General features: G+C 50.5%; 37 protein-coding genes, 1 tRNA gene, 1 other RNA gene and 2 pseudogenes (2 of these 41 only partly in view). 22 read left to right on the forward strand and 19 right to left on the reverse strand.

What is annotated here, in order from left to right; translation table 11 throughout:
• On the forward strand, positions 1-1,334 hold the 3' portion of the coding sequence (locus KMZ15_RS02800) for an adenylosuccinate synthase (protein WP_223693968.1). Its footprint begins 10 nt before the window's first position; the window shows 1,334 of its 1,344 coding nt (coding positions 11-1,344); its start codon lies beyond the left edge, outside the window; the stop codon is at positions 1,332-1,334.
• 111 nt (positions 1,335-1,445) lie between these two features.
• Here the strand turns inward: KMZ15_RS02800 and KMZ15_RS02805 are convergent, their stop codons facing one another.
• Positions 1,446-3,752 (reverse strand): Tex family protein, encoded by a 2,307-nt coding sequence (locus tag KMZ15_RS02805; RefSeq protein WP_223693970.1) that lies wholly within the window; start codon positions 3,750-3,752, stop codon positions 1,446-1,448.
• A 197-nt stretch (positions 3,753-3,949) separates the two neighbouring features.
• Between KMZ15_RS02805 and KMZ15_RS02810 the strand changes: the two genes are divergently transcribed.
• On the forward strand, positions 3,950-4,492 hold the full coding sequence (locus KMZ15_RS02810; RefSeq protein WP_223693972.1) for a hypothetical protein: 543 nt from the start codon (positions 3,950-3,952) through the stop codon (positions 4,490-4,492).
• A complete protein-coding gene (locus KMZ15_RS02815) occupies positions 4,479-6,479 on the forward strand; it encodes an ATP-dependent DNA helicase (RefSeq protein WP_223693974.1) in 2,001 nt (666 codons plus the stop codon). The genes KMZ15_RS02810 and KMZ15_RS02815 overlap by 14 nt, the downstream gene beginning before the upstream one ends.
• A gap of 86 nt (positions 6,480-6,565) precedes the next feature.
• On the opposite strand, the gene queF is transcribed toward KMZ15_RS02815, so the two are convergent.
• Positions 6,566-7,390, reverse strand: coding sequence for an NADPH-dependent 7-cyano-7-deazaguanine reductase QueF (gene queF / locus KMZ15_RS02820; protein ID WP_223693977.1), 825 nt, complete (start codon positions 7,388-7,390; stop codon positions 6,566-6,568).
• A 295-nt stretch (positions 7,391-7,685) separates the two neighbouring features.
• Here queF and KMZ15_RS02825 point away from each other — a divergent pair, with 295 nt between their 5' ends.
• The 7 genes from KMZ15_RS02825 to ligA all read left to right on the forward strand — a co-directional run bounded on the left by KMZ15_RS02825 (position 7,686) and on the right by ligA (position 18,284).
• Positions 7,686-9,014 carry a hypothetical protein gene (locus KMZ15_RS02825; RefSeq protein ID WP_223693980.1) on the forward strand — a complete coding sequence of 443 codons (1,329 nt, stop codon included), beginning with the start codon at positions 7,686-7,688 and terminating at the stop codon, positions 9,012-9,014.
• Between the two features lie 89 nt (positions 9,015-9,103).
• The gene (locus KMZ15_RS02830) at positions 9,104-13,084 is read left to right on the forward strand and encodes a DUF3683 domain-containing protein (protein ID WP_223693982.1); all 3,981 of its coding nucleotides are present in this window, start codon (positions 9,104-9,106) and stop codon (positions 13,082-13,084) included.
• The gene (locus KMZ15_RS02835) at positions 13,081-13,524 is read left to right on the forward strand and encodes an HIT family protein (protein WP_223693984.1); all 444 of its coding nucleotides are present in this window, start codon (positions 13,081-13,083) and stop codon (positions 13,522-13,524) included. The genes KMZ15_RS02830 and KMZ15_RS02835 overlap by 4 nt, the downstream gene beginning before the upstream one ends.
• A 25-nt stretch (positions 13,525-13,549) precedes the next feature.
• On the forward strand, positions 13,550-14,290 hold the full coding sequence (ubiE, locus tag KMZ15_RS02840; RefSeq protein ID WP_223693987.1) for a bifunctional demethylmenaquinone methyltransferase/2-methoxy-6-polyprenyl-1,4-benzoquinol methylase UbiE: 741 nt from the start codon (positions 13,550-13,552) through the stop codon (positions 14,288-14,290).
• 22 nt (positions 14,291-14,312) lie between these two features.
• Positions 14,313-15,347: a Tim44 domain-containing protein gene (locus KMZ15_RS02845; protein WP_223693989.1), complete on the forward strand. Its 1,035-nt coding sequence runs from the start codon at positions 14,313-14,315 to the stop codon at positions 15,345-15,347.
• A 99-nt stretch (positions 15,348-15,446) separates the two neighbouring features.
• Positions 15,447-16,139, forward strand: a complete 693-nt coding sequence (locus tag KMZ15_RS02850; RefSeq protein ID WP_223693991.1) for a response regulator transcription factor — start codon at positions 15,447-15,449, stop codon at positions 16,137-16,139.
• An 87-nt stretch (positions 16,140-16,226) separates the two neighbouring features.
• The gene (ligA, locus tag KMZ15_RS02855; protein WP_223693993.1) at positions 16,227-18,284 is read left to right on the forward strand and encodes an NAD-dependent DNA ligase LigA; all 2,058 of its coding nucleotides are present in this window, start codon (positions 16,227-16,229) and stop codon (positions 18,282-18,284) included.
• Between the two features lie 18 nt (positions 18,285-18,302).
• Here ligA and KMZ15_RS02860 read toward each other — a convergent pair whose 3' ends face one another.
• Positions 18,303-20,939, reverse strand: a complete 2,637-nt coding sequence (locus KMZ15_RS02860; RefSeq protein ID WP_223693995.1) for a [protein-PII] uridylyltransferase — start codon at positions 20,937-20,939, stop codon at positions 18,303-18,305.
• 46 nt (positions 20,940-20,985) lie between these two features.
• Entirely contained in the window at positions 20,986-21,792 is an 807-nt protein-coding gene (gene map, locus KMZ15_RS02865; RefSeq protein ID WP_223693997.1) for a type I methionyl aminopeptidase, read from the reverse strand.
• Positions 21,793-21,961: 169 nt separating this feature from the next.
• Between map and ssrA the strand changes: the two genes are divergently transcribed.
• Positions 21,962-22,320: a transfer-messenger RNA gene (ssrA, locus tag KMZ15_RS02870) on the forward strand.
• 64 nt (positions 22,321-22,384) lie between these two features.
• On the opposite strand, the gene KMZ15_RS02875 is transcribed toward ssrA, so the two are convergent.
• The 4 genes and pseudogenes from KMZ15_RS02875 to KMZ15_RS02890 all read right to left on the reverse strand — a co-directional run bounded on the left by KMZ15_RS02875 (position 22,385) and on the right by KMZ15_RS02890 (position 23,950).
• Complete coding sequence (locus KMZ15_RS02875; protein WP_223694661.1) at positions 22,385-22,975, reverse strand: site-specific integrase; 591 nt, start codon at positions 22,973-22,975, stop codon at positions 22,385-22,387.
• Between the two features lie 55 nt (positions 22,976-23,030).
• A pseudogene (locus KMZ15_RS02880) lies at positions 23,031-23,222 on the reverse strand (ATP-binding protein); the annotation flags it as partial.
• Between the two features lie 58 nt (positions 23,223-23,280).
• Positions 23,281-23,709, reverse strand: a pseudogene (locus tag KMZ15_RS02885) (IS21 family transposase); the annotation flags it as partial.
• 67 nt (positions 23,710-23,776) lie between these two features.
• Positions 23,777-23,950, reverse strand: a complete 174-nt coding sequence (locus tag KMZ15_RS02890) for an HTH domain-containing protein (RefSeq protein WP_223694002.1) — start codon at positions 23,948-23,950, stop codon at positions 23,777-23,779.
• Positions 23,951-24,091: 141 nt separating this feature from the next.
• On the opposite strand from KMZ15_RS02890, the gene KMZ15_RS02895 reads away from it, so the two are divergent.
• Complete coding sequence (locus tag KMZ15_RS02895; RefSeq protein WP_223694004.1) at positions 24,092-24,571, forward strand: hypothetical protein; 480 nt, start codon at positions 24,092-24,094, stop codon at positions 24,569-24,571.
• 297 nt (positions 24,572-24,868) lie between these two features.
• On the opposite strand, the gene KMZ15_RS02900 is transcribed toward KMZ15_RS02895, so the two are convergent.
• Positions 24,869-25,147 carry an HU family DNA-binding protein gene (locus KMZ15_RS02900; RefSeq protein WP_223694006.1) on the reverse strand — a complete coding sequence of 93 codons (279 nt, stop codon included), beginning with the start codon at positions 25,145-25,147 and terminating at the stop codon, positions 24,869-24,871.
• Positions 25,148-25,560: 413 nt separating this feature from the next.
• On the opposite strand from KMZ15_RS02900, the gene acpP reads away from it, so the two are divergent.
• The gene (gene acpP / locus KMZ15_RS02905; RefSeq protein ID WP_223694008.1) at positions 25,561-25,842 is read left to right on the forward strand and encodes an acyl carrier protein; all 282 of its coding nucleotides are present in this window, start codon (positions 25,561-25,563) and stop codon (positions 25,840-25,842) included.
• Positions 25,843-25,945: 103 nt separating this feature from the next.
• Here the strand turns inward: acpP and KMZ15_RS02910 are convergent, their stop codons facing one another.
• From KMZ15_RS02910 to KMZ15_RS02920, 3 genes are all read right to left on the reverse strand, one after another.
• Positions 25,946-26,179, reverse strand: a complete 234-nt coding sequence (locus KMZ15_RS02910; protein ID WP_223694010.1) for a type II toxin-antitoxin system VapC family toxin — start codon at positions 26,177-26,179, stop codon at positions 25,946-25,948.
• A 106-nt stretch (positions 26,180-26,285) separates the two neighbouring features.
• Positions 26,286-27,260 carry a lytic polysaccharide monooxygenase auxiliary activity family 9 protein gene (locus tag KMZ15_RS02915; RefSeq protein WP_223694013.1) on the reverse strand — a complete coding sequence of 325 codons (975 nt, stop codon included), beginning with the start codon at positions 27,258-27,260 and terminating at the stop codon, positions 26,286-26,288.
• A 614-nt stretch (positions 27,261-27,874) separates the two neighbouring features.
• Positions 27,875-29,200 carry an IS4 family transposase gene (locus tag KMZ15_RS02920; RefSeq protein ID WP_223691058.1) on the reverse strand — a complete coding sequence of 442 codons (1,326 nt, stop codon included), beginning with the start codon at positions 29,198-29,200 and terminating at the stop codon, positions 27,875-27,877.
• A 67-nt stretch (positions 29,201-29,267) separates the two neighbouring features.
• Between KMZ15_RS02920 and KMZ15_RS02925 the strand changes: the two genes are divergently transcribed.
• A complete protein-coding gene (locus KMZ15_RS02925) occupies positions 29,268-29,684 on the forward strand; it encodes a hypothetical protein (RefSeq protein WP_223694016.1) in 417 nt (138 codons plus the stop codon).
• 434 nt (positions 29,685-30,118) lie between these two features.
• Here the strand turns inward: KMZ15_RS02925 and KMZ15_RS02930 are convergent, their stop codons facing one another.
• The 3 genes from KMZ15_RS02930 to KMZ15_RS02940 form a co-directional block, all read right to left on the reverse strand.
• Entirely contained in the window at positions 30,119-31,435 is a 1,317-nt protein-coding gene (locus tag KMZ15_RS02930) for an MFS transporter (RefSeq protein ID WP_223694019.1), read from the reverse strand.
• A gap of 119 nt (positions 31,436-31,554) precedes the next feature.
• Positions 31,555-32,901, reverse strand: coding sequence for an amidase (locus tag KMZ15_RS02935; RefSeq protein WP_223694021.1), 1,347 nt, complete (start codon positions 32,899-32,901; stop codon positions 31,555-31,557).
• A gap of 208 nt (positions 32,902-33,109) precedes the next feature.
• Positions 33,110-33,241 (reverse strand): hypothetical protein, encoded by a 132-nt coding sequence (locus KMZ15_RS02940; RefSeq protein ID WP_258134760.1) that lies wholly within the window; start codon positions 33,239-33,241, stop codon positions 33,110-33,112.
• Positions 33,242-33,294: 53 nt separating this feature from the next.
• On the opposite strand from KMZ15_RS02940, the gene KMZ15_RS02945 reads away from it, so the two are divergent.
• Positions 33,295-33,621 (forward strand): helix-turn-helix transcriptional regulator, encoded by a 327-nt coding sequence (locus KMZ15_RS02945; protein WP_223694023.1) that lies wholly within the window; start codon positions 33,295-33,297, stop codon positions 33,619-33,621.
• A gap of 129 nt (positions 33,622-33,750) precedes the next feature.
• Here KMZ15_RS02945 and pepN read toward each other — a convergent pair whose 3' ends face one another.
• Entirely contained in the window at positions 33,751-36,450 is a 2,700-nt protein-coding gene (gene pepN, locus KMZ15_RS02950; RefSeq protein WP_223694026.1) for an aminopeptidase N, read from the reverse strand.
• A gap of 166 nt (positions 36,451-36,616) precedes the next feature.
• Here pepN and KMZ15_RS02955 point away from each other — a divergent pair, with 166 nt between their 5' ends.
• Positions 36,617-37,552 carry an Rpn family recombination-promoting nuclease/putative transposase gene (locus tag KMZ15_RS02955; protein ID WP_223694028.1) on the forward strand — a complete coding sequence of 312 codons (936 nt, stop codon included), beginning with the start codon at positions 36,617-36,619 and terminating at the stop codon, positions 37,550-37,552.
• Positions 37,553-37,573: 21 nt separating this feature from the next.
• On the opposite strand, the gene KMZ15_RS02960 is transcribed toward KMZ15_RS02955, so the two are convergent.
• On the reverse strand, positions 37,574-39,811 hold the full coding sequence (locus KMZ15_RS02960; RefSeq protein WP_223694031.1) for an FUSC family membrane protein: 2,238 nt from the start codon (positions 39,809-39,811) through the stop codon (positions 37,574-37,576).
• Positions 39,812-39,915: 104 nt separating this feature from the next.
• Between KMZ15_RS02960 and KMZ15_RS02965 the strand changes: the two genes are divergently transcribed.
• The 4 genes from KMZ15_RS02965 to recD all read left to right on the forward strand — a co-directional run bounded on the left by KMZ15_RS02965 (position 39,916) and on the right by recD (position 49,347).
• Positions 39,916-40,161 (forward strand): ChaB family protein, encoded by a 246-nt coding sequence (locus KMZ15_RS02965; RefSeq protein WP_223694033.1) that lies wholly within the window; start codon positions 39,916-39,918, stop codon positions 40,159-40,161.
• The gene (gene recC / locus KMZ15_RS02970) at positions 40,154-43,639 is read left to right on the forward strand and encodes an exodeoxyribonuclease V subunit gamma (RefSeq protein WP_223694036.1); all 3,486 of its coding nucleotides are present in this window, start codon (positions 40,154-40,156) and stop codon (positions 43,637-43,639) included. The genes KMZ15_RS02965 and recC overlap by 8 nt, the downstream gene beginning before the upstream one ends.
• Before the next feature lie 165 nt (positions 43,640-43,804).
• Positions 43,805-47,596 carry an exodeoxyribonuclease V subunit beta gene (recB, locus tag KMZ15_RS02975; protein ID WP_223694663.1) on the forward strand — a complete coding sequence of 1,264 codons (3,792 nt, stop codon included), beginning with the start codon at positions 43,805-43,807 and terminating at the stop codon, positions 47,594-47,596.
• Positions 47,593-49,347 carry an exodeoxyribonuclease V subunit alpha gene (recD, locus tag KMZ15_RS02980; protein ID WP_223694039.1) on the forward strand — a complete coding sequence of 585 codons (1,755 nt, stop codon included), beginning with the start codon at positions 47,593-47,595 and terminating at the stop codon, positions 49,345-49,347. The genes recB and recD overlap by 4 nt, the downstream gene beginning before the upstream one ends.
• Here recD and mltB read toward each other — a convergent pair.
• Entirely contained in the window at positions 49,342-50,475 is a 1,134-nt protein-coding gene (mltB, locus tag KMZ15_RS02985) for a lytic murein transglycosylase B (protein ID WP_223694041.1), read from the reverse strand. The two genes, recD and mltB, sit on opposite strands and share 6 nt — an antisense overlap.
• Before the next feature lie 508 nt (positions 50,476-50,983).
• On the opposite strand from mltB, the gene KMZ15_RS02990 reads away from it, so the two are divergent.
• Both KMZ15_RS02990 and KMZ15_RS02995 read left to right on the forward strand, forming a co-directional pair.
• The gene (locus tag KMZ15_RS02990) at positions 50,984-56,719 is read left to right on the forward strand and encodes a pentapeptide repeat-containing protein (protein WP_258134761.1); all 5,736 of its coding nucleotides are present in this window, start codon (positions 50,984-50,986) and stop codon (positions 56,717-56,719) included.
• Positions 56,720-56,900: 181 nt separating this feature from the next.
• Positions 56,901-56,985, forward strand: a tRNA-Leu gene (locus KMZ15_RS02995).
• Between the two features lie 286 nt (positions 56,986-57,271).
• Here the strand turns inward: KMZ15_RS02995 and KMZ15_RS03005 are convergent.
• A protein-coding gene (locus KMZ15_RS03005; RefSeq protein ID WP_223694046.1) for a TMEM165/GDT1 family protein crosses the window boundary here: on the reverse strand, positions 57,272-57,671 show its 3' portion. Its footprint extends 164 nt past the window's final position; the window shows 400 of its 564 coding nt (coding positions 165-564); its start codon lies off the right edge, out of view — the gene reads right to left on this strand; its stop codon occupies positions 57,272-57,274.

Below are 57,671 nucleotides of genomic sequence, written 5' to 3' on the forward strand. Positions count from 1 at the left end.
GCGCAGTAACCCAAGGACGCAATGTCGTCGTGGTCGGCACCCAATGGGGTGATGAAGGTAAAGGAAAAATTGTTGACTGGTTGACTGACCATGCGCAAGGAGTCGTGCGTTTTCAGGGTGGGCACAATGCTGGCCATACACTGATCATCGGCGGCCAAAAAACCATCCTGCGCTTGATTCCATCAGGCATTATGCGCGCGGGAGTGAAGTGCTATATCGGCAATGGCGTGGTTCTTTCGCCTGAGGCGCTGTTTAAGGAAATTGGCGAACTTGAAGCGGCAGGTCTTGCGGTGCGAGATCGACTCTTTATTTCTGAGGCGGCCACCTTAATTCTGCCCTATCACGTGGCGATTGATCAGGCGCGTGAAGCATGGCGCGGTGGCACATGCAAGATTGGCACGACTAAGCGCGGCATTGGCCCAGCGTATGAAGACAAAGTGGGCCGGCGCGCGTTACGGGTGCAAGATCTATTCGATCCAGCAAGCTTTAGTGAACGGCTGCGAGACACGCTAGATTTTCATAATTTCGTACTGAGCCAGTATCTGGGTGGCCACCCTGTGGATTATCAGCAAACGCTAGACACGATGTTAGCTTTTGCTGAGCCACTTGCACCGATGGTCGCTGATGTTTCTGCTGCTTTATATGAACAAAACCGCGCCGGCAAAAATCTGCTGTTTGAGGGCGCACAAGGCACCCTGCTCGATATTGACCATGGCACCTATCCATTTGTCACCAGCAGCAATTGTATCGCGGGTGCGGCGACCTCAGGCGCCGGGGTCGGGCCGCAACAGTTGCACTATATTCTCGGGATTACTAAAGCCTACTGCACTCGTGTCGGTGCCGGGCCTTTTCCTAGCGAACTCTATGATGCGGACAATCCGCAACGGCAAGAGCTAAGCGGCTTGGCGCTGGCTAAAGCAGGGAATGAATTTGGCTCAGTGACGGGGCGGCCGCGCCGGACTGGCTGGCTTGATGCTGCGGCCTTGAAACGCTCGTTGCAAATCAACGGTGTTAGCGGTTTATGCATTACTAAGCTCGATGTGCTCGATAAATTCGATACCATCAAGCTATGCGTCGGCTACAAAATGAATGGTCACTTGCTTGAGTTGTTGCCACCTGGCGCGACTGCTGCTGCCAAGTGTGAACCCATCTATGAAAGCTTTGCCGGCTGGCGGCAAAGTACAGCAGGTATCCGTACTTGGGATGATTTACCACTGAACGCGCGCCAATATCTGCAGCGCATTGAGGCCATTACGGGCGTGCCGATTGATATGATCTCGACAGGCCCAGATCGTGACGAAACGATTCTGCTGCGCCATCCATTTAACGCATAATACAAAAATGCATGCAGCAAATGCATGCTAACTTCACCGGGGTAATCTAGATCAAGTAAAGTTAAAGGAATGGTTTGATGACTCAGAAAAATCAAGCTGAGTGTTGATACATCATACCCGCGGCCCTTTCAGTTTTGCAAAAGCCGTGGCCATCGCACCAGCAGGTTCTGGTTTGCGCTCATGTCGTTGCGGATTACGAGGCGGCTGCGCGACGCTTTTAGTCGCCGGCGCCTCATCATCAAGCCGCATTGTCAAAGCAATCCGTTGTCGTTTTAAATCAACTTCAAGCACCTTAACGCGTACTACTTGGCCCGCTTTGACGATCTCGTGCGGATCTTTGATAAAGCGGCTCGACAGCGCAGAGACATGCACTAAGCCATCTTGATGCACACCAATGTCAACAAAAGCGCCAAAGGCAGCGACATTGGTGACCACTCCTTCAAGCACCATACCCGGTGTTAAGTCGCTTAATTTTTCAACGCCCTCACGAAAACTCGCTGTTTTAAATTCAGGACGCGGGTCCCGCCCTGGTTTTTCAAGTTCAACCAGAATATCGCGCACGGTTGGCAGCCCAAAGCGTTCATTAACGAATTCACTTGGCGAGAGGGGGGCTAATACTTCGCGCTTGCCGATGATCGCCGTAATAGGCTTGCCTAGCTTTGAAAGAATACGTTCAATGATTGGGTAGGCTTCTGGGTGGACGGCCGATTGATCTAGCGGATTCTCGCCGCCATTGACGCGCAAAAACCCTGCCGCTTGCTCAAACGTCTTGTCGCCTAAACGGGGTACCTTCTTCAAATGAGCGCGCGAAGCGAACGGGCCATTGAGGTCACGGTAATCGACAATATTGCGCGCTAGCGTACTGTTTAGCCCAGATACACGCGTCAGTAACGCAGAAGATGCGGTATTTAAATCGACCCCGACAGCATTCACGCAGTCTTCAACTACGGCATCCAGGGTGCGGGCTAATTCGCGCTGGTTAACATCATGCTGATATTGGCCAACGCCGATTGCTTTGGGTTCTATTTTTACTAATTCAGCGAGAGGATCTTGCAAACGTCGTGCGATAGAGACCGCACCTCGTAACGAAACGTCGAGCTCGGGGAATTCATGAGCGGCAAATTCAGACGCAGAATAAACCGACGCGCCCGCTTCTGAGACGATAAGCTTTTGCAGTTTTAATTCAGGATGGCGCTGGATTAATTCGCTCGCTAGCTTATCCGTTTCACGCGAAGCCGTGCCATTGCCAATGCTAATTAGGCTCGCTTGGGTTGTTTGAGCAAGGCGCGCGAGTTTGGCAATCGAGCCATGCCAATCCCGCCGGGGCTCATGTGGATAAATGGTATCTGTTGCAAGTAATTTGCCGGTACGGTCAACAATCGCAACTTTGACACCGGTACGTAGTCCCGGATCGAGACCCATCACTGCCAGCGGACCGGCCGGCGCGGCTAACAGTAAATCTTTCAAATTGCGGGCGAAGACCAGGATTGCATCATGCTCAGCCTGCTCGCGCAATTGCGTGAGAAGCTCATTTTCTAGCTGAGGCTGAACTTTTACGCGCCAACACCAGCGGCAGACACTGGCAAGCCAGATATCGGCAGCCCGGTTGCGCTGCACAATACCGACATGCTCCGCAATCATCGCTTCACCTGGATGAGGCATTTGCGTTTCAAGTATCTCCTCTAGGGTCAGCTTGAGCTGCAACACTCCGGTGCCACGTCCACGAAAAAGCGCCAGCGCGCGGTGTGACGGTATCAGACGGATGCTTTGTGCATAATTGTAGTAATCGCGGAATTTCTCGCCCTCATCCTGCGTATTGCCAGCAATCACGGTCGATGACACGATACCTTGCTGCCATAAATAATCGCGTAACTTACTGAGCAACTCTGCCGTTTCAGCGAATTGCTCAGATAAAATATCTCGTGCGCCATCAAGCGCAGCTTTAACATCTGGAATGTTATGTTCGGCATTCACAAAGCGTTCTGCTTCATGCTGCGGCTCAAGCGACGGGTCTGATAGCAGGGCGTGTGCGAGTGGTTCAAGCCCCGCCTCGCGGGCAATTTGAGCGCGTGTTCTACGTTTGGGCTTATACGGTAAATAAAGATCTTCTAATAGTTGCTTACTCTCCGCGGCGTTAATTGCGTTACGCAAAGTCTCTGTCAGTTTGCCTTGTTCTTCGATACTGTTCAGGATGGTTGCGCGCCGCGCTTCGAGTTCACGCAAATATACCAGCCGCGTATCCAATGTGCGCAATTGGGTATCGTCAAGGTTACCGGTTGCCTCCTTGCGATAGCGTGCAATAAAAGGAACGGTAGCACCGCCATCTAATAATTGCACTGCCGCCGCAATTTGCTGTGGCGCAACGGCAAGTTCAGTGGCAATGCGTTGGATAAGGGCAAGAGTGATGTTATCCGTCATAAGTCAAACTTCGATCGATTGAAGAGCCAGTTGGCTGCAAATTTGTCATTTTGCCATAGGCCGCTCCTAGGTTTTAAAACATTCATTGTTTTCGAAGAGTTTATGCAGCCCTAACCCAGAAAGCCATATCTGGCAATAGATGAAAGTTGATTGCTATAAATGAGCTAAGCAACTAAGAACGCGTTAGAATCCTCTCTATGTTCTATTCATTTCTTGCCATTCTTTTTTTGGCGCTCTCTTTAGGCGTACGCGCTGATGATGGTGTGCAGGCTATGCTTGATGCACGCCAAGCAGCGCTTGATGAGCGTGCCGCGGCACTCGATTACGGCTACGCATTCGAGCAGCATCATTGCTATTCTCGTTTTTTTGTTAATTATTGCTTAAATAAAACTCGTGCCAAGATGCATGACGATAGCGCTGCGCTGCGTAGAGAGCAGTTAGCACTTGATCGTGAATGGCGCGCGCTGCGCGCACAGCAGTATGCTGAACATTTAGCGCAACGGCGGGCGCAAGAAGCGGCTTCTTTGCCGCAGCGCAAAGCGCAAGAGCGACGCAACCAGGCGCGTTACCAAGATAAACAGGCTGACCATCGGCGTAAGCTAGAGCAAGCGCGTTTGCGTTCTGCACGTAGCGCCCAGCAAGTGGCGCGTTATGACGCCAAGCAACAAGCCGCGAAACGGCGTCAAGCAGCTCGCTCGGCGCAGCGTCAGCACAAGCCGGATTCAGATGCCGCTCAATGAATCGGAGCTAGCAAGCGGCTTGGATGCGCAACACACCGCTCAGCTTGAGCACCTCTTTGCGACAGATGGCCCGCTCGCGCGAAAGCTAGCGGGGTATCGTCCGCGCGCAGCCCAGCTTACGATGGCGCGGGCAGTTGCTGCGACCATTGAGATAGGGGCTCGTAGCGACAGCACATTGCTGGTTGAGGCCGGCACTGGCACAGGTAAAACCTTCGCCTATCTGATCCCTGCTATTTTGTGGGGCGGCAAAGTCATTATCTCGACCGGCACTAAGCATTTGCAGGATCAGCTCTTTGCGCGCGATATCCCGATGGTGCGTGATGCTTTGACGGCGCCGGTATCGGTTGCGATGCTCAAAGGCCGGGCCAACTATATTTGCCATCACTATTTGCAGCGCACCGCCAGTAGCGGTAGATTGCCCTCGCCACAAGACGCTGCCCAGTTACGCGACATTATCCGTTTTGCCAAAATCACGCAAAGCGGCGACAAAGCAGAGCTTGCGACGGTGCCTGAAGCAGCTCCAGTCTGGGGACTGGTGACGTCAACGCGGGAGAATTGTCTCGGCCAGGAATGTTCGCACTATAAAGAGTGTTTTGTGATGCGCGCCCGCCGCGAAGCGCAGCAGGCCGATATAGTGGTGGTCAATCATCATCTCTTTTTTGCAGATATCATGCTGCGGGATAGCGGCGTAGCTGAGTTATTACCCAGCGCTAATACGGTTATCTTTGACGAAGCGCATCAATTACCCGCCACCGCCACGCTTTTTTTTGGCGATGCCATTTCTACCAGTCAGTTTCTGGAGTTGGCGCGAGATATCACTGCTGAAGGGCTTCAGTCCGCACGCGATGCGGCTGACTGGGTCGATCTAGGGGCCATGCTTGGCCAAGCTGCACGTGATGTACGGCTTGCGTTTGAGACGCAAAGCGCCAAATTTCCGCTGGCTCAGCTCACCCCCGATCATCCTTTGCATGAGGCGCTTGCCGATTTAACGGCTCAGCTTGCCACCTTGATGGTGACGCTTGCAGCTCAAGCTGAGCGGGCCGAGCCCCTGCTTGCTTGTTTGCGGCGCACGCGTGAGTTGCATGATGCGCTGGAATATTTTCAGACAACTGCGCCGGCTCAAACAGATCAGGTCTGCTGGATCGAAGTTTTTTCACATACGGTGCAATTGCATATCACGCCACTGTCGATTGCCGAGATTTTTGAGAAGCAGCGCGCGGATACCCCACGTGCTTGGATTTTCACTTCAGCGACGTTATCGGTTAAAGGTAATTTTAAGCACTATGCAGCGCAAATGGGGCTTGATGCAGACCGCTCAATGAGTTTACCCAGTCCATTCGATTATGCTCAGCAAGCTTTGTTATATGTGCCGCAAGGATTGCCGCAACCCGCTTCGCCCCATTTTATCGATGCGCTTTGGGAGGCTGTTTTACCCGTGCTTGAGGCCGCGGGTGGACGCGCTTTTGTTTTATGCACGACGTTGCGCGCTGTCAACCAAATTGCGCAGCGCTTACGCGCAGTCAGTCAAACGCGCACATGGAATTTTCCATTATTGGTGCAAGGGGAAGCGAGCCGAGGAGAATTGCTTGAGCGTTTTCAACAAGCCGGCAATGCCATCTTAGTGGGAAGTCAAAGCTTTTGGGAAGGCGTGGATGTCCGTGGCGGTGCTTTGTCACTGGTCATCATTGATAAATTGCCGTTCGCGCCACCCGATGATCCGGTGCTTGCGGCACGGCTTGCATTGCTTGAGAAGCAAGGGCTGAGTCCGTTTGTTGATTATCAATTACCGCAAGCGGTGATTGCCTTAAAGCAAGGTGCTGGCCGGTTGATTCGGGCTGAAACGGATCGAGGCGTATTGATGATTTGTGATTCGCGCTTGATTGATAAGCCGTATGGACGGCGGATTTGGCAAAGTTTGCCAGCGTTTAAACGTACGCGTGATTTGAGTGAAGTGCAGGCGTTTTTCGATGAAGCACAGCATGTGTGAAGATGATTCGCGTGCGTATTCATTCGTTCGCGAAGAAGCGGCGAAGTCCGCTTCGTATCGTTAAACGCCCCTGAAGAGCGGCTGTATTATTGGCGAGCGGTACGCATATTATTGGGTAGCGATAGATTGAAATTCGCTCTGAAAGGGTTAATATCAAGCCCGCCACGCCGCGTATAGCGCGCATAGACGGCGAGTTTGTCCGGCCGGCAAATCTGCATGAGGTCCATAAAAATACGCTCAACGCATTGCTCGTGAAAGCCAGTATGCAGCCGATAAGAGATCAGATAGCGCAATAATCCGGCATGGTCAATTGGCGCGCCAGTATAGCGGATCTGAATGCTTGCCCAGTCAGGTTGGCCGGTGACTGGGCAGTTTGATTTGAGTAAATTAGAGACGAGCGTTTCTTCTATGTCAGCCTCGTTAAAGTGTGCTGATAATAATTCAGGCGCGATCTCATACTGATTGATATCAAGGTCAAGCCGGTCAAGCAGCAAGCCATCAAGTTCTTGCCAGTGCACGGTGGCGAAAGCTGCGGGTTGAGTCAAAATAATGGACGCTGGCATGCCACATAGTGCAGACAAATCATCACTGATCAGGGTGCGGACTTGATCTGCTGAGGCAAATTGTGTTTGGGCAAATGAGCCTAGATATAACTTGAGCGATTTTGATTCGACCAGGTTGGGTGATTCTGCTGGAATGACGATGCGCGCTAGCGCGATCTGAGGCTTGCCTCGTTCATTAAGCCATGATAGTTCATAGGCATTCCAAATATCGGCTCCCAAAAAAGGCAAAGCCGCTGAAATGCCAATTTGCTCGCGCAGCGGCTGGCGTGCAATCGGAAAAAGCAAGTTAGGGTCGTATGGTGTACTGTATTCAGTCGCTTGACCAAGCGGGGACAGGTGCGGATGCATTGATTCTTAACCTAAAAATAACGGGTAGACTGGGGCGGCGCTCTCATCCCAGTGCGGTAGTCCAAGGGTAACTAAAAACTGTTGGAGTGCTGATGAAAAACAGCAATCATAGCGCTAAATTCCCTAAATATTCGGATAGTGCAACCTTATAGTAAAATTAGCCGGAACAGATGATTCAATGAATTGAACAAAATTAAGGGGAAAGCCTGTCAATTTGGTCCTTATCGACTTGATGGGCTTAGGTTGGTTAAATACTTATTAAGGAGGCAGTTAAAAAATATGAAAGAGAAATTTAATGAAGTCATTGATTGTTACGGTAATTCTAAGCTTAAGTGTGGTTGCTTGTGGAGGGGGAGATGAGAATAGTCCTTCTCTTGCGAGCCTTTCCAGTGAGTCAGTAACACCTCCTGTCACACCTCGGCCTGACTTTATAAATAAATTTCCAGCGGGTGAGAATTTCGTAGAGCCGCTTGAGATGCTAATTGGAAAGCACCAAGGCTTATCACAGCCTTCGAAGGAGAGTGATTCCGTACCGTGGCCCTCGTCTGAGCTTTATAACTCCATTAGGGGGAGTCGTGCAGGCCAAAAGAAAGACCCTCTTGTTAGGCGTTATTCTTCCCCTATTCATTCGAGATCAATCGTATCATCCCCTACCTCACCCGTTTCTAATTCTGCGCTTAATATGGTTCAGTTTTCGACAAGGGAGGGCTCCGGAAATTCTATTGAGAGTAATCGCGCAGGCCAGCAGGTAGAGCCTCTTATTAGGCGCTGTCCTCTCCCTTCTAATCCAAGATCAATCCCATCATCTCCTGTCTCGCCTCCTTCTAATTTTAGGCATAGTATGGATCAGTCTTTGATGAAGAGAAATTCCGCATCATGGCCTTCGGAGGTTTATATTCCTCTTGCGAAGAATTATGCATGCCCAAAAAAAGAAGCTCTTGTTAAGCGTTACTCTCTTCCTGTTTCTGTTGCCGCGGCATCCTCCATCTCGTCTACTCTTGCTATTGTGACTGATATAAACCAACTTTCGATGAGTGAAAATTGGGTGGAGTCGCCGAAGTCTAGTTCAAATAGATTAGAACATAAGATTTCTAATTTAGGTATTTCATATAACGATTTGAAATCAAAGGTTTTTTCTGGGCTTTCTAGTGATTTTTCTCTCTTTTTATGTTTGGATACGTATTGCTTGTATGCTGATGATTCCAACGAAGAAGTAAAATTAAAGATATATTTTAATCGGCTATCCGAATCAGATTTTTGTGAGAAAAAATTTCTTAGGCTGAGTGAAGATAATATTACAAAAGATGAAATAATAAATACTGAAAGAGTAGTGTTATTAACTAATTTCGATATTGCATCTGAGAATCTTGAAAATTTTCAAAAAAAAGAGGATGAATCTTATTTCCTGATAGTATTTCGCCGTTTTGAAGGAAATAAAAAATGGTATAAATATGCCATAGTAGGTGATCAACCCTCATGGGAAGAGATCGAAGATAACCATTTTGAGCATTGGTTTGAGACGGGCGCGCAATTTGTTTACTTTACTTCAGATGAGCTTAAAACAGTGAGGGAAGAGGAACAGGCGCCTCATTTGGAAAAAGTACAAGAGGAAGGAATGGAGTAAGGTCTCTTTTAAGCAGCGTGAGCGATACAGTACAATTCGATCTCGCGCCAATTATTGCCGGCAAGGCCGCTGGCTCGCTATAAGTAGACATGAACGCATCATCTCAGACTTTTGAAGCACAACAACCCGCTGCGCGCTTGCGCGAAATTCCGTATAACTACACCTCCTTTGCTGATCGAGAAATCGTCATCCGGCTGCTGGGCGAAGAAGCTTGGCATGCGCTCGACGAATTGCGCGGGCAACGCCGTACAGGTCGCTCCGCTCGGATGCTCTATGAAGTGCTAGGGGATATTTGGGCGGTACGCCGTAATCCCTATTTACAAGACGATCTGCTTGATAATCCAAAGCGCCGGACCCTGCTTATCAAAGCACTGAACCACCGCTTAGCTGAAATCGAAAAGCGGCGACGCCTTGATTTAGATGCGTGTGCTGATGAAGTGAGCCGTGCGCGCACGGCTCGAGTGCAGCAATTACTCGTCGCCGCTCATGGGGCCGTGGCAGCGTTTAGCGCTGAGTTTGAGCGCATACGTGCGCTGCGCCAGCGTACGCTAAAAGTGCTAAGCCACTATACGCATAAAGATAATGTGAAATTCGATGGTCTCTCGCGCGTCTCGCATGTGACCGATGCAACCGATTGGCGTATTGAATTTCCGTTTGTCGTCCTGACCCCGGATCATGAAGCCGAAACGGCTGGTTTAGTTAAAGGCTGCATAGAACTTGGGTTGACGGTGATTCCGCGCGGTGGTGGCACCGGCTATACCGGCGGCGCTGTGCCGCTAACGCCCTGGTCAGCTGTCCTGAATACAGAAAAACTTGAGCAACTTGGCGCGGTTGAATTGATTGAACTGCCTGGTCACACAAGAGAGTGTCAAGCGGCCACGATTTTAAGCGGCGCGGGGGTCGTGACGCGGCGCGTAACTGAGGCGGCTGAGCAAGCAGGTTATGTCTTTGCGGTTGATCCCACTTCGCTCGATGCATCATGCATTGGTGGCAATATTGCTATGAATGCAGGTGGCAAGAAAGCAGTTTTGTGGGGTACGGCGCTTGATAATCTGATCTGGTGGCGGATGGTCGATCCAGATGGAAATTGGCTTGAAGTGACGCGCCTTGAGCATCATCAGGGTAAAATTCATGAGGTGCCGCTGACCCGCTTTGAATTGAAATGGTTCGATGGTAAACGCGCGCCAGGCGAAGCGTTGCTGCGCACAGAGACACTCGTGATAGAGGGTTGGCGTTTTCGTAAAGAAGGGCTTGGTAAAGATGTCACGGATAAATTTCTAGCTGGCTTGCCAGGGGTGCAAAAAGAAGGCTGCGATGGGCTGATTACAAGTGCGCGCTGGCTTTTACACAAAATGCCGGCGCATATCCGTACCGTTTGCCTTGAGTTTTTCGGTCAGGCGCGCGATGCGATTCCAGGCATTGTTGAGATTAAGCAATATTTATTTGAAGCCTCTGCAGCGGGCCGTGCGACCTTAGCAGGCCTTGAGCATTTAGATCAACGCTATCTACGCGCTGTAGGCTATGCGGCTAAATCGAAGCAGCATGGCGTGGACGCTACTTTGCCCAAAATGGTGCTGATTGGCGACATTGTTGGCGATGATGCAGACGCAGTGGCGGCGGCGGCCTCCGAAGTCGTACGCATAGCCAATAGCAAAAATGGCGAAGGCTTTGTTGCCGTGAGTGCGGAAGCGCGTAAGCGTTTTTGGCTGGATCGCTCGCGCACAGCTGCCATTGCGAAACACACCAATGCGTTTAAAATCAATGAAGATGTAGTGATTCCACTCCATCGCATGGGTGAATATACGGATCATATCGAGCGGATTAATATTGAGTTGTCACTCAAGAATAAGCTGCAGTTGGTGAGCGCGCTTGAAACTTTTTTTAAGAGCCGGGCCCTGCCACTCGGTAAGAGCGGCGAAGCCAACGACATTCCAAATGCTGAATGGCTTGAAGGCCGGCTACAGCATGTTCTCGAGGTGCTAGACAAGGTCCACGTGCGCTGGGAATATGTGCGCGCAGAACTCGCTACACCACTCGCTAGTGCCTATACTCAATTGCTGCAACTTGGCTATGCGCCGCTTGAATCCGCCTTTGAGCAACGCCTTAGCGCTCAGCCACAGGCCAGCCTATTCGATATAGTGCAAGACCATACCATCCGAATTTCATGGAAAAACGAAATTCTTAAGCCATTGCAACAGATTTTTAATGGCGCTGCATTTAAGCCGATTCTCGATGAAGTGCAGGCGATTCACCAGCGCGTACTGCGTGGGCGGCTGTTTATCGCCCTGCATATGCATGCAGGCGATGGTAATGTGCATACCAATATTCCCGTCAACTCAGACAATTATGAGATGTTGCAAGAGGCGCATCAGGCCGTTGCACGCATTATGCAGCTTGCACGTTCGCTTGATGGCGTGATTTCTGGCGAGCACGGCATTGGCATCACTAAACTTGAGTTTCTGAGCGAGTCGGAGTTGGCTGACTTCCGGGCGTATAAGCGGCGGGTTGATCCTAATGGGCATTTTAATCAAGGCAAATTGCTTGAAAATGCAGATTTACGTCATGCGTATACGCCTAGTTTTGGGCTGATGGGCTATGAATCGCTTTTAATGCAGCAATCTGACATTGGGGCGATTGCCGATAGTATTAAAGACTGCTTGCGCTGTGGTAAATGCAAGCCAGTGTGCGCCACCCATGTGCCGCGAGCGAATCTATTATATAGCCCGCGCAATAAAATTCTGGCTACTTCGCTGTTGATTGAGGCTTTCTTATATGAGGAGCAGACGCGCCGTGGCATATCGCTGAAACATTGGGATGAATTTAACGATGTGGCTGACCATTGCACGGTGTGCCATAAGTGTTTGTCGCCCTGTCCCGTCAATATTGATTTTGGCGATGTGTCGATGAATATGCGCAATTTATTGCGCAAAATGGGTAAGAAAAAATTTAATCCAGGAACGGCGGCCAGTTTATTTTTTCTGAATGCGACGGCACCGGGAACGATTCGTTTCGCTCGTCAGGCAATGATTGGCTGGGGCTATAAAATGCAACGGCTAGGTCACGTCGTGCTGAAAAGATTCGCCAAAAAGCAAACGGCGCGGCCCCCTACAAGTGTGGGTAGGGCTAAGGTTGTGGAGCAGGTGATTCACTTCGTTAACAAGAAAATGCCGGGTAATTTGCCGAAAAAAACCGCGCGCGCGTTGCTTGATATTGAAGACAATAAAATTGTGCCGATCATTCGTAATCCGCACACCACGACGGTCGATTCAGATGCCGTGTTTTATTTTCCCGGTTGTGGCTCCGAGCGGCTTTTTTCGCAAGTCGGGCTAGCGACGCAAGCGATGTTATGGCATGTGGGCGTGCAAACCGTACTGCCTCCTGGTTATTTGTGCTGTGGCTATCCGCAACGCGGTGCCGGGCAAGAGGACAAGGCAGGAAAAATCGTCACGGATAACCGCGTGCTATTTCACCGAGTGGCCAATACCTTGAATTACCTGGATATTAAGACCGTTGTTGTCTCGTGTGGAACGTGCTATGACCAGCTGGCAGGCTATGAGTTCGACAAAATTTTTCCAGGTTGCCGGTTAATTGATATTCACGAATTCCTCCTCGAAAAAGGGGTTAAACTGGAAGGCGTAGCGGGGGTGCGCTATATGTACCATGATCCTTGCCATACGCCAATTAAAACCATGAATCCGACGCAACTGGTCAACCAGTTAATGGGTACCGAGGCGGGTCCAAGCCAAATTGAAAAAAGCGACCGTTGTTGTGGTGAGGCGGGTACATTTGCGATTACGCGCCCGGATATCTCGACGCAAGTGCGTTTTCGTAAAGAGGAAGAGCTTAAGAAAGGTGCAGCGCGCGTGCGCGCGGATGGTTTTGCTGGCGAAGTTAAGGTGTTAACAAGCTGCCCATCTTGCTTGCAAGGGCTAGCGCGCTATCATGACGATGCTAATATTGATGCAGATTATATTGTGGTTGAAATGGCGCGTCACCTGCTAGGTGAAAATTGGTTGCCCGATTATGTGCAGCAGGCCAATGCGGGAGGGATTGAACGGGTGCTAGTATGACAAACTGTGTGTTATGCGAAACTGCTGGGGGCGATTTACTTTGGCATGACGATAAAGTGCGGGTTGTGGCTATCGATGAAGCCGATTACCCGGGTTTTTGCCGGGTTATATGGAATAACCATATGACTGAGTTCTCGGAGCTTGAGCCTCGGCAACGGGAATATTTAATCGATATCGTCAGTCAAGTTGAGCAGATTATCCGGCGGGTGATGCAGCCCGTAAAAATGAACCTGGCTAGCCTTGGTAATCAAGTGCCGCATTTGCACTGGCATCTGATTCCGCGCTATGCTGATGACGCCCATTTCCCAGCGCCGATCTGGGGGCAGCGCGTGCGCGCCACAGCCGAAGCGGTTTTACAGCTACGCCGCAGCCGTGCGCTTGAATTGCGAGCAGCCATCATGAGTGGTCTTGCAAGTCAGCCGGTGGTGGCGCCTCACTGATGATTTATTATGGAAGGTTGATCTAATGAGTAAAACGCACTTTGGCTTTCAGACGGTTGCTGAAAACGAGAAGGCGCGCAAAGTGGCAAACGTATTCGATTCGGTTGCCGCAAAATACGACTTAATGAATGATTTAATGTCGGTCGGCCTCCATCGGGCATGGAAAGCATTCACTGTTGCGCAAGCCGGTGTAAGGCCAGGTTTTAAGGTGCTTGACTTGGCTAGCGGCACCGGAGATTTGGCTAAAACTTTTGCCAAACAAGTGGGTGACTTGAATCAAGGTGGCGAGGTTTGGCTCACTGATATTAATGAATCGATGTTGCGCGTGGGCAGGGACCGCTTGCTCGATCAAGGTTTGATCACGCCTACACTCTTATGTGACGCGGAGCGAATTCCGTTTCCTGCTGGCTATTTTGATGTGGTGACGGTGGCTTTTGGTTTACGTAATATGACGCATAAAGAGGTGGCACTCGCTGAAATGCGGCGCGTGCTCAAACCGGGTGGCAAATTATTAGTGCTTGAATTCTCAAAGATCTGGGCGCCCTTGGCTAAGCTGTATGATTTTTATTCATTTAAAATATTGCCATGGCTTGGCCACAAGGTTACGCGTGATGCGCAGAGTTACCGCTATCTAGCTGAATCGATCCGGGTCCACCCTGATCAAAACGTTTTGCAGGCGATGATGGAACAAGCAGGTTTCGATCAGGTCAATTATCATAATTTGGCGGTAGGGGCGGTTGCCCTGCATATTGGCATAAAGTATTAATTTTCTAACTGAGGTCTATCCAATGTTTTCTTTATCAGCTATACAGTTTGCTGATTTCTCTCTAAGTTCATCGGCTCGTGCTGGCCGGAATTTCCTGGCGCGGCGGATGGCCAGGCTGACTTTAAAGCGCGTTGTTGTGCTGATGCTAGCCAGTGTGCTCGCGCTGGGACTGATGATGCAAGAGGCTGAGGCTAAACGCATGGGCGGCGGCCGTAGCAGTGGTCGCCAAGCGCAGATGTTTAAGCGCCAGCAAGCCGCTCCTAATCCGCGCCCAAGTCGGCCCCATGCGGCTGCCCAGCCAACGCGTAATCGCTGGCTCGGTCCGCTGGCCGGGATTGCTGCTGGGCTAGGGATTGGCGCTCTTTTGTCTCACCTGGGTTTAGGTGGAGCGTTAGGTGGCTTGCTCTCTAACCTAATTATCATTGGCGGAATTGCTCTACTTGGTTATTGGTTGGTGCGTTGGCTTGCCGCGCGACGGGCGCGTAATAGCGCGGCGGCTTCGCCAGCGTTTATGCGTGGTGCGCATGAGCCGGCAATGGCTTCAAACGCTGGCTCGAATTTCGATATGCGTGCGGGTTTTGCGCAAGATCAGAAAGGTATGGCGTCGCAATTTAGCGGCGGTATGGCGTCTGCTCATACAGCAGTACAGCCTGTAAACGCTGTGCCAGCCCATTTTGATACGACGCTTTTTTTGCGTAACGCCAAAGTTCTTTTCGTCCGCCTACAGGCCGCTTGGGATGCCGGCGATGCGGCCGATATTCGTGAATTCACAACCCCGGCCATGTTTGCTGAGATCAAACTCGATCTAGCTGAGCGCGGTATGGCGTTGAATCAAACAGAAATTGTGCAACTTGAAGCCGCGCTAATTGGCCTTGAAGAGCAAGCAGGCGAGACTTTAGCGAGCGTACAATTCTCAGGATTGATTCGGGAAGAGCAGGGGACCCATGCTCAGCCGTTTTCTGAACAATGGAATCTCACTAAACGAGGCCATGAAGGTTGGTTACTGGCTGGCATTGAGCAAGATATTTCACCTAGCGGCGCGCCATTACTTTCTTAGTGCGTGTGATTTAACTAAAAACATTTTTGGGGCGCTTCTTGTAGGCGCCCTTTATTATGCTAGGGCTTGCATTGTATCGCCCATTGCTAGCTAAATGCTATGTCTACTCCTGCTTTAACTGTTATGCTGCTTGACGACCATCCGGTAGTACTGGATGGATTTAAGACGCAATTATGCGCAGCGCCGGATATTAAGATCGTTGGTACCTTCATTACCAGCCGTGCGTTGCTAGCTGCGCTTAGAATTCATACTTGTGATGTTTTACTGATAGATTATTCATTGGGTGAGCGCGATCTTGATGGCGTTAATTTGGTCCGCTATCTAAGCGTGCGTTATGAAAGGATTAAAGTCCTTGTGGCCTCAGCGCATCATGATCCAGCCACCATGATGTTAGTGATGCGCGCGGGTGCGCGCGGTTTTTTTAGTAAGCGCCAGAATTTAGCCGAGCTACCGCAGGCGATTCGTATTGTTGCCTCCGGGCAGGCTTACTTAGGCGTGCAGTTGGCAGAACAACTTTCTGGTCCATCTTATGCGCTAAGCGAAGTGGTCACTTTGGGGCATACGGGGCAGGATTTACGTACGGATTACGATATCTTATCTCCCCGTGAACGTGAAGTTTTACGTTGTTGTCTTGAGGGCCTGACATTGACGCAAATTTCAGAAAAATTCTCACGCAGTATAAAAACAGTGAGTGCTCAAAAGAGGGCCGCTTACCGTAAATTGGGTATTCAGAATGACTGCCAACTCTTTAAAATTGGCCCTTCTTTGAAAGCCAAGGTAAATCAAGGCTAGCCCTTTTAGCTAAATGACTGACTGCCTAGGGTAGTTGGTATGCTATCGGCTTTGCAGCATTCACTTCCCCATCAAGCTAAAAACCACATGCATAACCCAGTAGACCATGACAAAGCTGAACGTGCTGCAGCGCTGCGCGCGCAAATCGAGCAGCACAATGATGCCTATTACGTACAGGATGCTCCGGCAATACCTGATGCTGAATACGACCAATTGTTTGCCGAGTTGGTAGACATTGAAACAGAAAATCCTCATTTGCTGACACCAGACTCGCCTACGCAACGCGTAGGCGGCCAGGTTGCCGAGGGTTTTAAGCCGGTTGTGCATACGGTGCCGATGCTGTCGCTGAACAATGGTTTTAGCGATGAAGAGATTGAAGCATTTGATAAACGTTGCGCGCAAGGGCTGAATAAAACAGAGTTGGATACAGGCCTAAACTATGCTTGCGAACTCAAGTTTGATGGGCTTGCCGTTTCATTGCGCTACCTCGACGGGGTACTAACGCAGGCGGCAACTCGGGGCGATGGCGTGCGTGGAGAGGATATTACGGCCAATATCCGCACGCTACGCTCGATTCCGCTGCGTTTGCATGGGTCCTCTATCCCTGAGCTGCTTGAAGTACGTGGCGAAGTGTTTATGCTCAAAAGTGCTTTTGACGCATTAAATGAGCGTCAGCGCGCAGCGGGTCAGCGAGAGTTTGCTAATCCGCGTAATGCAGCGGCAGGCAGCTTGCGCCAGCTCAATCCAAAAATCACCGCCAGCCGGCCACTGTCATTTTTTGCTTATGGGATAGGTGCGCTTGCCGGCGTTGCCATGCCACCCACACACCAAGCTTTGCTGGATTGGTATCTGGAGCTGGGCCTCCCAGTCTGTGAAATGCGTGCGGTCGTGCAAGGAGCAGTGGGGTTACTTGGCTTTTTTAAGGCAATGAGCGAGCAACGCAATAGTTTGCCTTATGAAATCGACGGTGTCGTATACAAATTGAACCAGTTGGAAGATCAATTGCGGCTTGGTTTTGTTGCGCGTGCGCCGCGCTTTGCGCTGGCGCATAAATTCCCTGCACAAGAGGCCTTGACCAAGTTGATTGCAATCGAGGTTAATGTGGGCCGCACCGGTGCGGTTACGCCAATCGCACGGCTTGAACCCGTGTTTGTGGGGGGCGCAATGGTGACCAATGCGACCCTGCACAATGAAGATGAAGTGCGGCGCAAAGATATTTTGATTGGCGATACGGTGATTGTGCGGCGGGCTGGCGATGTGATTCCAGAAGTGGTGAGCGCATTAATTGAACGCCGGCCCACCGATGCGCACCGTTTTGAGATGCCAACTGAGTGTCCAGTATGCGGATCTGCAATTGAACGCTTGCCCGGTGAGGCGGTGGCTCGTTGCACGGGGGCCCTGGCTTGTGCCGCACAGCGTAAGCAAGCACTTTGGCACTTTGCTCAGCGGCGCGCGCTGGAGATTGATGGTCTGGGAGAAAAAATTATCGATCAACTGGTCGAACAAGAGCTGGTGCGTACGCCTGCCGATTTGTTTAAGCTAGACGTTGCAACGCTGGTTGCGCTTGAACGTTTTGCTGACAAGTCCGCCCAAAACCTGCTTGCTGCATTGCAGCATGCTAAGCAGACTACGTTGGCTCGCTTTATCTATGCACTTGGTATACGCCACGTTGGCGAGTCAACTGCGCTTGGTTTAGCGCGTTATTTCGGTGCGCTTGATTCGCTGATACAAGCGTCCCGCGAAGGATTGCTCGAAGTCGATGAGGTCGGGCCGGTGGTGGCGGAATCCATCCTCCAATTTTTTGCCCAAGCGCATAATCTCGAGGTGATTGAACAATTGCGCGCAGCCGGTGTAACTTGGCCTGAAGGGCCACCTGCTGCGCGCCCTAGTGCTGGACCATTGGCCGGTAAGACGGTCGTCCTAACGGGCAGTTTACCTAACTTAACCCGCGAGCAAGCAAAGGCGCAACTGGAAGCCGCGGGCGCCAAAGTTGCGGCTTCAGTCTCCAGCAAAACCCATTATGTGATAGCTGGGGCAGATGCTGGTAGCAAACTCGCGAAAGCGGAGGCGCTAGGGATTGAGGTGCTTGATGAAGAGGGCTTGCGCCAGTTGTTGGCAAGCGTAGAGCCGCCGCAAGATCTTTAGTGCCGGTGGGTCAAAATCTCAGACTGCAATGGCGCGGAGTAATTCGGTTTCAAGCTGAATCTGTTGCCGGTGGTTAGCGAGTTTTGCCCCGGCGAGCAAAAACATGTCTTCAACGCGCTCTCCTAGCGTATTGATGCGTGCTGCATATAGGCTGATTTGGTGTGCCGCGAGTATATAGGCAATTGCATAGAGGAGCCCTGGCCGGTCATTGGCTGAGAGTGACAGGATGTAATATTGGCCACGTTCATCGGCGCGTAAATTAACCCGTGGCGTGCTCGGAAAAGTACGTGATTGCCTTGACAGCCGGCCTGGAGAGGGGCTGCGTAGTGGTTTGGCGGCCGCCAGATGGAGCGCTAATTGCCGCTCAATGCGCGTGGTGATTTCATCGTAGTCGTGCAGCGTCTCATTTGCCGTTCTATGCGGATTGTCGTCTAGGCTGTAATAAGCGTGAGTTACAAAGAAACTATCCAGCGCATAGCCATGGCGGGTGGTGTGGATGCGCGCATCTAATACGGAGAGAGCATGACGGTCGAAGTAACTACAAATACCGGCAAACAAATCGGCTTGATCTTTCATATAGACCAGCACTTGCACCCCTTCCCCAAGCGGTGAGCGACGAGCTCGGACAATCGGCTGAGGGGTTTCGAGATATAAATAAAGCGCATGCGTTTGCCAGGCAATATCGGGGGCGTCATGGCGTAAAAAGTAAGCAATATCTAGCTGCTCCCAAAAAGCTTGGGAGGCACCCTCCGGGATCAAGTGCTGCTGCAGCAGCACAAGCGCTTGCTCTTTACGGAGCGCCAGCGCCGAATGCGTATTGGGTTGCATACCGCCGAGCGTATTTAGGGTGAGCCGGTACAAGTCTTCAAGTAATTTGCCTTTCCAGGCATTCCAAACCTTCGGACTCGTGCCGCGAATATCGGCCACCGTCAGTAAATAAAGCGCGGTGAGTTGGCGCTCGGTTTGTACTTGATCTGCAAAACGCTTGACGACGTGCGCATCGCTGGTATCTTGTTTTTGTGCGACTCGGCTCATGGTTAAATGGTGCTCGACTAGCCAGACAATCAAGTGAGCATCTGCAGCCGCTAGCTTGTGCTCGCGGCAAAAGCGCTGTGTTTCGGCCATGCCAAGGATTGAATGGTCGCCTCCCCGTCCCTTGGCAATGTCATGAAAAAGCGCAGCAATCATGAGTACCCATGGCTGTTCAAAATTCATCATCAATTGGCTGCAGAATGGATATTCATGAGCATGTTCTGCAACGCCAAAGCGGTGTAAATTGCGCAACACCATTAAGATATGTTGATCTACTGTATAGGCATGATAAAGATCGTGCTGCATTTGCCCCACGATCCGCCAAAAGCTTAATAAGTAGCGACCCAGCACACTCGTTTGGTTCATCAGTCCCAGGGCGTGGGCGGTGCCTGAGCTCTCTGTAGAGTTCTGCGATAGCTGCAAAATCTCAAGAAAGTGTTGGCGGTTTTGTGGCGAGCGGCGCCACTCTTGGTTCATCATGTTGCGCGCATTGTATAAGGCACGCAACGTGCGAGTCGATAAGCCCTTAACTCCGGGAGTGCGCTCGCACAGCAAAAAAGTTTCAAGAATCGCGTCAGGTTCGCGCTGATACAGATCATCTTGCAGAATTTCGATCATGCCTTGTTTTTCAGCGAAGCGCTCGGACAGTCTATGCGTAATGCCGCTTGTCTCTGGAAAAAAGTGCGCTTCAATCGTTTGCAGCAAAATCGTGGTGAGCTGGGTGACAGCCTTAGCCGCCCAGTAATAGCGGCGCATCATTTGCTCGCTAGCACGCTTAGCAGGCGTTGCGCGATAGCCGAAGTTTTCAGCCAGCTGTGTTTGAAAATCAAAAGCAATCACATCTTGCCGCCGGCCAGCCAAGATATGCAGCCGGGCGCGCAGCGTTTTTAAAAAGAGTTCGTTGCGGCGCAATTCACGAGCTTCGCGCACGGTGAGTTGGCCGCCTAGCTCAAGTTCGTGCCAGCTATGGCCAAAGCCGGCTGTACGCGTCAACCATAGAATAAGCTGCAAATCGCGTAACCCGCCTGGGCTTTCCTTGCAATTAGGTTCAAGGCTATAGGGAGAATCCTGAAACTTCGCATGGCGTTGTTGCATTTCAAGCAGCTTTGCCTGGAAGAATGCGCGCGTATCCAGGGCTTGATTAAAGCCGCTTATAAACTGACTAAAGAGCGCTAAGTCGCCGCCGATACGGCGCGCTTCGAGGAGGGCAGTTTGCACCGTAATATCTTGGCTCGCCGCCTCTATACACTGTGCGATGGTGCGTACGCTGCTGCTAATTTCCAGGCCAAGGTCCCAAGCCATACCAATAAAGGATTCGAGCTTAGCGGTTAAGTTGGCATCGGGTTCAGCAGGCAACAAAATGAGAATATCGAGGTCAGAGTGGGGCGCCAGTTCGCCCCGGCCAAAACCACCTACTGCCGCTAGCACAAAAGATGACGGTAGCTGACATAGATGCCACGCATTTAAAAGCGCGTGATCGGCAGTGCGTGCTAGCGCACGCATGAATGTATCAATTTTGCCGATGGCGTTAAACTTTTCAATGAGTGCGGCTTTGCTGGTTTTAAAGCTGGCGGCTTGAGCCGTAGGGTTGCCAGGCAAACGCTTACTGTGCATCGCACTCATTGTCAATTTGCATCGAGTACAAAATAGTTAATCATAAAGTAACGGCTTAAACGGCGACGCTGATTGTTGGGCGTGCTGGGGAACCCGCCGATACGGTGAGAATTTCATGGCCCGTTTCTGTGACCAGTACCGTATGTTCCCACTGAGCAGAAAGGCTGCGATCCCGCGTTTTCACGGTCCAAAGATCAGGCATCGTGCGAATCTCACGGCGCCCGGCGTTAATCATCGGCTCAATCGTAAAGATCATCCCAGCCGTGAGTTTAAGACCGGTGCCTGGCCGGCCGTAATGAAGCACTTGTGGCTCTTCATGAAAGACTTGCCCAATACCGTGTCCGCAATATTCGCGCACGATGCTATAGCCTTGTGCCTGCGCATGTCGCTGAATGGCATAGCCAATATCGCCTAGCTGCGCGCCGGGGCGCACTTGATCGATGCCTAGCCACATGCATTCATAGGTTGTTTGCACGAGCCGCTTGGCAAGGATTGACCCTTCGCCCACAATAAACATGCGGCTTGTATCCCCAAAATACCCATCTTTAATCACGGTAATATCAATATTTAAGGCATCGCCATTTTTGAGCACCTTGTCACCCGGAATGCCGTGACAAACGACATCATTCACTGAAATGCAGGTTGCTTTCGGATAGGGTGGGTAGCCATCAGGCTGATAATTCAGTGGGGCTGGAATCGTTTTTTGCTCGTCGAGCATATATTGGTGGCACAGGCGATCAAGTTCGCCGGTCGTGATGCCGGCCGCGACAAACGGCTTAATGTAATCCAACACTTCGCTCGCTAGTCGGCAAGCAATACGCATCTGCGCGATATCTTTTTCATTTTTAATGGTAATACTCATATTTTTGTCCAATTGTCTTAGCTGCGCTCATTTGTATTATGACCGCATGAGAGTATCGAGTGCAAGCGCCTAGCAGCGAAGGCTGGGCCTGCTGACGAATGGATTTGAATCGTTGAGAATTAAAAGACGTTTCTTTAAGTGCCGATTTGTGGAATAATCTGGATACCACGGGGCCGACTTGGTTTCGACGTGGGTTGCAAAGCAATGTAGGGCATACCGAGGACCCGTTACCTCGTTAATCAATGGGAAAAAAAGTAACTGCAAACGACAAAACGTTCGCTGTAGCCGCTTAATTGCGGCTCGCCTCGCACTCGCTCTCTGACGGGTTAGGGTCGCAAGACCGCGCGAGGTCATTTACGTCAGACCGTAGTAGGTGATGTCACGGCGTCTACTATTAAATCTAGTGAATCGCTGTAGTAGAGCGTGTTCGTCCGCGCTGCTGCAGTTAAATTAAATGATTGAACTAAGTATGTAGAACTGCTTGTAGAGTGCTTGCGGACGCGGGTTCGATTCCCGCCGGCTCCACCATTGAATCCTTTAAAATCAATGGGTTAGGTTTTTTGAGATATCGTTTTTTACCCCTGATTACCCCTCATTTCTGATCGGAATGACAGCATTCCGACAGCATTTTTTTAGCAAAAATCGCGACAGCTTTTTTTCCTGCTTCTTTATCTGCTGAGGGCATCCATCGGCCGTAGCGACGCGCTATCATTGTCCAATCCGAATGCCCCATCTGCTGCGCGACCCACATTGGATGCTCGCCAGCCGATAACATCATTGATGCATAGGTGTGCCGTGTCTGATATGGACGACGGTAGCGGGCCTCGGCGTGCTTCACCGCGGATTTCCATGTACGTCGTATTTGTTCGTCACCGTCCCATCGTTTGTGCGTGCTTGGGTTATGAAATATGGCACTGCTTTCAAGTAAAAAAGTATACTTCTTTTGCGCGTTTAGCGCGGCAAGTGCTGGCGCAAGAATCTTTACTTCCCTTCGGCTGGCACGTGTTTTCGTGTCTTCTGCTTTACCGCGTGCTGCGCTGGTCATAGCCTTATATACCTTAACGCATTCACGCGAAAAATCAATGTCTGCCCAATCAAGCGCTATGAGTTCGCTTGTACGTAGGCCTGTCCAAAATGCGAATTGAATAAGATTACGTGCCTGATCGGGTAGTTTTTTAAGGATCGCTTGTCAAACAGCGTCCAAAATTTGCCAGTAAACAGCGCCGAAAAGTTTCCAGTTAAGGCACTAAATGAGAGGGGATATTTCGATGTTTGAAACGGTAAGATTGATTGCCAGTTTCAAGGATATGGCAATGATGTGTAATACGGTCCAACAAAGCGGTGGTCATTTTTGCGTCTCCGAAGACCTGTACCCATTCGCTAAATGAGAGATTGGTAGTGATAATTAAAGAGGTTTTCTCATAAAGCTGTCTTCTCAATTTGCCCTTTCTCCCAGCCTGCTGCTGGCGTACAGGCGACCGGCTCGAATCAGTAATGATTGGCTAGAGTCAGAAAACGCCGATTAAATTGACGCTCCTTACCGACTAATATGGTGTCCACCACCGTCTTGAGATTATCGTAGATGATTCGGTTGGGCACACCACCTAGAAAAGCAAAAGCCCGCCTATGTGCATCGAATACCATCTCTTGGGTTTCGCGCAGATAGGCTACAACAAAGAGCTGAAGGCTATACGCCAGCCGAAAATGTGCTACCTTGACTGTTTGCCCAACGCCCCCTAATTCGACATGCTCATGGCTCCAATCAAATTGGCAAGCGTCAGCAGGCTCAAATACGAGCGGCACAAAAACCTGTGTGACTCGCGGCCCTTGAGCCTTTAGTTTCCAATCCTTAACAAAGCGTTGCACGCTGTCATAAGCACCCTGGTACCCCACTTCCTGTAACCCTTCAAACAATCTACGGGCGGTACGACGACGGCTACGGGGAAACTTTGCTTCTTGTTCTAACCATTGCTCTAGTTATTCTTCATAAGCGCCCAATTGGGGCCGCATCGGCTGTACTCGTTCGTACTTGGGCTTCCTCTACCGTCTCCACATGTTTGCGCACTGTCGGGCGCGATAGACCCATCTCTCGCGCTATCGCGCTGATGCTCTGCTTTTGTACTTTGTATCGACGTCTTATCTCGTAAATCATATCCATGTAAAACACTCCAGTTACCCCGGCAAATTCGCCGGATCATTGCATAAATAGGTAGGAAACTTTTGGACGCTGTTTCCTCTCCTAAACTGGAAAGTTTTGCACGCTGATTAACACGAATCGGATTTGAATGAGATCCGCACGATGGTGAGTGCTACGGGCATGTCGGCACAGGACTTTGCGCAAACACTAGAATATGGCCGTCTAGCAATGTCGAATAATCCTGATGATTGGCGTGTTGCGCTGCAAATGGCGAATGCGCAGCGGGATACGCTGTGCAAACGCTTAGGCATGGAAGCGCCTGGGGTAGATACGTTAAGTGATTTTCCTGATTTGGCGCAAGCGGTTACTGGCGGGGAAATCCAGCGCGAGCGGGCCGTAGAGATGGCGATGCTACGGCGTGAACGCCATGTTATGCAGCAACGCCAACAGGCTGAATTTGCTGCGCAGCAAGAACAGCAACAATTTACGTCATCCGTTGAGGAAGGAAAAGCTTCGATGGCACAGTATTTGCAAAGCCGTAGCCATGAAATGGATCATTCTGCACGGATGAAAGTGGTTGAGTCGTATTTTGCTGATCCGAGCAAGCTTCAAGAATTTGCTTCAACCTATCAGCCGCATTAGTGGGCTTCAGCGGTTCGCATGCTCTACGATTCAATACAAATTGCTGCGACGCAACCAAGGTCCCCCTCGCCGATTAGCTCTCGTCCTTCCACCTTAGGTCGGCCTGCTGTCAACTCTGCGCAAGAACCTGAAAAGCGGATAGAGCAGATTATGAATAGTATGGGACTGTGACATTAAAAGAGCACAGCGGACAAATAGAAAGGGGGCGAAAACTTCGCCCCTCTCGTGCTTTGAGTTAACCAAAAATGTGAAATTAAAAGTTTAATTGGCTACTTAACTAGCAAAAAGTACGTTTAACTATTTAGCATTGATTGCATCTTTAAATGCTTTACCAGCAGTGAACTTCACCGTTCTAGCAGCAGCAATTTCGAGAGGCTCGCCGGTTTTGGGGTTGCGGCCTGAACGTGCAGCTCTTTCACCGACACTAAAGGCACCAAAACCAATCAACTGTATCGAATCTCCCTCAGCGACAGCATTTTTAATAGTTTGTAGCACTGCATCCAAGACCTTGTTAACACTACTCCTACTCGTTTCAACTTCTTCCGAAACAAGGTCAATCAGTTCCTGTTTATTCATAAAGCTCTCCTTTGGGTAGAAATGAATGCTATAAATTTGCTGACTAAATCTTGTAGCCTGCGCTAGCTAAATACTTACAACCTTTAATTGCCACCGAAACACATTAAAAAATTTTACCACAGTTATGATTTTTATCAGTACCTGGAAAATCTGTCAAGCTCCTGTATTATTTCTGTAAAGGGTTGAGGTAATCGGGACATAGCGATAAGCTCAGCCCAACCAACCTTTTACAAGTTTCCCTAACAGTATTGCACTTTGCAGTAAGTACGAGTTATAGTCGAAAAAAAAGCTCTCCTCGTCCCTGAATTGGGTAGATCTTCCATAGATGTTTTTTGGCTATTGGCTGGAACGAGAGTTGGATAAACCTGCTAATATGAACATATTAAATTTATTAAACTACCTTGGAGGGAATGATGAATAGTGTTGAAAAGATGGTGAAATTGCTCGTGGCTGAAGGGTTTGAAATTCCTTTAGAAGAAATTAAAAGTGACGCTTCATTCATGAATGACCTTGGTATTGACCCGGAAGATTTTTATGAATTGATAGGGGATTTCGAAGATACGTTCGGAATCGAAATTCCTGATGAAGATGTCGAAAAACTCCAGACAGTGCAGCAGGCAGTGGATTATATTCAGGAAGCTGAAAAGAATAGCGAAATTGAGGACGATAGTGAAGATGAGGATAGCGCCGAATAATAGCGCTGGAACCTCTGCATAAATCAAAAGCGATGTTATATTTCTTTGCTATGAGGCTATGCGGAGGTTCTTTAAATCTCTATTCAAAGTTTGATGAAAACTTTTACTGAGAGGTCCAGTTAGCTAATAGCAAAGGAGTCTCAATTCGCTCGAAGTGGCGAATATTGTTTGTGACTAACAGCGCGCCAGCCGACAAAGAGTGGGCGGCAATCATCATATCCATTTCCCCAATAGGTTCGCCCGTTGTTACGAGTTGGTGCCGAATATCGGCGTAGTAATCGGCTGCGTCGGTATTTGGTAAAACAGAAAGCAAGCTTATTTGGAGAGCTACGACCACAGGGTAAAGCGAACATCCTTGACTAATTTTTAAGTTAGTTCGCTTTCCCATTGTTCTCCATAGCCCATGCGTAAAACAGGAATTTTGATAATAAGAAGTTCTTAATCTATTCAACCCCTAGTACATTTTGTTGCTGCGTGCTCTTAATGCGAGTCCCGTCGGTGCTAATGAGCGTCACATCGCTACAACTGAAGAAAGTCTCGTGGGCTGGATCTTGGCGTTGCCAGTAGCTATAAAGAATAGCAGCACCTGAGCGACCGGAGGGGATAGTAACATCAAGATCGTAAGATGCGTTCCCTGGACCCGGTGAGTTCAGTACAACTTTATTGATAATCAGTTCTTCCAGGTCTGACCAGTGTAACGAACTGGTTGTTGGATCGTATGATTCTTTGGTGATAAACACACGCCACAGGCTAGGATCGTGATGAACTTGAGTGGCATCCCAGCGTAGCATGATACGGCCATCCTTTGACACAATGATACTGGTTTTGGACCACTCTGAGTTCGGAATATCTAATCCTCTTTTTTCCGAATGTCCTCCCGCACACAATAGCCCATCAGGTATGAGTTCTACGATTGCCTCAGGATTCGGTATGTTCTGGGAAACCGTGTTCCAGTTAGTAAATAGTGAAGGACGCTCCCAGTCTGGAAGATCGCCTGCTAGAAAGGCTGCTCGACACGCCGCGTTCGGAATACCTGAGCCGTCAGACGGATAATAAAAGCCTCCGTCTCGGTAGCATTTATACTGCCTGGCGATTGGAGAGCTTGCCGCGCCTTGCGCGCTTGCTGTCTGTAACATGCCGCCTATCCCGCTAGCTATTCCTGCTAAGGATAGCCAAGCTACACCCCGGCTCTTTTTAACATTTACGTTAAGTTTGGAATAAAGGAAAGATTGAATCCGCTCGAATTTATCGTCGCTATTATTTTCCTTTGATAGATTAATACCTTCTTCAGGATTCGAATTAGACGGGATATCATAAGCCGACTTTTGCTCGTTACCAAAAATAGGGGCTTCTTTAAATAAGTTATAGACTGATATTTTGACATTTGTTACGCTGCTGACTGCATCCCAATTACCCATTGTTTTCTCCTTGTTCATAGGCTGTGATGAATTTATTCCAGTAGGTACATCGTTGATTATTGAGTTTCTATTCTATCCTCCTTTGAAATGGCTTGTTTGAAACCGCTGTTTTTACCGAGCAACTTCATAGAGTAAAGGTATTGCGCCTGACTCGAGTATCTGTCGGGTCCTGGGGAAATTTCAACAGCTGGATTTTCTAATGACGTAAACAACGCTTTTCTCTTTTCCTTAGAATGTGAAAATTTTTTCAAGTTTGCAAGGAAATTTTTACTAGGGATTTTATATGAAGCGCTTGATAGCAAAGGCAAGAATCGAATCGTGCATGTCCGAATCCGGCGCAGCAAGGCTAGCTAGTGTGCTGGCATACTATTTTACTGAGAAGCGCTATTTCCGTTGAACAATACTTGGATGATGTCAATGAATGCGAAAAACGGATACTTCCTTTTTCTACTTACCGACAGTGGTTCCGTTATCCATTTCTTGATGTCGGACTTGATTCGATGGAGGGAAGAAGTATTGAAAAAGCGGTTGAGTGTGCTTTGGCGTTAAAAAGTCTTGGATTTCGCCATGCGTATGTCTCAATAGATAGTTTAGACCATATCCTTATACACAACTCAAAATATCTGGTTTTGGCGCGCCCAGCGTAGACCCTGAGCAAAGGCAGTAACCTGCTGTAATCCTTGCCAGATGGTTTTTACGCCGGGCTCGCCATCCCCTTTTCGGCCTAAGAATCCACCCAACATCGCAATAAGCCGCACTACTTCATTGAGTCGAGGCGTCTTTTTTGGCACAGGTTTTTTCATGAGAAGATACGCGGCTTGCCATTCCTCTGGCTCAAACAGCAGTTCTGCTTCCAGATCAGGGCAAGTACGGCCTAGTCTCATCAAGCGAGCGATTCGCCAAGCCACCACCATATAGACCGCCAGCGCCCTCTCTAACTTTTCGATAGCCCCTAGTTGCAGCGCCTCGACGCGACAGCCGTTTTTGAGAACGTGGAAGAACATCTCAATCTCCCAGCGAGCCCGATACCAGTCAATCAACTCCACTGCTGCGTCGAAATCAAGTACCACGCGATTAGTGAGCAAGCGCCACTCCACAGGCTTACAGCCAGACGGTACCTCCACTTCTTGGGCTATTACGCAGGTCACTTCTAACGGGGAGCCCTTTCTATCATCAAGGACAACGCGTTTCATTCTGACTTGCTGACGTACCGCTCGAGCCTTTTGGCCATGCCGTGAGGGCATCATAAAATGCAATTCGCCTACCGCTGCCTGCGCACCGACTGCCTCCCACAGGCGAGCACCATCTGGTAGCACCCGGTTGTGACACGAGCGAATTAACCAATCCACCGGATTCCCCAGTTCGGAGGCTTTGCATATCAGTTCTAGCATGTCGGATTCACGGTCTGCCATATACACCAAACGTGTCTCGGGTAACTCGGCTGAGAGTTCTGCCAGTCGGCTATACCCTTCGATCCAGCGTATACTTTCCTTGATCCCAGACCGATTCTCTACGTCTTCTTTGGATGCACGTGCCCACATCCACGCATCTAATACGCCTAACGGTTCACGCTCCAACGATACCGCATACGTCGGGTGCAGGTACATACCTCGTTGCGCTTCGTAACACAGGGGACCCAAGCCTTCTATCGATTGTCCGTTGAAGTTCAGTTCCGTGGTGTCTTGGATGCACAAAACGGTACGCTGCTCTTGTAAGCGCGCACGCGAACAGGACCAGTGCGGCTCTAAAATAGACTCCCAACCTATATCCTCTTGAGATAAAAATCGATACGCCCCCTGGGTTTCCGCCCACCCTTTACATGCCCCAGGCAGACTCGCCGTCGGCTTTTCCCCAAGACGCTCTGCAAGCAACATCAGCCTCTTGTTTAACCGCTTGTCACCTAAATCTACTGTCTTAAATTCTTTCGCTGCCCAGCTCATCTCTGCCTGTCATCTCTTTCTTTTAAAGGTTTATTGTACTTGGCTGTTTATAGTTGTGTGTAAGGACATGAGTTTAGACTGGTTTATTGATATGCTCTTTTTACAAGCTATAAAAGAAGGAAAAGAAATAGACATGGAAGGCTTGGAGAATTTTTATCTTGAGCATATTCGATTGACGATTAAAAAGTATCTCAGCAAGAAGACAGATGAAGAAAAAAATCTTTTTTCGACTCAAATCTTCCTTTTTCATGCCAATGACCTAAATGCTCTATTCCTGCCGAAAATTATCACTATGTTACGCGAAGATGGATGGCGCATCGGCACTCCAGATGAAATGGTTGACAACCCAGATAACCAGCTTGTTGACTTTAAAACTTTTATTGATCTCAAAGTTTGGCTTGATTCAAAAAATATTAGCCGTTTTCATGATACCGATAAAATTACTCAGGACTTCAACAAACAAGTTCTCCGTCTCGGAAATTAATGGTTATTAAAGGTGCTAGCCGATGCTATGATGTCAATCAATGAGTTAACCCTCTCTCACGGGCAGAAAATGGTTGCCATTAAGCAATTGTATTGCGTAATTCGATTCTCGGTCTTCGCTAACAAGAGGCTTCATGCGGAAGCCCTGCTTCTCCAGCGATGGAGTGATCAAACAGGCCACTTTTATGCTATGGTGTCTATGGGATCGGGAATGCTCGATCGGCGGGCGCTACCTGGTGTAACCGGGGGTGCCCGTTTTCATTGTGGGAACACCTTTAGGCTATTCACACTCGACATAGGCCACCATGAGATTGGCCGATAATGTGCTAAATGGTAGTGCGAGAAAGAGGCTATTGAGCTTGAGCCCAAGGCCTCATCGCAGGAGCCCAGCCAGCGTGGAGCCGAGGGCAATAGCCGCAACCGCTTGCCACATGGTTAGAGCGAGCTTGGGCTTGCCGTGTGTTGCCGGGTTGGCCCTAAGACGGCAATGGCAAGTCCACCCGCCAACACTAAGCCCGCTATAATAAATAATCCCATTTGCAGGCTACCTGTGACCTCTTTCAACCAGCCGATAATAACGGGACTTAAAAAGCAGCCTGCTAAACCAATGACATCCAAAATCGCAATGCTGCCTGCGGCGAGTTTGCCTTTTAAATAATCCGAAGCCATTGCCCAGAATACAACAGACACCGTAAATAGACCGGCAGTGGTAATCGTGATGCTAATCAATGCGATGATAAGGTTATTGCTGGTCATAGCACAGAGCCCGAGCGCGCTAATGAGCATTAAGAGCGTGGTATGCCAGCGCCGCTCAAGATAGCGGTCGGAAGTGCGCCCAAACACAATCATTGTAATGATCGAGACCGCATATGGAATGGCTGACAATAGGCCAATTTGGGTCAAACTGACTGAGTTGGCTGAACTGGCTTCTCTTAAGATGGTTGGCATCCAGAAATTGACCGCGTAAATACCCGCCAGAAAGCTTAAGTAGCACAGCGCCATTGCATAGAAGTGTTTGTCTTTGAAGACATGGTGCATCCGCTGGTAAGAGGGACGCACGACATGACGTTGTGCAAGGTCGGCATTGAGTAGGCGCTTTTCTTCAGCGGACAGCCATTTTGCTTGTGCTGGCGTATCCTCTAAGTAGAAAAAGATGATCAGTCCAAGCGCGATGCACGGTAAGCTCTCAATCAGAAACATCCACTGCCACCCTTTTAAAATCCAGATGTTCGTCATATGCGTCATCAGCCAAGTGGAAAGCGGGCCAGCAGTAATGCCTGCGAGTGCGGCAGCGCACATGATGAAAGAAATGGCGCGGGCGGTACGGGCTTCTGAGTACCAATAAGTAAGGTAAAAAATTACGCCAGGAAAGTACCCGGCCTCAAACGCGCCGAGCAAAAAGCGCAACACATAAAAGCTATAGGCGTCATGCACGAACAGCATGGCCGCCGAAGTGAACCCCCATAAAATCATGATCCGGCTAAAAGTCTTACGCGCGCCTATTTTTAAAAGCAATAGATTACTCGGTACCGCAAATAACATCAGGCCGAGAAATAGGATACCCGCGGCTAAGCCATAGACGGCCTCGCTAATGCCAATATCTTGTTGCATTTGCAGTTTTGCAAATGCAATATTGACACGGTCCATATAAGCTAGGACATAACCTAATGTCAGTAATGATAGGATGCGCCAGTTGATTTTGCGGTATATCGTTGCTAGCTCATGCGAGGGGGTAGCTAAGGTGGTGCTCATCTCTTTTGCTCCTTCAAGTGTCGTGTTTTTAATGCACTCGTCGTTTCCCGTTTAAAAAAATTTCAATTTAACATTAGACTCTGTAGGGGTTCTTCAAAAGAGGATGATTGAAAGGTGGATTAGCGGGCAGCAAGTACCGCTTCGATCGCGCGGGCTATGTGGATAATCCGCGCGTCGCTATGTGCGAAACCGCAAACGGACAGTCCGACCGGTAGCTCTCCGGCTTGCTGGCAGGGTAGAGTGAGCGCGCAGCCGTCCAAGATGTTGGTGATGCGTGCATTGCGCAAGGCCAGTGTATTGGTTGAAAAAAATAAAGCGTCGTCATGGATGAGCGGCGCTAACGGTGGCGGCACGATAGCCGCTGTGGGCATCAGCCATGCATCCGCATCCTCTAAACGCTGCCGAGCTGCTGCTTGTAAACGCTGGTGTCCGGCGAGTACATCAAGGTAGTCGGCCGCTGTATGGGTTTCGCCTTTGCGGATGTTGGCGGCAACTCGCGGGTCATAGCTTGCGCCAGCACGCTTAAAGAGTGGCCGGTGCCAAGCCCAGGCTTCGGCTGCAACGAGACCCCCTTTGGCATTAATTTGGCTAAGCTCAAATAACTCGGGAAAAGAAAATTGTACGATATGCGCGCCTGCTTGGCCTAATGCCTCAAGCGCTGCTTGAAAAGCTGTGTTGACGGCATCGTCTAGATCGGCACTGACGTAATCGTCGGTGACGTAAAAGCGTAAGCCGTTAATATTGGCTGCGCTAGTCTCAATTGATGGGGGGGATTGGCCGGCTAATACAGCATCGAAAATTGCACAGCAGTCAACCGACTGGGCGAGCGGTCCAGCTGAATCAAGCGATGGAGAAAGCGGTATGGCGCCCGCCATAGGAATGCGCTTGGCGGTTGGCTTAAAGCCAGTCAGTCCGCAAAATGCTGCGGGCACTCGAATCGAGCCGCCGGTATCGGTGCCTAGGGCAGCAACCGCCATTTCGCCCGCCACAGAAACGGCAGCGCCGGCACTCGACCCTCCCGCTACGCGGTTTGGGTGATGAGGGGTGCAGGGGTTGCCATAATGTGGATTGAGGCCGAGTCCTGAATAAGCAAATTCGCTCATATTCGTACGGCCAAGCAAAATGGCGCCCGCGGCTCGCAGGCGGGCGACTGCGGGAGCATCTGAGGTGGCCGGCGGCGCATCCATTAACGCGCGCGAACCGGCTGTCGTAATTTGCCCGGCGATATCAAACAGATCTTTAATCGAAACTGGTAAGCCGGCCAACAGCGATGGCGCATAACCGACAGTGCGCGCAGCATCGGCTGCGTGTGCCGCGGCTAATGCATTCTCTGCGTTGACGTTGATCCAAGCACAGCCTCCGCCACGACGGTGGGCATCGATGCGCGTGAGGGCGTCTTCAATCAGGCGTACGCTCGTAGTACGTCCGCTTTGCAATTCAGTAGCCAGATTCCGAATCGTCTTCATTTGTGCTCTTTTACTGTATTAAAGCCATTCAATCGCAGGTAGATTCACGAGGCTCGTTTCGCGCATGATTGACGCAAATTCGCGCCTATATGGTTGTGCCGAAAGCGCTGGCAGTTGCTGTATAAAGCTCGCCAGCCAGTAATTTACCATTATGCGCGACGATTGGCCGTGCGCTAACGTGGCGTTTTTCTAGATAAGCTGCCACTGCTCACCAGGGTAACGCAGCAATCCCGCGTCGGCTAGCAATCAGTTGCAAGATAGCAACGGTCAATTCAGAAGTACGGCGTTTAGGTTCGATGCAGGGTTGAAGAAACTCGTGCTGATCTAAAAGAATAGTCAATTAAAAAGAAATAATAGTTGCTTTTTATAAAGAAAAGAGTAGCTATTATTTCTATGTCTAGACAATCTACTGCCGCTTCTATGCTCCCTGCACCGGTTGCTCGTAGCTTGGGTGAATTGGGCCAAAATTTGCGCATTGCGCGTAAACGCCGCAAAGAGACGCTTGCTTCGTTTGCAGAGAGAATGCAAGTGTCAATACCGACTTTACGCAACATGGATCGAGGCGACCCGACTGTTTCTATCGCGATTTATGCAATGGCGTTGTGGTTCATTGGGCGGCTTGCATTTCTGAGCGAGATCGCTGATCCATTCAATGATGAAACAGCTTTATTGCTCGAGTTACGTAGGTTAGAACCTAAAGTCAACGGAAGTGCGCGATGAATAATCGGCTTTTTGTTTGGGTATATGTTGAGGGCGCAAGTGCTCCTATACCTTGCCAATTAGAACGCTGGCCGCAAATTTTTGCCCAATCTCATGTATCAGCAAACGATATTGAGCTTTGCCGGCGGTTTATTTCGCTGGAGCAGATATCAGCGCTTTGTCAATGATTTCGCGGACGTCTTTTGATTGTACTGAAGCCAATACTGTTGCAAGCGCCTCGTGCATTTGCTCGCGTAGTGCTGGGGTAAATTTACGCCAGCGCTCAAGTAGGCGGGCAAGCCGCGCAGCAAGCTGAGGGTTGAGCGTATCAAGCGCCAGCACCTGTTCAGCCCAGAGTGCGTAGCCTGTGCCATTCGTCGCGTGAAATTGCGCAGGGTTGCCGCTGATAAAGCTAAAAATGAGCGCGCGTACGCGGTTCGGGTTTTTTAATGTGAAGGCAGGATGGTGCATCAAAGTGCGTACAACCTTGATCAGGTCCATCTCTGTGCGCTGTTGAGTGGCTTGTAATGCAAACCACTTATCAATTGCCAGCGGTTCGTTTTCAAACCGTTGGTAAAAATCGGCAAGCGCTGCTTGCGCGGGCTGGCCACCTAGATGTATCAAAGCGGCAAGGGCTGCACTACGATCGCTCATATTATCGGCGCGAGCATATTGTGTTTGCGCTAGATGTAGCGCGTGCGCGCTTTGCTTGCTGTTGGTTAAATAGCTAAGCGCTAGGTTCTTTAGAGCACGTTGTCCCATATCGGCAGGTGTTGGCTGGTATGGGCCGGGCGTTTGGTGACGTGCATAAATAGCGGACCAGTCGTGACTCAGAGCGTTAGCCAGCTGGGTGCGTAGATATTGCCGTGCAGTATAGATTGCCGCTGGGTCTGCCTGGTCCATTTGCTCCGCCAGGTAAATCTCGGTCGGTAAGGTCAGTACCTGTTCTCGAAAGGCAGGGGTCAGTGTTTCGTCACGCAAGATGCGGCCAAAAGCATCGATGATCGACTGGTTAAGTTCATTGCCAGTGAGTTGGGTACGCCCGGCTTGGCGGGCGAGGGCAAGCAAAGTGCGGGTTACAAGCCGTTGACCAGCCGCCCAGCGATTAAATGGATCACTGTCATGGGCCAGTAAAAAGATGAGCTCATCGTCAGTGTAATCGTATTCGACAATCACCGGCGCCGAGAAGTCGCGTAGCAGTGATGGCACGGGTTGAGTTTGCACGTTGATAAAGCGAAACGTTTGTTCAGCTTGGCTTAATTCAAGCACGCGTGTTGCAGTGCCTGGTGCGTCTTCGCCATCCAGTTGTAATGCAAAGTCCTGCCCATTTGCATCGACCAGCCCAATGGCAAACGGAATCAGGAGTGGCGCGCGTACTGTATGAGGTGCATTCAGCACAGGTTTATAGTGCTGTGCTAGTGTCACCGTATAAGTTCGGGCCGCTTCGTCATATTGGCTGCGCACTAAAATATAAGGCGTACCTAGCTGGCTGTACCAATGTTCAAATTGCGCCAGGTCGCGCTGATTCGCCTCGGCCATTGCTTGCCGGAAATCATCACAACTCACCGCTTGCCCATCATGGCGCTGAAAGTACAAATCCATGCCTTGGCGAAAACCGTCGCGGCCTAGCAGCGTTTGATACATGCGGACGACTTCAGCGCCTTTCTCGTAGATCGTAGCGGTATAAAAATTATTAATTTCAACGTAACTTTCTGGGCGCACAGGGTGCGCCATTGGGCCCGCATCCTCAGCAAATTGCACTTGCTGCAAAATACGCACATTCTCGATCCGTTGGCTTGCCCGTGCGGCCGCAGCATTGACCGCGCCTGCCGCCGCTATATCGGCTGAGAATTCTTGGTCGCGAAATACGGTAAGTCCCTCTTTTAAGCTGAGTTGGAACCAATCGCGGCAAGTTACGCGGTTGCCCGTCCAATTATGGAAATATTCATGGCCGACGACGGCCTCAATATTGGCGTAATCACTATCGGTAGCGGTTTGAGGATTGGCTAACACGTATTTAGTATTGAAAATATTGAGCCCTTTATTTTCCATGGCCCCCATATTGAAATCGCTGACCGCAACAATCATAAAACGTTCAAGATCAAGCTCAAGGCCAAAGCGTGCTTCATCCCAGTGGATGGCATGAATGAGTGCGTCCATGGCATGACGCGTTTTATCGAGATCATGCGCTTCAACCCAGACTTGTAACAGTTTCTGAGCGCCTGAGCGGGTTACGATGTGCTCTTCAAGGGCCACCAATTGGCCCGCAACCAGGGCAAACAAATAGCTCGGTTTGGCAAAGGGGTCGTGCCATTTGGCATAATGTTTGCCGTTAGGTAAATCACCCGCCTCAATCAAATTGCCGTTGGATAACAAGATGGGATAAGCCGCTTTGTTGGCGCGCAGAGTCACCGTATAACGCGCCATCACGTCTGGGCGATCAAGGAAATAAGTGATTTTCCGAAAACCTTGCGCTTCGCATTGAGTAAAAAAATGGCCGTTTGATAAATATAAGCCCATGAGAGAAGTATTGCTGGCAGGCTCGCAAGAATTGACGATAGTGAGTTCAAAAGCATCGGGGACATCATAGAGGGTGAGTCTTGCCTCATCTATTTGCCGGTTGGTGCAGGGAACGCCATCAAGGTGGATGCTAATCAGCTGAAGGGCTTCGCCGTTTAGCTGTAATTCAGGACAGTAGGCGGCCTGCGGGTTGCGGCGCAGCTGCATCTTACTGGTGACGGTGGTGCACTCAGCTTCAAGCTCAAATTCCAGTTCGATTGTATCGATCAGAAAAGGGGGCGGAGTGTAGTCAGTACGATGAATGGTGCTCGGGGAGGCGGGATTTGGCATTGTCAAGTGAGTGCGGAAAAAGGATTGTTTGCTCTATTGTACAAAAACGGGGTGGTCTGGTACAAAATGAATCGATTCATCAGCCACAAAATTAGCCATCCGGCTAGGTGTTCATCCGAGTCCGATCGAGTCAGAATAAGCCGACTCATTACACGGCGAGGGCAGAATGAATACACTATCGATGCCACATGATGCATTGTTCAAACTTTTTTTGATGGATGTGGATATCGCCCGAGAATTTTTGCAAATCCACTTGCCTTCTTCTTTGCAACAACAGTTTGATTTTAATACGCTGGCTCTTGCACCCGGCGCATTTGTTGAGGCTGATTTAAGCCAGCATTATTGCGATATCGTTTATTCAATCCGTGTGCTCAAAGGCCAAGGAGCGGCATATATTTTGCTCGAGCATGAAAGTGCTGTGGGGAAGCTGACGCCTTTTAAGCTGTGGCGCTATCAAAGCGCGATCATGAAGCAGCATCTTAATCAAGGTGACACGCTATTACCGGCTGTATTTCCGATTATCTTTTATCGAGGCACAACTGCTTATCGAGGCCCGCTTAGTCTTTTGGATTGCTTTCGAGATAAACCATTGGCACAAGAAATGTTTGTATTAATCAAGCCCATCCAACTGATCGATTTGTCGGCAATAGCAGACAATATCTTGATGACACATAAGCGTTGCGCGGTATTGAAATTAGCTCAAAAGTATATTCATAGTTTGGATTTACAGCAACTCGCGCCTAAAATTTTTGAGCTTTTTGAACGCTATCCATTATCCATTGAAAAGAGAAAAGGATTGCTATATTATCTAGCAAAAGAAGGCCGGGGATTGGACGAACATTTTGTCCAATCTATGATCAGCATTGCACCAAATTATCAGGAGGACATTATGTCTGCTGCACAATATTTAATTGAGGAAGGACGGCAAAAGGGCTTGCAAGAAGGCTTGCAAAAGGGCTTGCAAAAAGGTGAGCGTCAAATGGCTCTCACCATTGCTGAAAATATGTTGAAATCAGGCGCTGCCCTAAATTTCATCAAACAAGTCACCCAACTTTCTGATGAGAAAATTGCAACATTAAAGCTAAAGCAGTTAAGCCACTAAGGCTTGCATTTGCTGTGATTTTTAATGTGTTGGGGCAGGCAGTTGAATCGCGCCTGCATCTTTACAGATTAATTGCGATACAGTAACCATCTGTTTGCACTGGAGTGCAAGCAGCTTTAATTCTTGTACGATTTCATTAGGCTCAGTATTCGCTTGTTCGGCCTCGATGACCATTGCATCCAATCTGTGCGTTAGCTCTTTTTTGATCTGCGCAAAATCACTTTCTACCTGCGCGCCTGCTTCTGCTTGCATCAGATTTTCGCGTATTGCACTCAGTGCATGGGCGAGCGCAGGGTTGTCAGCTGTGCCGTCTGCCGCTAATAAAGGTGCAGCTGCCGCCATTTGTGAGGCAAGTGTATGGCTTTGGATTAATAAGTCGTTTATTTCAGCTACGAATTTTTGTTGTGCCTTAGGTTCTAACATCATGCGAGCAAATGCATTGCCTAGATTGGCAAAGGCGATCTGTGTATTTTTACGCGCCAACCGACAGCGGAAGTCGTTGCTGATGGCGGGTGAAGCCGGTAGAGCGTTAGTCGTGGCTGTTTTGCCGGCGCCCATGCAGATGGCGTCGAAATATTGCCGCATTGAAGCAATCATTTCTTTGACCAGCGGTTTCATTACGCGATATTCCCAGTATGGAAATAGGTGGCTAATGCCAAGCGCAATGGCGCCGCCAATAGCGGTATCGAGTGCGCGCTCACCAATCAGTCTCATGCCTTCTGGTGCGAGTAGATGATATAAAAGTAAGACATAAGAAGACGTAAAAACCACGCTTGCAGTATAGTTAAAAAGCACCAGGCTATAGCTCATGACCATGCACGTGAACATCACGAGTAGTAGAGTGACAGGGGATTTCACTAGCAAAATCAAAGCAACGCTCGCAGCACAGCCAATGACTGTGCCAATCAACCGTTGCGTATTGCGTTGTTTAGTGAGAGAAAACCCCGGTTTCATAATGATCACGATGGTTAAGCAGATCCAATACGCATTAGTCAGAGGCAGTAGTGTGCCGATCCACAGTCCGAGTGCCACGGCGATGCTCACGCGTAGCGCATGCCTAAAGCTGGGTGAGGCGATTTTCAAATTTGAAAAAATCTGCCGTAGTGGCACATGCTGGCGCTGTAAGAAATGCTGCAAGGCTTTATCAAGTTGTAATTCAGTGGTGGGCTGAGGATTATCGCTGCGCGTATTGCGATGCATTTTATTGAGCAGCCTTGAGACACTCCAGACGCGCCGGAAAGCGGCGACGAGCATTGCATAAGCTTCAGGTTCTTGTGCCGGGAAGGCTTTTTTGCGCTTAACGTCAATTTCAAATTCAAGGGCGCGCAGTTCAGTTTTGAGGGTGACAAGTTGTTGCGAAGCGCTGTTTTGCGATACGGCAAGCCCAATATTTTCAAGATCGCGGGCGCATTTTCGTAGAAAATCGTGGAAAAAAATAAGCACATCTGAATCTGCAAATACAGTGCGCATTAAAGTGTAATCTACGTGTGCGGCAACCACGGTTTCATGCAGATCTACAATATTGATAAACAGATTAAAAAGCATGGTGCGCCGTACATCGAGGTGTCCTGCGCGCAGCACAGGCAGATTGCGCAGTACAATGCCTCGCGCGACGTCGTGTTTGTCGATGGCGGCAATTTGTTTAAGCACGAGTTGCTGGTGGCACTCGTCAAGATCGTTATTCAGTTTGTAAAAATTGGCGCGGGCGCGCAGATATTCGGCTGTCGCAAACATGCTTTCGGCAATCGATTGCTGTTCAATACGCTCGGCTTGCCAGCGGTTAACTAAAGTACTCCAATAGGTATACCAAAGTCCGCCAAGCAATAACCAAGCGGCATTCATTAGTGCCTCTAAGACAGTGAAATGGTTGCCCAGGGTGGCAATCATCATAAAGAGCGTGGCAAAGCTAATTTGCAGCCATTTATCGCCATACACCACTAACATTGACAGAGCAAAGCTCAGGGGCGCAATGGTCACCCATAGCGGCAGCGGGGCGCCGGTGGCAAGGCCGGTCGCAAATGCCGCAAAAAAACCAAGCAGCGAGCAGAGCAGCATATCGTTATGTTTATGCTTAAGCGGTCCTGGTTTATCCACTGCGCAGACGCCAAGCGCGCCGGTGGCGATGGTAAAACCTAGCGCTCGGTCGTGAAATAGCGCAAGCATTAACACCGCCGGCAACGAAATGCCAAACGCGATGCGTAGCCCTCCATAAAAATATTGGCTATATAAGAACTTTTTAATTTGTGTTGAGTAGCGCATGGAGATAAAAAAGCCGGTACGCCTCCACCAGGCGGAGGGTAAGAGTCTAGCGTATTTTTGTGAAAGTGGTATTCTGTTATTCGGGTTGTTTTTCGGAGAACGCTATGCCTTATAGAGAGATCAATGATTTACCCGAAAGTGTACAAGCGCATCTCCCTCAGCATGCACAGGAAATTTACAAAGAAGCTTTCAATCATGCGTGGGACGAATACCGTGATGAGAAAGACCGTAGAGATAACGCTTCACAAGAGGAAACTGCTCACAAAGTAGCGTGGGCAGCTGTCAAGCGCTTCTATCAAAAAGACGCTAACAGCGGTCAATGGGTGCCAAAGCAAAAATCGAATGCTTAAGCTGTTTTATTCAAATCGCTATGAAGCGCTGACGGATGCTTTGCTGGATAACCTGGCCGATGATAAGTCCGATCCTTGGTGTGCCACTTCTATTATTGTGCCTAGCGTTGCCCTGCGCCGCCGCCTCGAATTAGATATTGCTACGCGCTTTGGCATCTGCATGAATGTCGACTTTGCTTATTTAGCACAATGGCTATGGGCACAAATCGGCCGCATCTATGAGATTCCTAAGCATTCTCCCTTTGCGCCAGAGCGGTTGGTATGGCATTGCTACCATTGGTTGGATGCGCGCACATGGCCGCATGAGGATAAGGAGAGACTTGGTGCTTATTTGCAGGCGGCCGACGATACCATGCGCTATGAGTTTGCCGAGCGTGTTGCAGTGCTCTTTGATCAATATCTAACCTACCGCCCAGACTGGCTTACCGCCTGGTACGAAGGTCGCTCGCTGATGGCTCGGCGCTCGATGGCGCCAGGCCAGACGCCAAATGATATTGGCATAGGTGCTACCTGGCAAAGCGATGAGCGCTGGCAAGCACAATTATGGCGTTTAATCTTTGCTGAGCTTGCAATGTCAGGCGAGAGCGCACCCGGCGCCTATCGCTTTCTCAATGAAGCCTCTACGCTGAGTTCAGAGAGCGTGGCGCGTGCCGGCTGGCCTAAATCTGTGAGTATCTTCGCTTTACCCGCAATGCCGCCATTGCATATTGCTCTATTGCGTGAGCTGGCGCGCTGGATCGAGGTGCGCCTATATGTGATGAATCCTTGCCGTGAATATTGGTATGACATCGTCGATGCGGCTCGGGTGACTGAACTGGCATTAGGCAACAAGGCTGATTATCACGAAACAGGCAATCTGCTACTGGCTGAATGGGGCCGGCAAACACAGGCGCAGTTACATTTATTGCAAGAGCTAAGCGAAGGCACAGTCAGTAGCGAGACTGCGCACTATATTGAAAACGATGCCTCGACTTGGCTCGCAGCGTTACAAAATGCTGTACTCAATTTGCAACAGTGGCCAGTGCCGCCAGCGGTAGGCGAGGAGGCTGCGACCGGCATCGAAGTGCATGTTTGCCATAGCCTAGTGCGCCAGCTTGAAGTGTTGCATGACCGGCTACTCGCGCTATTGGATGAAAATCTTTCATGGACGTCGTCCGATGTGCTGGTGGTGTTGCCTAATTTGGCCGCCGCCGCCCCGCTGATTGATGCGGTGTTCGGCGCGACTGATGGCAAGCGCCGTATTCCTTATAGCATTACAGGGTTGCCGCTTTTGCACACCAACCCGATGGCGCGCGTTTTGTACGAAATGCTCGACCTACCGGCACGCAACATTGGCGTAGCAAATTTAATCGAATGGCTACGCACTGACGCACTGGCCGCGCGTTATGACATTTGCCAAGCGGACAAAACTCAGATCGATGCTGTCGCCTCTATGCACACCCAGGACGGGAGTGATGCAGCTGTCTTCGAAACGCTCCGGCTATGGCTTGCCACAGCGCTTGCCCGGCGCGGTCTGGCGCCATCCAATGACACCCTGAGCAGTCATGACAGCCTCAGTGCGCCAGAACGCCACACTTTTGCCGACGCCTTAATGCGGCTCTATCTTGGCTATGCTTTGCCCGCTGGGGCGCTGCCGATTGAAGGTTATTTGCCTATACTCTCTGTCAGTGGCGCTCAGGCTAGCCTGTTAGGTTCTTTGTCACGGTTCATTGATGATCTGGCTGCCTTGGCGGATGAATGCGCGTTGGCTCGCCCGGCAGCCGCCTGGCGCATTGTTTTGCTCAATGCCATCGAGCGTTTTTTCGTAACAGATGCTGAATCAGCCCAACCAATCGCTGATCTACGCGCTACGATTATAGAGCTCACTGAGGCGATGGAAGCTGGGGGCGCAAAGCAGCCTTTATCAGCAGCCGTACTGCGCTTGGCGCTTGGCCGCGTGCTTAATCAGCCAGTGCGGGGTGGTGTGCCAACGGGGGGCGTGACCTTCTCTGCGCTGACGAGCTTGCGGGGTCTGCCCTATCGTGTCGTCTGTCTGCTTGATATGGGGGAGGGTGTGTTGCCGGGTAAGGTGCGGACAGATGAGTTTGACCTGATGGCTAGCTTCAGCCAGCCGGGAGATCGCCAACGGCGCGATGATGAACGTACTTTGTTTCTTGATTTGGTGCTTGCTGCGCGCGATTGTTTATTGCTGGCTTATACTGGCCGTAGTATTCGTGATAACACCCCACTGCCCAGTGCTGCTGTGGTGAGTGAATTATTGGATTATCTAAGCCAGGCGTTGGCGGGGCCGGATGCTACGCAGACTGAAATGGCGGCGGCGCGCAGGCGCTTTGTGATTGAGCATCCGTTGCAATCTTTCTCCGCCGAATATCTAAGCAATGATGGCGCGCTTTTTACTTATGATTCAGATCGCGCGGAAATTGCCACAGCGCTTAACTCACTCAATGCGCCTTCCGCTGAGAGGAGTGCAGCGGCGTTTTTTAGTGCACCGCTGCCGCTAGAGGAAAGTCAGGAAATCATCTTTGATGATTTCGAGCGCTTCTGGCAACATCCAGTGCGGGCATTATTGCGCGATAGACTGGGTCTCGCCCTGGCTCGTGCTCAGCACGAGCTATCCGATTTTGAGCCGTTCACCCTTGAGTATGCTGGGCGTGATGCATTGGCAAAACGTCTGTTGCCTCTGTTGCTGGCCATAGGAGAGCAACCCGAAGACATCGGGGCCAATCAAACTCAGGGGGTGCCGCCTGTTTTATTCGAGCACGCGCGCTGTATTGCGCAAGCAAGCCCCGAGCTACCGAATGGCGCAACCGGCGCATTTGTGTGCACGCGCGAATTGGATGCACTGGCAGCACTTGCTGCGCGCATTCGTCTGGCCCGTACGGCTGGAGTGGCGAGCTATCCGTTCACGCTTGAACTGGAGCCAAAATGGCCTGATGTCCCATGCTTGTTAGGTGAGCACAGTGCCGCGGCTGGCGGAGGTAGCCGGCTTCAGTTGATGGGTGTATTGCATGATGTCAGTCAAGACGGGTTGATTCTGTATCGCCATGGGCGGCCTGGCGCACGTGATTATCTTGGCGCATGGCTGCGTCATCTAGTTTTATGTGTGATGGCTCCGGCGGGGGTGAAGCTGCGCACAGTATGGCTAGGCAACTCGATGAGTTTTACTTTAAACACGGTTAATGACGCTCAGACCTATTTGGCTGAATTAATTGCGCTTTATCGTGCAGGCCGCTGTGCGCCGCTGCATTTTTTCCCCAAAAGCGCATGGGCTTTTATCAATGATGGAGAGGAAGCCGCTCGTAGAATGTGGGCTGGCAATCAAACAGCGCGGCAAACCGTGGCTGAAATGGATGATGCATGGCTGCAGCTTATGCTGCGCGGTGAACCGCCGGAAGGGGCCTTGGATGCGCGCTTTAAGGCGCTTGCGCGAGCAGTATTGATGCCGCTGAACGAGCATCTTGAGCGAACTGGCAGCTAATCGCGAGTAAAGCTTTAAATTGTCCTATACAGATAGAAATAGGTCCCCCTTTTTTGAGGAAATGGGTGAGTACTTTAGAACCATTTTGGAAAAAGCATATGTACGCAAGACGGCGGATTTGTGGACAGTATTTCGTTTGAGCGTGCGCGCATCGGAGCAAATGCGGTGAGCGCTACGGAGCAGCACAACCATAGTGATGGCGGTGAATTTGATGCGTTCAAGTGCCCGCTTGATGGAGTCAATCTGATTGAGGCATCCGCTGGCACGGGTAAGACCTGGAATATTTGCGCTCTATATGTGCGTCTTTTAGTTGAGAGAGCGCTCGATGTTGAGCAAATTCTTGTCGTTACGTTTACTAAAGCGGCGACCGCTGAACTTCATGAGCGGATTCGTAGCCGTTTGACTGAGCTCGTCCACGTACTGACAAAAGTGGCCGCGTGCGACGATCCTTTTATGACCGGCTTACTGGCTGTGATAGAGCAGAGCAAGATGACGCGCGCTCAAGCAAAGCTCAGGCTTGAATACGCACTACACCGTTTTGACCAAGCGGCAATTTATACGGTCCATGCGTTTTGCCAGCGCGCGCTGCAAGAAGCGCCGTTTGCGGCCGGCATGCCATTTGAATGCGAGCTGCAAACGGATGACGAAATAGTGCGTTTTGAGTTAGCCGTTGAATTTTGGCGTACGCGGATTGAGCCGGCCGCTGCTGCCCATACCGAGTTTGCAGCTTGGCTGGTTGAGCATGGGGCTGGACCTGCAACGCTGGCTGAAGAGTTTGCGCGGTGCGCACAAAAACCGTTAGCACGGCTGATGTTCGGCGCAAATCATCTTAACAATATAGATCAATCCTGCTGGCACAATGATACTGTGTCATCACCGCCGCTGATGACTTTGTTTGCCGCTGCCCGTAGCCTATGGCAAATGCAGCAGAGCGAGATTAAGCAGCAGTTAGATGAAGCATTGCCCGCTCTTAATGCAAATACTTATAAACCCACGACAGTCGCACTGGCGCTAAGCTCCTGGGCACGGTATTTCGATGAGGGCAATCCGTCTATTGCGCTGGGTGAAAAAGCCGAACTCCTCACCGCATCAGTCCTCGAAAAGCGCACTAAAAAAGGGTGTGCCGTACCGAGCCATCCATTTTTCAAGCTAGCGGATGAACTCGTTAGTGCATTACACACGGCCGCTACGCTTAACCGCGCCCACTGGTTATCACTCTTATCTGCCTGGTTAAGCTGGGCAGGAGGCGCTTTACGTGAGAAAAAACGCACCCAGCGTGTGATGTCCTTCAATGACTTGCTCACTCATTTACACGGTGCGCTCAATCAGCATCCCGGACTCGTGCGCGCGCTTAGGCGGCGTTATGCCGCGGCCTTGATCGACGAATTCCAAGACACTGATCCAGTGCAGTTTGAGATCTTAAGCCAGATCTTTGCGCCGCATGGCCCGCTCTTTCTAGTTGGAGACCCTAAGCAAGCCATTTATAGTTTCCGAGCGGCCGATCTATATACCTATTTACTGGCGCGTAAAGAAGCGTATGCATGCTATACGCTGACCGTGAATCAACGCTCAAGTGCAGCGTTAATTGCTGCCTGCAATCGGATTTTTAGCGCGAATCCGGCGGCTTTTGTGTTGCCTGGTCTTGATTATCGGTCGGTACGTGCGCATACGCGTGCACGCGACCTTTTTATCGAACCGCCGCGCTTAAGGTTAGCTTCCGCGGAGCAGCTTGAACCAGAGACCAAGGCGCAGACACCGGATTGCCGCGTTTGGTTATTGCCGCATGGCGACGCCATACTCACTAAGCCACAAGCGCTCAAAGCGGCGGCGAATGCCTGCGCAGCTGAGATTGCTCGCCTGCTTTCGATCGGTGCGCCCATGTCAGAAGGGGCAACGTATATCGGTGCTGTCCCGCTTAGCGCGGGTCAAATCGCCGTATTGGTGCAAACCCACCGGCAAGGAAGCCTGATGAAGCAGGCGCTGGCTGAGTGGGGAGTGGGTAGCGTTGAACTGGCGCAAGTCTCGGTGTTTGAGACTCAAGACGCGGCTCACCTTGAGCATATACTGCTGGCGATTGATGCGCCAGGCGACTTACGCCGCTTGCGTACAGCGCTTGCCACTGACTGGATTGGCCTAGATGCGCTGGCGCTCAATGCAATGGATGCCAATGAGCAGGCGCTGCTAGAGCCTAATCTTCACCTATGGGCGCAAGGGCAAATCGAGGGCTGGGCAGAGTGGATTGATCGATTCGCGCATTACCGTATGCTATGGCATGAACGGGGCTTTGCCTTTATGTGGCGCACGCTCCTGCGCGCTTTGCGTATCGCCCAACGTATCGCAGTTGGCCCCAATGGCGAGCGGCGCTTAACGGATTTAAGCCACTTGGCGGAACTGGTGCAAGCTCATGCGGCTCAGCAAGCGGGAATTGAGCCAGTGCTGCGCTGGCTTGCTACACAGCGTGCCGCGCGCAAGGGCGGCGATGAAGCGCAGTTGCGGCTTGAATCCGATCGCGATCTGGTGCAGATTGTGACGGTGCATAAGGCCAAAGGCTTGGAATATGCGGTGGTATTTTGTCCATTTTTAAATGATGGTGCAATTCGTACAGCGCCCTCAAACAAATTACCTAGTGCGCGCGAATATCATGATGAGCAGGGTCATGCGGTGATTCACTATGGCGCTGACCAAGCTGACGAAGACCGGGCCAAGGAAGCCGCTAGTTTTGAGCACTCAGCTGAGCGTGTGCGCTTAATCTATGTTGCGCTGACGCGCGCAGTTTACCGCTGCTATATAGTGGCTGGCTTGTATATAAGCGGGCCACAACGATCAACTAAGCAAGCGCGGCAAAGTATGCTGAACTGGCTGGTGGCAGGTGCCGGGTATGATTTTTCAAGCTGGTTAGTTAAACCGCCAACAGAGGACGAAATATCCGCCTGCTGGCATGCATTGGCTAATGAATATTCTGTTTTGGACACAACTGAACTGGATGCGCTCAATTCTAAAAAACGTATTGAGGGGAAGTTCATTACGATTGAACCGTTGCCGATGCTGCACCAGCGTGCGCTAAAGCCCTTGCCCGTAGCGCCGCCGGCAGTGTTGCGCGCGCGCGTGCTGCGGCGGCCATCCTTTGTCAGCTGGCGGCTCGCCAGTTTTAGCTCGCTCTTAAGCCATGCACGCCCTGTTGAACCGGCAGAAATCTTATCCGCTGCCAGTCCGTCTGCTGGGGCAGACGATATTGTTCATTTTCCGCGTGGTGCAGCTGCCGGCGAGTATCTGCACCGGTTATTTGAGCTAACAGATTTCACTACGTCAGCGAGCTGGCCTGCAGCGATTGAGCGCGTGTTGCAAGAGCGCATGTTGCCAGCAGGGGCAGAGCCTACTGTGTCAGTCGCCATGATGACGCGTTTATTAAGCGATCTAGCCGTGACAGAGCTGGTGCCTGGTCTGAGGCTTGCTACGGTGGCTGAAAACCGTATTTTCCGTGAATTGGAGTTTACTTTTACCGCTCATGCTCTAGATTTATCCGCCCTGCGCGCACTCTTGAAAACGCACGGCTATCTAGACATTGACTTTGAGGCAAGCGAGCTAACAGGCTATATGAAAGGCATAATCGATCTCGTGTTTGAGCACGACGGCCGTTTCTGGATTGCAGACTGGAAATCGAACCATCTTGGCAATACTGCCGTTCACTATAATCAAGTCGCATTGCATACTGCTATGGCTGCCCATGGCTACCATTTACAGGCGCTTCTCTATACGCTTGCGCTACATCGTTATTTACGCATTAAACAGCCCGCTTATGACTACACCACGCATTGCGGCGGGTACTTATATTTATTTGTGCGAGGCGTGCGTCCAGACTGGCAGGTAGAAGGGCAGGCGGCTGGTGTTTATCATCATAAACCTACAGCGGCGATGATCGATGCGCTGGATCGCCTCATGCATGGAGAGCGCTCATGAGGTCGGGGTGGTTAACGGATAGCTTTCCGCCGACATCAGTTCATGCAAATAATGCAGCTATACTTACGCAGCAGCCACCAGCTGCATCTCTATTTTTAGCGGAGGGTTTTGCGCAGCGCATCAATGCCCTGGCCCTGCAGCTTGGCGCCAGCGCCCAGGCCGCACGTGTTACTGCCCTGGCGGCGGCCGAAGTAAGCCGTGCGGGTTCGTCTGGACATGTTTGCATCGCACTCGATGCCTTCGCTGAGCGCCTCGGTGAAACATCACAGGCGGTGCAGCGGTGGCTATTCTCAAGTGGTCTGGTCAGTGACGGCCAGGCCGCAGATATCGAATTGCTGCCGCTGGTACTGGATGAGGGTGGGCGGCTTTACCTGGCGCGTTATTATGCCTATGAGCGGCGGATTGCACAGGTGCTTGCCGCGTGCGCCTGCTCGGGTCGACTCACTGTAGTCAGCGGCGGGCCAGGCACAGGTAAGACCACGGCAATGGTCGGTCAGCTGGTTCGTCTACTTGAAGCTAACCCGGCACTTCGTATCGTGCTTGCGGCACCTACCGGTAAAGCTGCTCAGCGCATGCTTAGCGCGCTCGCCGAACGTGCCAGCGCTCTACCTGCAGCTATTAAACAGCGCTTACCTAAACACTCTTTCACCTTACACCGATTGCTTGGCACGGGTTTAAAGGCTAACGCTCAGCTTCCTGTGCCGCTGCCCTATGATGTTGTTGTGATTGACGAGGCGTCGATGATCGACGTTGCACTGGCAGCACAACTGGTCGCGGCCCTCGCACCGCATAGTTGGCTTATTTTGTTAGGTGATAAAGATCAGCTGGCGGCGGTTGAGGCAGGGGCAGTATTTGCTGAGCTGAATGTCAGCAAAGGATTGGCCGAGTGTGTTAGCCGCCTCGAACATAATTACCGTTTTGGGCTTGAGTCAGCCATCGGACGGCTATCGCTAGCGATTCGTGCTGGCTCGCCAAAGGATGCATTAGCGGCATTAGTCCTACAGCCGCCAACGTTGCCAGCACAAGCAGACCTCCTATCTGATTCAACAGGGGCTGCAGTCTTGATCGACGATCACGGTGAGACACTTGCAGCGAGTTCGTTAAACCTGATGGCAGACGGTTTCGCACCGTATGCAAAGGCGTTAAAAGACCTGCTATATGCGCTGACTGAACTGCAGGCGAGTCCTGATCTAGGCCCTCTATTTGAGGCCTTAAACCACTATCGGGTATTAAGTGCCGTACGCGCAGGCCCGCGCGGGGTTGAGAAGCTCAATGCGTTGTTAGCGACTCGTGTATGCGCTATGGCCGGCATTCAGGTGGCGAGCGGGGCAGCATGGTTTGCTGGCCGGCCGGTGATGATTACACGCAACGATTATGCGCTTGGCCTTTTTAACGGCGATATGGGCATTGCATTACCCGTTGCGGGAAATAAATTTCGCATTGTTTTTCCAACCACGGATGGCGGTTGGCGTGTGTTATCTTCTGCTGTATTGCCACCTCATGAAACTGCGTTTGCTTTAACTGTGCATAAATCGCAAGGCTCGGAATTTAACCAGTTGGCTTTTGTCTTGCCTGCAATAGCCCATGGCGGGCTCACGCGTGAACTGGTCTATACCGCCATTACGCGTGCTCGGCAAACTCTGACAATATTGGGTAGTCCCAGTGTATTTGGGCAAGCAGTTGCAACCCCAACCATCCGTGCAGCAGGATTATCCGTTCGTCTAGAAGAGGCGATCATGGCGCTCTCATGATCCTGCGCTCATTTGCAAGCGCTGCTTAACTTGCTGGCCAAGCTGGTAGACGCTTAGCGCATAAAAAAAACTGCGGTTATAGTGTGTGATCACAGCAAAATTGCGTAGGCCCAGTTTATATTCGGTTGGCTGCTTAGGAGTGGGTAAATCGATAATATTAACCAATGTGTTCGACTCAGCCTCTAGGTTGAGAGTTTCATTGAGTAATAGGCCTGCTTTATGAAGTTCGCCTAGCGTTCGGCGAGGTTCAATTTTCCCATCTGCGCCGGCTTGCGCAAGGCCTAGGCTACCGCTATCAGAGGCAATTTCCCAAATCACCGGCCGGCCAGCTTCCCAGCCGTGTTGGCGCAGATAATTGGCAACACTGCCAATTGCATCAGCAACGCTCGTACTTAAATCGACCTTCTGATCACCATCATAATCAATGGCGTACTGTATAACGCTGCTTGGCATAAATTGCGCAATACCCACGGCTCCGTTATAGGAGCCTAAAATGCGAGTTGGATCAAGACCCGCAGCACGGGTCCAGAGTAGAAAGGCTTCTAAATTTTTGCGAAATAGCGCTGCACGTTGCAACTGATTTGGCTTCGTTGGATAGTCAAAAGTTAAGGTCGTCAGGACATCCAATACAGGGTGACGGCCCATATTACGGCCATAAAAAGTCTCAACGCCAATGATCCCAACAATAATCTCAGGTGGCACACCAAATTCTTGCTGCGCGCGCTGTAAAATTGCTTGATGAGTGCGCCAGAACTGCACGCCAGCATTAATGCGCTCTGCATTAAGAAACCGTGACTGATAAGTACGCCAATCGCGAGGCGATGCTGCAAGGGACGGCTGTTCAAGTTTAACAACCGCGGCTGAGTATTTAGCTTGCGTGAAAAGCGCGCGTAGCACGCTAGGCTCAAAGTGATGGCGTATCACTAGATCACTGATGAAAGTCTCGACAGCTGGATTGTTTTGATAGCGTTTTGAAACGTTTTCTTTTTCGGAATTTTGCTGTGCCGGTGTGCAACCCGCTACGAGCGTACTCCCTACAGCCAATATTCCGACCCCGCTCAGAAACAGGCAGGAGAGAAATATACGGCGGGCAGCAGAAATAGCTAAAATGTGCGTCGCAGTCATCATGAATAAATAAAATAATATGAATTTGGATCAATATATAGCACGAATGTCCTGTTTTCGCTATAACTCGCCTCTTGTTAGGCGTGCTGAGCAGGATGTTGACAAGCGACCTCTCTGAAGACTGCCGAGCAATACACCAATGCAATGCCACTGGCCGCCCATGTCGAGCAATAATTATTTCACGCTCTTTGCAAAAATTACAGATGCAAAACTGTGACAACAGTCGTAACTACATGTGTTAATACGAAGACCGTTAATAAAGCCAGCCACGCCATAAGCATTCTTCATTTGAAACTCTAGCGAGTAGGTGACAGTCCCCGCAAAGTATAGATATACTCCTTGCACGTGCTGGAACGACAGACCAAGAGGCTCGCGTATCATCATCTAGTGCCAATCATGCTCCTAGCGCACTTGACCCTAGCGGAAGCCAGCGGACGAAACATCGAGGCAGGTTTGCCCAAGTGGGCGCTGCGTTGAAACACTTAATAGAAAATAACAGGGGGGACATGATGTGTTAGGCAATATCTTTTCGTCATCACGGAGCGCGCTCTCACCACAGAAAACACTAGACCTTGCTAACTGTTATTTAGAGAATGCCCGCAAGGCCAAGGACCTCGAAATAGCTTTAGTGTTATGCGACGACGCGGAAGCCTCGTTATCTCAGATGAAAAGAGCTTTGAGAAAAGCGCATACTCCTGAGACCCTAGCAGATCAAACCCTGCGGACTAAAATCGGTACCGTTTATTTCGAGCACGGCAAAGTGTTAGAAAACTTAGGTCACTCCGATAAGGCGCAGGTCAGCTATAAAAAAGCAGAAAAGTGGGGATATGTCCAGGAGCAAGCCAGGCCGATTGTTTCCTCTCGTCCCAGCAGCACGTTTGAGTCGATTAAAGGCGGATTCCATTCTCACCCCGCTTCAGCCACGCCCCAACACGCCTCCACAGCAGATAATAAGGGCAGTCTGGGCCGCAATATCGCCCAGATTCCTGCCCATATTTTTGCGCAGAATGTGTCTGCACCGGTTGAGCGCTATGACTTACCGCAAGCAGATGACCACTTCACCAGCACCCCCCAACTTGTGTACTGCTTGAGCCTGTTACCCAGTGTCTCGTTAGAGCATAGATCCCTCAATGAAAAAGAAAGTGACTGGTCACAGGCCCTAGCAAAAGATGAAGTAGAACAAAAAAGGCTCCGTAGCCTGGCAACCAATTTGATCCGGGAATTCATCGAGGATCCACTCCAAGAGGCCACCACCGTAGCCGAAATGGTGTACCTGGCCCCAGTTCTCGAGCAGGAGCACTTTAAAAAGCTCATAGCACAGTGTGTAGATGGCATAAATCAATCAGTCTTGTTGGATTCTCCTTTACTGGAAGGACTGGCTCAACTGATTCAACATACGACTCCTGGTTATTTAACGGAAGATGATTTAGCAAAAATATTAAAACTCTTAGATGCACGTTTAGAAGATACCCATGGGCAGTCTACGGACCCTATTTATCAATTAACGCGCACGGTATCGCACGTATTGGATGCGATGGCCGATAGCCACGTCATGGGCGTAAAACGCGAAGCCCTCCATGCTCCGCTCTCTGCGTATCTAGAAGGGTTAAAGAGTAGCGATGACCCATATCTCGTCTACCAAGCCGCCTATGCCGCTCAAGCTTTGCTATACGTGCCCAATGATGAAATGCTATTGGACGCGGTGCAACGAATCGGAGGAAAAATATTGGGGGGTGCCGCAGAGATAGTGAGTGCCATCAAAGGCTTTGACCTGAATGGTTTCATAGACGGCTTAAAGAGTATTCAAGAGGGAGTAGGCGGGATCGTAATCGCCGCTAAAACCCTCAAGGAAGGCTATGACACGGTGATGTCATTGAAGGAGAGCGGGCAAAGTTTTCTTGAAAGCCTGCAAGAAGGATACAGTTTTGACCGTAAAAGTGCATGGTATCCCGCCTTGCAAGTCGCCGATCAGTTGCTACAAAAAGGGCGGCTCGCAGACTTCAAAGAGTTGGTGTGCGCAGCACCCTGTCGGCGCGCTTCTGCTTTTCAGTGGGGGGTATGCGAACGCTTAGCGCAACTGGCTGCTAATCCGCTGTGGGATGCGGGCATACGGCAAAGCGCGTTGGACTTTTTAGGTGCGCTGTATAAAGACGATGCGACGTGGGGGCACCACGCCAACGTCAAGCAATGGATTATTAAGATTCTAATGCACCTAGCCGATTCGTCTGAGCGTACGCTAAAGAGCAAAATTTCCCTTAAAGCCTCGGAAAAGTCGTTTGAGATAGCAGTAGCGGCCAAAACTCTGCTTAAAGCGTTGAAAAAGAGTGAGGATGCTAAGAAACAAAAGCTTTATGAAGACTGTATAAAAGAGGGCAAAGGCCGATGTCCCTATACCCTGAATGTAGGACCACCGCTGCTCGCTTCGCCATCCTTGTTAGACCGCATTCAGAATAAGCCTGACGTCGAGACTGACTTGCGCAAGCTCAAACGTCAGCGCTTAAAAGAACGGAGTGGCGGCGTGTATGTCTCCCCACAAGCCAAGCATAGCCTAAAAGCGCGCGATACAGCACTGTTTGATCTAACCCAAAAGGTCAACGACTTTCTGGATAATAATCAAAAGGTGATGTTGCTCTTAGGCGATTCCGGTGCGGGTAAATCGACCTTTAATCGGGCGCTCGAAACCGCCCTCTGGGACGTCTATGAGACAGCGGAAGACCCGAGCATCCCCCTCTTTATTAACTTGCCTGCGATTGACAAGCCAGAACAGGATCTGATCCCCAAACAATTACGCAAGGCAGGCTTTACCGAACCGCAGATTAGAGCGTTAAAGGAGCATCACAAATTTGTCTTGATTTGTGACGGCTATGATGAGAGCCAACAAACCCATAATCTGTATACCAATAACCTGCTAAATCAGCCAGGAGAATGGCAGGCGCAGATGGTGATCAGCTGCCGTAGCGAATATATTGGCCTCGATTATCGGGATCTCTTTCAGCCGACGGACGGCCATTACCAGGATGAATCGACGCTTTTTCAGGAAGCGGTCATCACCCCATTTTCCGAGGGGCAAATTAAAGATTACGTCAGGCAATATGTGTCCGTGATTAGACCGCTCTGGCAGGAGAGTGACTACCTACAGGCACTTAAGGGTATCCCCCATTTACAAGATTTGGTGAAAAATCCCTTTCTTTTAACCCTATCCCTAGAGGTGCTCCCTCGCTTGGTGGATCTAAGAAAAGAGTTTTCTACGGTCCGCTTAAGCCGCGTTGCGCTCTATGACCAGTTCGTGGAGCAATGGCTGGAGCGTGGTAAAAAACGATTAGGCAAAAAAGAATTAACCGGTCCAGAAAAAAAAGCCTTTGAAAGTTTAGCAGATGAAGGGTTTACGCAGAACGGCATCGTTTTTTTGAAAAACTTGTCGGCCGCTATTTATGAGCATCAAGCGGGGCATCCGGTGGTCGAGTATTCGCACTTTAGAGATCAAGAAACGTGGAAAGAGGCCTTTTTTAGCCGAGAAGATGAAAAACACCTGCTGCGTGAAGCCCTGCCGTTAAACCGCAGTGGCAATCAGTATCGATTTATCCATCGGTCGTTACTGGAATACGGGGTGGCCCGCGCGGTGTTTGAACCGCAAAATAAGGAGCACGCAAAGAAAGTTGCCTTTAAGCCAGCTCTGGCCCGTCGAGGCAGCGTGAGTTCCATCTTAAGTTTTGAAAGCCAAACCGCTTCGAAAGAAGCCACTATAGCCGTTGAGCAGCCGGTGCTCGATTCGCCTTTGGCGAAGAAGAATTTCGTCGGTGAGCCGTCCGTTCTGCAATTTTTAGTGGAGCGCGTTCAACAAGAGCCTTTGTTCAAGCAACAGTTGCTCGCAGTGATTGAACGTTCAAAAATAGAAAGAACAGACAACCCGCTACGCAACGCAGTGCGTAAGGCCGCGGCCAATGCGATCACGATCTTGGTGAGAGCGGGTGTGCCATTTAATGGCGCGGATTTACGGGGCATCCAGATTCCCGGGGCGGATCTGAGTGAGGGCGAGTTCGATTCTGCGCAGTTGCAAGGGGCCGATTTAAGAAAGGTCAATCTTCGCGCTATCTGGCTGCGCCAAGCGAATTTGAGTGGCGCGCAGATGACCGGCGTGCAGTTTGGCGAATGGCCTTTTATCCAAGAAGAGGCCGGCGTGCTGGCCTATGCATATTCACCTGATGGCGATGCTTGTGCCATCGGTCTGAGTAACGGAAACATCAATCTTTATGATACAGCAAGTCAGGCAAAAATCTATGCCTTACGCGGCCATGCCGACGCCGTTAGGAGTGTCGCGTATTCATCGCAAGGTGGGCAGTTCGCTTCTGGCAGTCGGGATACTACCGTGCGGCTGTGGGACGTAACAACAGGCACTGTGCGCCACACCTTACGCGGCCATACGGATGAGGTAAATAGCGTAGCCTATTCACCGTCAGGGGATCAACTCGCCTCTGGCAGTTGGGACAATACTGTCAGGCTGTGGGATGTGAAAACGGGTACCTGCCTGCGCACTTTAGACAAACATGGTGATAGAGTCTTGAGCGTAGCGTATTCACCGCAAGGGGGGCAACTTGCCTCTGGGAGTTGGGACGATACCGTCAGGCTGTGGGATGTGAAAACCGGCACTTTGCTCCACACCTTACGCGGACATACTCATGGGATCAATAGCGTAGCATATTCGCCGAAAGGGGATCAACTCGCCTCTGCGAGTGCTGACAGTACAGTGATGCTGTGGAATGTAGAAGGCGGCACTTGGCTTCGCACCTTAAGCGTCGAGGGCCATGCCCTTGTCGTTAATAGCGTAGCGTATTCGCCGCGAGGAGATCAACTCGCCTCAGGGAGTTGGGACAATACCGTCAGGCTGTGGGACGTAGAAACGGGCACTTGCCTACGCATCTTAAGCGGGCATAGTCGTAACGTTACGATCGTAGCCTATACACCGAAAGGGGGACTAATCGCTTCTGGTAGTGCAGATGAAACAGTCCGGTTGTGGGATATAGAAACGGCCGTTTGGCGCTCCATCTCAAACGGCCATACTGATTGGGTTAACAGTGTGGCGTATGCATCCCAAGGGGATCTGATCGCCTCTGGCAGTGATGACGAGACCGTGCGACTGTGGGATAGGGAAACGGGCGCTTTACGCCACACCTTACGTGGACATGCTAAGTGGGTAAATAGCGTAGCGTTTGCACCGCAAGGCGGGCAGATCGCCTCTGGCAGCTGGGATAATACCGTGCGGCTGTGGGACGTAGAAACGGATTCTTTGCCTCGTATCTTAAGCGAACATACGGATAGAGTTAGGAGCGTAGCGTATTCACCGCAAGGGGATCAACTCGCCTCTGGAAGCCACGACTGCACCGTGCGGCTGTGGGACGTAAAAACCGGTACTTTGCGCGCCACCTTAAGCGGCCATACGGATAGAGTTATGAGTCTAGCCTATTCACCGCAAGGGGATTTGATCGTCTCTGGCAGTGATGACCAGACCGTACGGCTGTGGAACGTAACCACGGGCACTGTGCGCCACGTCTTACACCAACATACGAGTTGGCTTAGGGGCGTGGCCTATTCACCGCAAGGCAATCAAATTGCTTCTGGCAGTAATGACCAGACCGTGCGGCTGTGGGACGTAGAAACCGGCGCTGTGCTCCACATCTTAAAAGGACATACTAATTGTGTTAGAAGCGTAGCCTATTCACCGCAAGGAGATTTGATCGCCTCTGGCAGCGATGACCATACCGTGCGGCTGTGGGACGTAAAAACGGGCCAGTGTCAGGGGGAGGTCAAATGTTTTACCGGGCCAGTCATGAGTGTCGCTTGGAATGCGAGTATCAATGGGACGTATTTAGTGACCGGCGGTGCCGATCACTCGGTCCGCCGGTGGGAGATAAAAAAAGAGGCGGAAAAAGATAAGGTGATTTTGTGCTGGAGTTCGACACATCACGTGCTTACCGTGACGGATACATCCATCGAAGGTGCACACGGCTTAAGTGGGATAAAAAAGCAACTCTTAAAGCAGCGCGGGGCAATGGGTGAGCCGGCTTTACGCTTCCACCAGACAACTAGGCAACTAAGCGGCGTGCTATCCGCGGCAGCTAAATTCAAGCAGCTGGCAAAACCTAAAACGTTGGATGCCCTCCCTGCAGCACTATCCAGTCCATCGATCGGAGAGTCAGTCAGGTCAGGACAATCGGTAAACGCGCAGTCCGTACCTTCTAATCTTGCATGAGGCTATCATCGCTAGCGGATCAATATTGACTATTTGGCTTTCTCTGTCGGCAACCTTGAAAAATCGACTGCGAACGCGCAACCCTCCGAATTTAGCGGAAGGTTGCGCGGAGCAAAAATAGCCAAAAAATTAAATAGGCATATGCCGCACATCCTTTATTTATGGTACTATGCGCCCCATTGCCCAGGTGGTGAAATAGGTAGACGCAGGGGACTCAAAATCCCCCGCCGCAAGGCGTGCCGGTTCGATTCCGGCCCTGGGCACCAAGTAAACATAAGGGTTTCAGCCCGATAGAGCTTTTTTAGCTTATTCTACAAAATTTTATTTTGTAGGCGTCACCATCCTTCCTCTTTTGCGCACGTAGTGCTCTGTCATCACCACGCTACTATGTCCTAATAAAGCCTGCGCTTCCCGAATACGTGTTATTACCAGTTCCGCATGTCCGAGTAGGGAACAGCTGATGAAGCAACCGGTTTCATCGGGTTCGATTTCTCCCGTGGAACAGAGATTCAAGCAACTTCTGGTCGCCCCCACCAAATCGATACTAGCTCATCAAATTTTAAGCATTGCCATCACACCAAGCACACCAAATATGCCTGCAGCAATCGCATGTACCCAACGCTGTGGCAGCCGGTGTGCAAAGCGGTCACCTAGTAAAATAGCCGGGACGTTCGCCAGCATCATGCCAACCGTTGTGCCTAGCACGACGCCCCAAAAATCATGGAAGCGGGCGGCCAGAGCGATCGTCGCCAGTTGTGTTTTATCCCCTATCTCAGCAATGAAAAAAGCGATTAACGTGATGCCAAAGATGCCGAGCTTGCCTGCCTTATATTCTTTTTGCGGGCCGAGTTTATCAGGCACAAGCATCCATACGCTCATGCCAATAAACGAGATGGCCAGCGCCCAGCGCATTAATTCAGGCGTAAGCCGAGCGCCTAGCCAAGCGCCTAGC

The organism is Mycoavidus sp. HKI, assembly GCF_020023735.2.
GTDB lineage: Bacteria > Pseudomonadota > Gammaproteobacteria > Burkholderiales > Burkholderiaceae > Mycoavidus.

Excerpts from the sequence above, each read along its gene's own strand:
- KMZ15_RS02895 (WP_223694004.1), top strand. The coding sequence starts at position 24,092 with ATGGTGAGTGCTACGGGCATGTCGGCACAGGACTTTGCGCAAACACTA.
- recD (WP_223694039.1), top strand. The coding sequence starts at position 47,593 with ATGAGGTCGGGGTGGTTAACGGATAGCTTTCCGCCGACATCAGTTCAT.
- KMZ15_RS02830 (WP_223693982.1), top strand. The coding sequence starts at position 9,104 with ATGAACGCATCATCTCAGACTTTTGAAGCACAACAACCCGCTGCGCGC.
- recC (WP_223694036.1), top strand. The coding sequence starts at position 40,154 with ATGCTTAAGCTGTTTTATTCAAATCGCTATGAAGCGCTGACGGATGCT.
- ligA (WP_223693993.1), top strand. The coding sequence starts at position 16,227 with ATGCATAACCCAGTAGACCATGACAAAGCTGAACGTGCTGCAGCGCTG.
- map (WP_223693997.1), bottom strand. The coding sequence starts at position 21,792 with ATGAGTATTACCATTAAAAATGAAAAAGATATCGCGCAGATGCGTATT.
- KMZ15_RS02955 (WP_223694028.1), top strand. The coding sequence starts at position 36,617 with ATGAATACACTATCGATGCCACATGATGCATTGTTCAAACTTTTTTTG.
- KMZ15_RS02960 (WP_223694031.1), bottom strand. The coding sequence starts at position 39,811 with ATGCGCTACTCAACACAAATTAAAAAGTTCTTATATAGCCAATATTTT.
- KMZ15_RS02890 (WP_223694002.1), bottom strand. The coding sequence starts at position 23,950 with ATGGATATGATTTACGAGATAAGACGTCGATACAAAGTACAAAAGCAG.
- KMZ15_RS02900 (WP_223694006.1), bottom strand. The coding sequence starts at position 25,147 with ATGAATAAACAGGAACTGATTGACCTTGTTTCGGAAGAAGTTGAAACG.
- KMZ15_RS02810 (WP_223693972.1), top strand. The coding sequence starts at position 3,950 with ATGTTCTATTCATTTCTTGCCATTCTTTTTTTGGCGCTCTCTTTAGGC.
- KMZ15_RS02850 (WP_223693991.1), top strand. The coding sequence starts at position 15,447 with ATGTCTACTCCTGCTTTAACTGTTATGCTGCTTGACGACCATCCGGTA.
- KMZ15_RS02915 (WP_223694013.1), bottom strand. The coding sequence starts at position 27,260 with ATGGGTAATTGGGATGCAGTCAGCAGCGTAACAAATGTCAAAATATCA.
- KMZ15_RS02860 (WP_223693995.1), bottom strand. The coding sequence starts at position 20,939 with ATGAGTGCGATGCACAGTAAGCGTTTGCCTGGCAACCCTACGGCTCAA.
- queF (WP_223693977.1), bottom strand. The coding sequence starts at position 7,390 with ATGCATCCGCACCTGTCCCCGCTTGGTCAAGCGACTGAATACAGTACA.
- KMZ15_RS02845 (WP_223693989.1), top strand. The coding sequence starts at position 14,313 with ATGTTTTCTTTATCAGCTATACAGTTTGCTGATTTCTCTCTAAGTTCA.
- KMZ15_RS02805 (WP_223693970.1), bottom strand. The coding sequence starts at position 3,752 with ATGACGGATAACATCACTCTTGCCCTTATCCAACGCATTGCCACTGAA.
- KMZ15_RS02825 (WP_223693980.1), top strand. The coding sequence starts at position 7,686 with ATGAAGTCATTGATTGTTACGGTAATTCTAAGCTTAAGTGTGGTTGCT.
- pepN (WP_223694026.1), bottom strand. The coding sequence starts at position 36,450 with ATGCCAAATCCCGCCTCCCCGAGCACCATTCATCGTACTGACTACACT.
- mltB (WP_223694041.1), bottom strand. The coding sequence starts at position 50,475 with ATGATGACTGCGACGCACATTTTAGCTATTTCTGCTGCCCGCCGTATA.
- KMZ15_RS02835 (WP_223693984.1), top strand. The coding sequence starts at position 13,081 with ATGACAAACTGTGTGTTATGCGAAACTGCTGGGGGCGATTTACTTTGG.
- KMZ15_RS02815 (WP_223693974.1), top strand. The coding sequence starts at position 4,479 with ATGCCGCTCAATGAATCGGAGCTAGCAAGCGGCTTGGATGCGCAACAC.
- KMZ15_RS02930 (WP_223694019.1), bottom strand. The coding sequence starts at position 31,435 with ATGAGCACCACCTTAGCTACCCCCTCGCATGAGCTAGCAACGATATAC.
- KMZ15_RS02925 (WP_223694016.1), top strand. The coding sequence starts at position 29,268 with ATGAGTTTAGACTGGTTTATTGATATGCTCTTTTTACAAGCTATAAAA.
- KMZ15_RS02920 (WP_223691058.1), bottom strand. The coding sequence starts at position 29,200 with ATGAGCTGGGCAGCGAAAGAATTTAAGACAGTAGATTTAGGTGACAAG.
- ubiE (WP_223693987.1), top strand. The coding sequence starts at position 13,550 with ATGAGTAAAACGCACTTTGGCTTTCAGACGGTTGCTGAAAACGAGAAG.
- KMZ15_RS02945 (WP_223694023.1), top strand. The coding sequence starts at position 33,295 with ATGTCTAGACAATCTACTGCCGCTTCTATGCTCCCTGCACCGGTTGCT.
- acpP (WP_223694008.1), top strand. The coding sequence starts at position 25,561 with ATGAATAGTGTTGAAAAGATGGTGAAATTGCTCGTGGCTGAAGGGTTT.
- KMZ15_RS02935 (WP_223694021.1), bottom strand. The coding sequence starts at position 32,901 with ATGAAGACGATTCGGAATCTGGCTACTGAATTGCAAAGCGGACGTACT.
- KMZ15_RS02965 (WP_223694033.1), top strand. The coding sequence starts at position 39,916 with ATGCCTTATAGAGAGATCAATGATTTACCCGAAAGTGTACAAGCGCAT.